Below are 52,299 nucleotides of genomic sequence, written 5' to 3' on the forward strand. Positions count from 1 at the left end.
CCTGTCACGCCGGGGGTCGCGGGTTCGAGTCCCGTCCGCTCCGCCACTTCTTCTAAACCCCAGCAGCAATGCTGGGGTTTTCTTGTTTTCAAAGCCCAAATCAATTCTAAGGCTTCAAGACCTCACGGACATGTTGTCTGATAAACGGAACCATCTCAGATTCAAACCATGGATTGCGTCGCAGCCATAGTGTGTTTCGAGGCGAAGGGTTAGGTAAAGGTACATAGTCAGGAGCCCATTGCTGCCAAAGCCGAACGGTTTCAGTGTTGAGTAGCTTATCGAGCATTAATAACCTTTTGTTAAGTCAACTTGATTAATCAAGCTAAACCCATCTCGCCAGCGCTGATAATTTTCTGCGAAAACTTCGATAACTTTGTCGGGAAAGCTGAGCGCGGCAATATGTGGTGTAATCGTGATGGATGGATGGCGCCACATAGGGTTGGATTTATCTAAGGGCTCTTGTTCGAAGACATCGAGAAATGCGTGTTTAATTGATTGGCTTTCAAGTGCTGAAAGTAGGCCTTTCTCACAGATGGCGTTACCACGTCCAACGTTAAATAATAAGGCAGACGAGCAATGAGATAAACTAGTTTCGTTGAGTATATGATGCGTTTGAGGTGTGCTAGGCAATATATTGACTATGATATCAGCTTTGGCTAAGACACTGTCGAGCTCTTGGATATGATAAGTGGCATCAAACGAGGAATTGATTGATGGTATGCCACTTCGATTGACTCCTAACACCTTAATGCCAAAAGCTTGAGCCACCTTTGCTAGATGACTAGCTATTGAGCCTGTCCCAAGTGTGAGCATGGTTAGCTTATCTAAAGTACGATAGTTTTTGGGTTGCCAGCTTGATAGATACTGTGCCTCGTGATAATGAGGAAGATGACGAAAATGCTGAACTAAATAGCCAATAACATATTCTGATATTTGTTGACCAAAGATCCCCTTAACATTAGTAAGGATGAAATCGTCTGTTTTGACTTTGAACATGGCATCCACGCCAGCATAAACAGATTGAATCCACTCAAGCTCTGGAAACTCATCCAATCGTTTTACCGCTAATGGTGGTGAAGCTAAAAGGATACTCGCATCACAAGGATTAGTGACAATTTCGAGATCAGTTAACTGTTTTTGTTCTAAGAGTGATTGGTACGTCTCATTGTGTTCGGTCAGTAAATAGACTTTATTGGTGAATTTCTTCATCATCTTGGCTTTTTTCTATTTTGGTTATCAAGTACACTTCTGCAGTCCATTTCTGAACCAATGAGCCTTTATGCTACAGAACCCTCTCCAACTTCGCCTTGAAAAGTTAGAACCATGGAAGCAGATTACCTTTATGGCATGTCTGTGTGAACGCATGTATCCCAATTATGCGAAGTTTTGCGAAAGTGCAGCCTTCTGTGAATCTCGGATTTATCGCGATATTCTCGATAGTGTTTGGGAGCAGCTAACGGTAAAGAACGCTAAAGTCAATTATGAACGTCAGCTAGAAAAACTTGAAGAGATTATCCCTAGCTCAGAAGATTTTGAGTTTTATGGTGTTTATCCTGCAATTGATGCTTGCGTGGGCTTATCTACACTATTACATGGCTTACTTGATCGAGATGATCTTTTTGAAAGTATGCAGAAGGTGAGTCAGTTGTCAGTACAAACCGTCGCTGAGCTTGAGCAGGCTCAAACTGGTATCCAGTTAACCAATGACAATCAAAAGGATAATCAAGCGGTCAGTGAGGAATGGGATGTGCAATGGGCAATTTTTCGTCCTCTTAGAGATGTTAACGAAAGAGACATCGATTTGATAAAAGACCTGCGGTTTGAGCTTAGAGAAGAAGGTGTAAGTAATATAGGCTTGTCACTGTGAAGAGTTAAGGGGGCTATAAAGCCCCGTGTTTACTTCTCTTTCTTTTCATTCTCTTCTAGAGCAGCGTCATCCTCATCTCGATTTTCAATAACTCCGTGCTTGGTTTTCCATTTTTCCCACCGTTCAAAAGCGAGCTGCTGCATATCTGGAGCTCTATCAGCTTCATCAACGATCTGCTCGCCAACCAGGTGTTCAAAAATATCCTCTAGAGTCAGTATGCCTTGTATAGTGCCATATTCGTCAACGATCATTGACAGTTGAAGCCTTCTGGCCATCATCTGCTCGAAGGCCTTGGGTAAGGATAATGTATTTAATATGACGTGGACTGGGCGCATGACGGCCCCGAGTTGTTTATTACCACCCCCAACTTGTTGTAACTTAAATATCTCTAGGCGATGTACAAAACCTAAAATGTTATCTTTGGATTGACTGTATATTAAAGGCCTTGAAAATGGCGTGTCATGATGCTGAGATAGAAATTGATCTATAGTCATCTCTGCCTCGACTCTAAATACCACGGGTCGAGGCGTCATTACTTGGGTGACAGGTACTCCTTGAATGCCGAGGAGGTTGCTCAAGATTTTTGTCTCTCCTTCAGCAAACTCTCCACTTTCTCTCGCTAGCAGTGCCATGGCAGAGAGTTCCTCGCGCATTTTTGGTAGTTGATGGCCACTGGCCAATCGTTTTGTTATTTGCTCTGAGAACCAGACGAATGGTGTGAGCGCCCAAACCATCCAACGTAGTGCTAGCGCTGTTAATGGGGCGAGCTGACGCCAGTATGTTGCTCCGAGTGTTTTAGGCACAATTTCTGAAAGCACCAGTATCCCTAGAGTTAATATCGCAGAGAATACTCCAAGCCACTCGCTACCAAAGACCACAGTTGCTTATGCGCCCGCGCTTGCGGCTCCAATCGTATGCGCTATGGTATTAAGCGTTAAAATGGAAGCTAACGGGCGATCTATGTCTGCTTTTAATCGTGCCAATTTCTCTGCTGCTGGGTGTGCTTGTTGGCGAAGCTGTGCAATGTAGCTAGGTGTAATGCTAAGCAATACCGCTTCCAGTACGGAGCAAATAAAAGATATACCGATGGCGATTGAGACGTATATGGTGAGCAGTAACATAAATTTCCTATGTTGGTATGACTTTGTTTAATTGTATCCAAGTCTTTGAATGTGATTTTTGTACAGCTAATAGTGAATATAACAAAAGGCTTAATCATGGTTTAGCGCATATGATTTTATTTTTATCAATATTAAATTGACATTTATCTATGCATTCTGTAATGGCTCCAGCCCCCACCATGTCAGGCTTCTTTGAAACTAATATCCTATAAATAAGGCTGTTAGCATTCGAAAACAAGCAGTGAAAAAGGAGACCAAGGTAACAAATTGTGAGTTAATACTCATATTATGGTTAAAAGTACGTCATTAAAGCGAAAGATCGCTTACAAACCTTTGCCAGATAGGGCATTTATGTTTTAGAGTGAGCACAACTCGATAACCTATAAGAAGGGAAACCTAATGAACAAGACCCAATTAATCGACTTTATTGCAGAGAAAGCAGATTTATCTAAAGCTCAAGCTAAAGCAGCGCTTGAAGCAACTCTCGATGGAGTGACAGGTGCGCTTAAAGAGGGTGACCAAGTTCAGCTAATTGGTTTTGGTACGTTTAAAGTTAACCACCGTGCGGCTCGCACGGGTCGCAACCCTAAAACAGGTGCTGAGATTCAAATCGCTGCGGCGAACGTTCCAGCATTTGTGGCAGGTAAAGCTTTGAAAGACGCTGTAAAATAATTTAAAAGGCGCCAAGATGGCTTTCCGTCTTGGCGCATCATAGCCATGAAAAAACTTCTACTCTCTTCACTAATCACTTCTTTAATTTTAGGCTGTTCTTCCAGCTCGCCATTGCCTAATCAAGAACAATTTTCTTACTATACCGGTGGAAAAAGTGCTGGAGATGCAACTAGCCTCTATTGGTACACGGAAAAATCAGCTTCGCCAAGCTCTGCCGCAGACTATGTTACTGCAGGTGAGTATGGTTGGTACCATAGTGATTATCGCTGGTATCAAAGCAAACTCAGAGAGATGATTCGTGAAGGTGAGCGACTCAAAAATGACGCTCTAGTTAACTATCGTATCCATATTCGTTTTAATAAAGATGGAGAGGCCATTTATCAGCAGTACCGTCTTGATGGAAAAATACTTCCTATTAAACCTACTGAACTGGCTCACTATGTCGATGAGGCTAAAAGAGCAGCGAGTGTCGCAAAAGCTCAAGATAAAAAAGGCTTTAGATTGATTCAAGGTTTCTGGGATGGAACTCACTTTGAAACATGTGAGGGTAAGAGCTACGATCACCTAGAATTTAATCAGACATTGCCATCATTTGTGGTAAATCGATTATCTGATGTGGAAAATTATGTCGCTTTCGTTGGTGCTAGAAGCAATAAAAGTGTCGTGGTCGAAGACTTATTGCTGCTTTCAGACGACGGGCACAAGTGTGTCGAGCGGCCTAGCTTACTGAAAGAAGACAGCAATCCATGAAGAAAGGCGCTAAATGCGCCTTTTTGAATTGAATGCCTATTTAAGCTTTTTCGCGCTCTATCGCTCTGTAACCAATATCATTACGATAAAACATGCCTTTCCAGCTAATGGTCTCAACAAGTTCGTACGCTTGCTTTTGGGCCTGTGAAACGCTATCTCCTAATGCAACGGCGCAGAGAACTCGGCCCCCATTAGTCACAACCTCTCCCGCATCATTTCGCGCTGTACCTGCGTGAAATATTTTTTGGTCAGTTAGTGGTGAATTTGGTAAAGAGATAACATCACCCTTTGCATACTCTAGTGGATAACCACCAGCGGCGAGAACAATGCCGATAGATGCACGAGGATCCCACTTAGACTCAGCCTGATTGAGTTTTTCATCGATGGCCATTAGACATAGCTCGACCAAGTCGGATTCCATTCTCATCATGATAGGCTGTGTTTCAGGATCGCCAAAGCGACAATTGTACTCAATGACTTTTGATGTTCCTGCTTTGTCTATCATCAAGCCAGCATAAAGGAAGCCCGTATAAGGGTGTCCTTCTGCCTCCATACCGCGAACCGTTGGGTAGATAACTTCATGCATAATACGCTCATGGATTTCAGGTGTGACAACCGGTGCTGGGGAGTAAGCACCCATACCGCCTGTATTGGGGCCAGTGTCTTTTTCTCCCACACGCTTGTGATCTTGGCTGGTGGCCATAGGCAGAACATTCTTCCCATCGACCATAACAATGAAGCTTGCCTCTTCTCCATCGAGAAACTCTTCTATAACGACTCGGCTGCCCGCGTCACCAAAAGCATTACCAGCCAGCATGTCTTGAATCGCATCTTCCGCTTCTTTTAAGGTCATGGCGATAATTACCCCTTTACCTGCAGCTAAGCCATCGGCTTTGACCACAATAGGAGCTCCTTGTTGCCGCACGTAGGCAAGCGCTGGCTCAATTTCGGTAAAGTTTGCATAGGCTGCTGTTGGGATATTATGACGAGCGAGGAAGTCTTTGGTAAAAGCCTTAGAGCCTTCTAGTTGCGCTGCTGCTTGTGTTGGACCGAAAATCGGCAAACCAGCCTCACGGAAAGCATCAACGACACCAATAACCAAAGGTCCTTCTGGTCCAACTATGGTGAGTTCTATGTTCTTTTCTTGTGCAAATGAGACCAACTCAGAAATGCTTTCAACCTTGATATTAACATTTTCTAACTTTGGCTCTAGTGCGGTGCCAGCATTACCTGGCGCAACATAGACAACTTCTACATTGGGGTTTTGTGCAGCTTTCCATGCCAGTGCGTGTTCGCGACCACCGGAACCAATAACTAAAACTTGCATATTCAAAATTCCTTGATTTCAAAATATCGTTTTTCGACTTGTTGACACTATTGCTGGGAAGATAAGGAGCCAGAACATCACAATCGTGCCAACGAAAATGAAAAATTAATGACGGAAGTGACGCATACCTGTGAAAATCATCGCCATTCCGTGCTCATCTGCAGCAGAGATGACTTCATCATCACGCATCGAGCCGCCAGGCTGGATTACACACTTAATCCCAGCTTCTGCTGCAGCATCTATACCATCACGGAATGGGAAAAAGGCGTCAGATGCCATCACGCAGCCTTCGACTTGTAGGTTCTCGTCTGCTGCTTTAATACCTGCTATTTTCGCAGAGTAAACACGGCTCATCTGTCCAGCGCCAACACCTATGGTCATATCGCCTTTTGAATAAACGATCGCATTTGATTTAACATACTTGGCAACCTTCCAGCAAAATAGTGCATCTTTAAGCTCTTCGTCAGTCGGTTGGCGTTTAGACACTACTTTTAGATCATTTAGGCTAACCATACCTTGGTCTCTGTCTTGTACTAGCAAGCCGCCATTAACACGTTTAACATCGAGGCCTGTTGTTTTAGTTGACCATTGACCACACTCGAGTAAACGAATGTTTTTCTTCGTTGCGACAATTTCAATTGCCTGTGAAGAAACAGAAGGGGCAATGATGACCTCAACGAACTGACGCTCAACAATAGCACTAGCTGTTTCGGCGTCTAACTCTCGGTTAAAGGCTATGATGCCACCGAATGCCGAGGTCGGATCGGTTTTATAAGCACGATCATAGGCTTCTAAAATGTTTTTGCCCAGAGCGACGCCGCATGGATTAGCGTGTTTAACTATCACACAAGCTGGCTCATCAAATTCTTTCACACACTCAAGAGCAGCGTCTGTATCCGCGATATTGTTATATGACAGTGCTTTTCCTTGAATTTGTCTAGCGGTTGAAACTGAAGCCTCTTCAGGGTTAGCTTCTATATAGAAAGCTGCATCTTGGTGACTATTTTCACCATAGCGCATATCTTGCTTTTTGATTAACTGCTGATTGAAAGTGCGTGGGAATTTTGAATCTTTGTCCGCTGCCTTTCCTTCTTCATCCAATGATAAGATGTGATGAGAAGGAGCCATAGTACCAAAATAGTTAGCGATCATACCATCGTATGCTGCTGTGTGCTCGAATGCGGCAATAGCAAGATCGAAACGTGTATCTAGATTAAGAGAACCTTCGTTAGCATCCATTTCGGCGATTACGCGATCATAGTCTCTTGTGTTGACAACAATAGTGACATCTTTGTGGTTTTTCGCTGCGGAACGCACCATGGTGGGACCGCCAATATCGATGTTTTCGACTGCGTCAGCAAGAGTACAACCCTGTTTAGCAACGGTTTCTGCAAATGGATATAGATTGACAACCACTATGTCGATAGGCTTGATGTCATGCTTTTCCATCACTTCATCATCTTGTCCTCGGCGACCTAGCACACCACCATGAACCTTGGGATGAAGCGTTTTGACACGGCCGTCCATCATTTCTGGGAAACCAGTGTAATCTGATACTTCAGTGACAGAGATGCTGTTTTCTGTTAATAGGCGAGCAGTGCCGCCTGTTGAAAGCAGTTCAACACCACGGTCTGCAAGAGCTTGGGCAAACTCAATAATACCGGTTTTATCTGATACGCTGATTAATGCGCGGCGAATAGGACGAGCGTTAGTCATGCTACTATTTTCCTCAAAATCACAGAGTTAATACGTTTGGTAAAGATATTTGCCAAAAATGAACCTGCTCTTGAGATTTTCTTACAATACTTAGAGCAAGTCTAGGTATTAAGATGGCGGTCAGTTTTGGCAAAGACCTTGTCCTGATTAGAGTTTGTATCACCTCCTAATTAAAGTGCGCATATTCTAACTAATTTATTACAAAAAAGCTCGCGCAATCGTTTGGCATGAGTGAAGTTATTATAAAAATGGCGTACTTTGGGATGAAAATTAACGAAATAGATAATAAGGGTCGCTATGTTCCAGATAGGAGAACTTGCAAAACGTTGTGGTGTAACCACTGATACGCTTCGTTTTTACGAAAAAAATGGTCTGATTAAGCCTATTGGGCGCAGTGAGTCTGGCTATCGTTTATATAATGAAGAAAATCAGAAACAAGTGGGTTTCATACTTAGAGCAAAAGACTTGGGCTTAAGCCTTGAAGAAATCCGAGAATTGTTAGACATCAATTTGGAAGCGACTGAGCATAGTTGCGCTGAAGTAAAAGCGATTACGACAGCGAAACTCATACTCATTGATGAAAAAATTTCGGAACTAACAAGGATTCGTGCGGCTCTCAAGAAAATTAATGATGCTTGTTGTGGCCATGTGGATGATAATGCGAGCCACTGCTCAATTTTAACCGCTTTAGCCAGTGAGTAAATAACAAGCTTAACTCTAAGTCTTTGATTTTTATGTGAATAAATTTAAGTCACATAATGCTGCTTTTACCCAACCTTTCTTGTGACAAATTCCTACACTTAAAGTAGCGCCGTTTGATTTGGTGCTACAGCTATACCAACCTTGGCAGGGCAAACATAACTAAGGGGTGAAGGATGAACCTTTGTGGCAATTTGTTATATTCAATTTCGCGCTTATGTACGTTACTGTTGTTTATTATTTTAGCGGGTTGTACAGGCAGTAACGGTCAACTAACTGTGGTAGAGCAACACCCTGATCTCGATTATGAGTTAACAGGTATTCCGTTATTATTTTTTGGCTTTGGCACTAGCACACCAATCACTCCAGAACTTAGTCTTACTGTTGCCCATGTTGCTAAGCTCAATTATGACAAGGTCATAGCCTACCACCCCCAATGTGATCTTGCGATAGTTGAGTCTAGGAACACACTTAATCATCAGCCCAAGTTTGGCTTGGTTTATCCAAATCAAAGTGTGGAAACATTCGGAATGAGCCCTGGAGGCAGTGTGCTGAAAGGGGAGGGGGTTTATCGCCTTGATTTGACATTTATTGACTCTCATTACTTTGACAAGTGTCCAGCTAGTATCATGGATGCCCCTGTCCAAGACGGGATGAGTGGTGGTGGGGTCTACAATCAAGATGGTTCACTGGTCGGAATTATTGCGGCAAGGGCTGTCCCGTCTGATATTCAGCTGGTAAACGGCCAGTCTCATGGTCTGGATAGGATCAGTATTTTTGTGGCTTTAAATTTTGCTCGAGATTCGCTTGATAGCGAGATGAAGAAATATTACGGTGAGCATTATGTTGCGATGGAATGGCAGGAACCGTCGGATACACTTTTAGTTAAAGGTAATTGAATCAACTGAGTAAAAAGCCGCGATTAAATCGCGGCTTTATGTATTTATAACAATGCGATGAACAAATTAGTTCATGCCGTATTTTTTTAGTTTCTTACGAAGAGTGCCGCGGTTGATACCCATCATAGTTGCTGCGCGAGTTTGGTTACCGCGAGTGTATTGCATTATGGTATCTAGTAATGGTTGTTCTACTTCAGCTAGAACTAACTCATATAGCTCTGTGACTTCTTGCCCGTTTAGTTGAGCCAAGTAGTTTTTAAGGGATGCTTTAACAGAGTCGCGTAAAGGCTTCTGAGTAATCTGGTCTTGTGAAGTTACTGTAGTTACTGTTAAGGCTTCTGAAGTCAGGTTTTGTTCGAACATATTCGGTCTAGCTCTTCTCTAATTATGATGCAACGTTATCAAAATAACCTTCTAACGCTTCAAGTTGCAGCTCAGCCACATCGATAGCATTGAAGGTACGGCGAAACTCACTTGCTTGTTCATGTTCTTTTAGGTACCAACCCACGTGTTTTCGCACGATACGTGGACCTAAGTACTCACCATAAAATGTATGTAGAGCATTTACATGGCCAAGCAGGATGTCCTTAACTTCCGAAATTGGAAGGTCGGGCATCGTGGTGCCGTTTTCCAAAAAATGTTGGATTTCCTGAAAAATCCATGGTCGCCCTTGGGCTGGGCGTCCAATCATTAAAGCGTCTGCGCCCGTGTAATCAAGCACATACTTTGCTTTCTCTGGGCTATCGATATCACCGTTAGCGATAACCGGAATTGAGATTGCTTGTTTAACCGCTTTAATGCTGTCATATTCGGCCTCTCCTTTGTACATACAGGCCTTGGTGCGCCCATGGAGCGCGAGAGCTTGTATGCCGCAGTCTTCGGCTAATTTAGCGATTTGAACACAGTTTTTATTGTCTGGGTCCCAGCCGGTACGAGTTTTTAGTGTCACAGGGACATCTACTGCATTGACCACCGCCTTGAGAATATCTTCAATGATATCCGGGTAGCGAAGCAATGCTGAGCCCGCCAGCTTTTTATTCACTTTTTTAGCAGGACAGCCCATGTTGATATCAATGATTTGTGCACCATTTTCAACACTAAACTGAGCAGCATCAGCCATAAGTTGAGGATCTGCTCCTGCTATTTGTACAGAGCGAATGCCCGATTCGCCTTGATGTACCATACGCTGTTTTGACTTAGATGTATTCCATAGCTTTGGGTTTGACGACATCATCTCACTGACAGCCATCCCTGCACCATAGCGGAGACACAACTCACGAAAGGGCCTATCGGTAACTCCCGCCATGGGGGCAACGATAAGATTATTCTCGAGTTTATGAGTTCCGATTTTCAAAACACTAAATCACAGTTCTATACCAGCAAGGGCGCGCATTTTACGCATTTTTTCACGCTGTGAAAAGACTAATATTTGAGCATTTACAAATTGTTTTAGTAAAATGCCGAAAAATCAGTCAATTAATGCACAAAGTCTTATTTAAGTGAATTTTTGCCCAGCAATTCTGCACCATTCATTGAGCTCTTTTATCGGCTCAATATTAAATGCGTCACTATAGTAGGTTGCGACATCTTGGGCTTGAGTATCAAGCACGCCAGACATCGCAAGCTCGCCGTTTGGTTTGACGAGAGAGGTAATCACAGTTGAAAGTTCACGCAGTGGCCCTGCTAAAATGTTTGCAACCACAACGTCGGCAACTAAGTTTTGTGGTTGTTCCTGTGGCAGGTAAACTTCCAGCTTGTCTGCAACGCCATTGCGCTCAGCATTGTCTTTTGATGCGATTAAGGCTTGTGGATCTATGTCAATACCCACCACTTTTTGCGCGCCTAATTTTATGGCTGCTATGGCTAAAATCCCTGATCCACAGCCAAAGTCAATCACAGTCTTGCCTGATAAATCTAGGCTTTCTAACCATTCTAGGCATAAAGCTGTGGTTGGGTGAGTACCTGTTCCAAAGGCGAGTCCTGGGTCAAGCATAACATTGACAGCATCAGGTTCAGGAACCTCTCGCCAGCTTGGGCAAATCCATAAACGCTGACCAAATTTCATTGGATGGAAGTTGTCCATCCATTCGCGCTCCCAGTCTTTATCTTCAAGTTGTTCGATTTTATGAGCAAAATCATGAGCCAGAAGTCCGCTTAATTTGATCTGCTCAATAATAAACTGGGTGTCTGCGTTGGCATCGTATAAAGCCAAGATATCAGTATCTCCCCATAGTCGGGTTTCACCCGGTAGGGGTTCAAACACAGGTGTGTCTTGAGCATCAAGGAAAGTGACCGATAAAGCTCCGGTCTCTTCCATTAGCATGTCACCGATCTGTTCTGCATTATCATTGGTTGCGTTGAGCTTAATTTGAATCCAAGGCATGGGTTATCCGATATTGGCGGTGGTTTGTGGGCACGGATTCTATCATGTTCTTCCTATTGTACAAAAAGCTCGCATTTATTCACTCGTGGTCCTATTTGGATGGATGATGCTAATCAGAACGAAGGTAATAAGACCTAAAGTTAATGTTGGTACAATGGCATGGACACCAAACAAGTTGGGCTTCATCACAGAAAGGCTGGTGTAGCATATCAAGCCGATGAGCATGGAGCACAGAGCGCCCATAGCGGATGCTTTTCTCCAATATAACCCCAGAACTAAAGGCCAGAGAAAGACGGCTTGCAAGCCACCAAAAGCAAGAAGGTTAAGCCATATGATCATATCAGGTGGATTTATGGCTGCAACAAACACTAAAGCTGAAAAAATGCCAGTGATCCAAAATGATAGTCTGGATAGCTTTTTAGGAGAGCTTGTTTTGGGGGAGACGTAATTAAGGTAGAGATCCTTGAGCAGGGTTGCTGACGCTTGGATCAATTGGGAGTCAATGGTTGACATGATTGCGGCCATTGGTCCGGCCAAAAATATACCTGCAATCGCGGGAGGCAACACAGTCACCATCAAAGTTGGCATGATTTGGTCAGGACTATCAATTTCTGGCACTAATGCTCGGCCTAAAGCGCCGGATAAATGCATGCCCAGCATAAGAAATGCGACCATAGTAGTACTGATTATCATACCGCGATGCAGAGACTGGCTAGATTTATATGACATGCAGCGAACCGCAGCATGTGGTAGGCCAATGACGCCAAAGCAAACCAGTATCCAAAAGCTCAGCATAAACGGCTGGCTGAGAAAGTCATCTGGCCCATATGGAGTGATAAGGCTTGGATCTATTTGATGTAAATCAGTGACTAGCTTACCAAGACCTCCTCCTGCATGGATGACCCCAAACAACAGGGCGATCGTCCCGATGATCATCATTATGCCTTGCACAGCATCAGTGACAACAACAGCGCGAAAACCGCCGATTGTGGTATATACGCCCACAGTGATGGCAAACACAGTTAACCCTTGCAGATAACTTAGTCCCGTCACTGTCTGAAGTAAGCGTGCGGCGCCAACGAACTGCACTACCATGATGGCAAAGAAAGCCAATAATAGTGTGATGGAAGCTAGGATCACTACTGTACGATTACGATACCTTGCATAGAGCATATCGTTAAGGGTGAGAGCATTGTGGCGTCTGGCTTCGATAGCAAACTTTTTGCCCAAGACCCCCAATGTCAGCCAAGCGGCAGGAAGTTGGATCATTGCCAGTAACACCCAGCCTAGCCCCATTTTATACGCAGCTCCAGGGCCACCAATAAATGAACTTGCACTCGCATATGTTGCAGCGAGTGTCATAGCTAGAACAAAGCCGCCCATACTGCGGTTGCCAAGAAAATAATTGCTAAGAAAGTTTTGGCTGTTGTGTCGGGAGGATTGGCTATAAATAGCAATTGCAAATACAACAACTAAATAAATGATAAGCGGGATGATGAGTTCACTGTTCACGTTAAGTCTCTTTTTCTACATCGAAAGGCATGTTTTTATAGATGAACTTCACCATGAGTGCGCACAGCAGGGTGAAAAGAATAGGTCCAATGACGCAGGCAAAGAGAAACCATAAAGGTAGCCCCCAGTATAGATCAGGAGGTGTCTCACTCGGTTGGTTTGGAAAAATGAGATAGGCAAATACATACCACCAAACAAAATAGGCTAAAGCTAGGAATACTGCCCATTTAGCTTCCTTATTCGCTTGTCGATAGCGCTCAGGTAAGGTTTTCATCATCTAATCAAGTCGTGATAATCATTGAAAGGAGAGAGCGAATATAAAATACCCGTTAATGCTCTACAACTAAAAGGGAGCCATTGTGGCAAAACTGAGGGTAGAGTGCCACAGCGTAAGTAGAAAATAAAAATAGGCAGCGGATGCTGCCTATTGGAAAGATAAAATCTTATTGGACTTATTGTAAGCCCAATTTCTTCTCGAGGTAATGAATGTTGGCACCTCCGTGTTGGAAGTTCTCATCGTTCATTATGCTTTCTTGAAGAGGTACATTAGTCTTAATGCCTTCGACAATCATCTCACCAAGCGCATTTTTCATACGCGCGATGGCGACGTCACGATTCTCACCAAAGGTGATAAGCTTGCCAATCATGGAGTCATAGTGAGGAGGTACAGTATAGCCTGTGTATATATGCGACTCCCAACGAACCCCCATGCCCCCTGGAGCATGGAAACGCTCAATCTTACCCGGTGAAGGAAGGAAGCGTTCAGGATCTTCAGCGTTAATACGACACTCCACAGCATGGCCACGGATCTTAATATCATCTTGAGTAAATGACAGTGGCTGGCCTGCCGCAACACGCAGTTGTTCTTTGATAAGATCAACGCCAGTTACCATCTCGGTAACAGGGTGCTCTACCTGAATACGGGTGTTCATTTCAATGAAGTAGAACTCACCATTTTCATACAAGAACTCAAACGTACCCGCTCCGCGATAACCGATTTCAAGACAAGCACGAGTACAACGCTCACCAATGTATTTGCGCATCTCTGCGGTAATACCAGGCGCTGGCGCTTCTTCAACAACTTTCTGGTGGCGACGTTGCATAGAGCAATCACGCTCACCTAAGTGGATAGCACCACCTTGGCCGTCCGCAATGACCTGAACTTCAACATGGCGTGGGTTTTCAAGGAATTTCTCCATGTAAACCATATCATTGTTAAAAGCTGCTTTCGCTTCAGCTCGAGTCATGGCAATAGCTTCAACCAGATCGCCTTCTGAGCGAACCACACGCATGCCGCGACCACCACCACCGCCAGAGGCTTTAATGATTACTGGGTAACCGATGCGTTTTGCGTGTGCTTTGTTGGCTGATTCATCGTCATTTAGCGGGCCATCAGAGCCAGGAACACATGGTACACCTGCTTTTTTCATAGCGTTGATGGCAGAAACCTTATCGCCCATGATGCGAATGGTTTCAGCTTTAGGGCCAACAAAAATGAAGCCACTGCGTTCAACTTGTTCAGCAAAATCTGCATTCTCAGATAGGAAACCGTAGCCCGGATGAATGGCAATAGCCCCTGTGACCTCGGCTGCTGAAATAATACGTGGGATATTCAGATAGCTATCGATACCACGAGCTGGGCCGATACAAATCGCTTCATCAGCAAGCAGAACGTGTTTTAAGTCGCGATCAGCTGTCGAGTGCACAGCTACGGTTTTGATGCCGAGCTCTTTACATGCGCGAAGTATACGAAGAGCGATTTCGCCTCGATTCGCGATGACTAATTTATCTAACATAAGAGACAGCCTCTATTATTCGATAACAACAAGTGGTTGGTCGAATTCAACGGGTTGACCGTCTTCAACTAGGATAGCTGTGACAACACCAGATTTGTCCGCTTCGATTTGGTTCATCATTTTCATTGCTTCGACGATACAAAGCGTTTCACCTGCTGATACAGATTGGCCGACTTCAATAAACGACTTTGCATCAGGGCTTGGAGCGCGGTAGAAAGTACCTACCATAGGAGAAAGCACTTGGTGCCCCGCTGGTACAGCTTGCTTTTCTGCAGGTGCAGAAACTTCTGCAGGCGCTGCTACAGGGGCAGCTGCTGGTGCTGCAACAGGTGCAGGAGCGGCATAATGTACAGGTGCAGGTGCCATACCCGCGCCGTTACGACTAATGCGTACCGATTCTTCACCTTCAGAGATCTCTAGCTCTGCAATGCCAGACTCTTCAACTAATTCGATAAGCTTTTTAATTTTACGGATATCCATCTTTTCTTTCTCTTTTATCTTGTTAATAAGACAGCTCGAACAGAGCTGCAGAGTATGTTCATGTAGGTTACTTGGTTTGCAGCGTTTTTATCGCGGCAGACAAAGCAAACTCATATCCCTGTGCACCCAAGCCACAAATAACGCCTTGTGCTCTATCTGAAAGATAAGAATGTTGGCGAAATGGCTCTCTTGCGTGCACATTGGACAAATGCACTTCAATATATGGGATCGAGACACCAAGTAGGGCATCCCTCAGCGCTACACTCGTATGTGTAAAGGCAGCAGGATTGATTATAATGAAATCCACTTTGTCAAAAGACTCATGGATTTTTTCAATCAATTCGTATTCGCGGTTTGACTGTAGGTGGTCTAGCTCGACGCCAGCGCTTTGAGCTTGCTTGGCTAATATGTCGATAATTTGTGCTAGGGTTTGAGAGCCATAGTGGTTTGGCTCGCGTAGCCCCAGCAGGTTCAAATTTGGACCATTTAAGACAAGAATGCGTGATTTGGCTGTCATTGTGCTGCTATCTTCCTACTTCATGAGACGAACTGGAATTTTCCCATATTATTGCCGACTCAGCATGAATATTTTGTCAAAATTTATGCTGAGTCTTCAAAATAGACACAGATTATAGCTAATTCATTACATTTAGCAGCAAATTACTGGTCTAATCTCCTATATCGAAAACGTAAAATTGTTATCAAGGTAACAAATTCGGCGACTTTGAATTGGACTTTGGTGTAATAGATAGGTTCCAACGAATAAAAAACCGCCACATTTGTGACGGCATTATCTTATTTAAATGTATTTCGATACAAATAGTGACGTTACGCCAGCAGAGCTTCAAAACCGGCGCTCTACTGACATATGAGCAGAATATTTATCAAAGTGTTGCTTTTTCAGCAATCAGTTTATCTACAACGCTAGGGTCAGCAAGGGTAGATGTGTCACCTAGGTTGCTGGTATCGCCAGTGGCAATTTTGCGTAGGATGCGCCGCATAATTTTACCTGAGCGAGTTTTAGGTAAAGAATCTGTCCAGTGCAACACATCTGGCGTTGCAATCGGGCCTATCTCTTTACGAACCCAATCTTTAACTTCCTTATGTAGCTCTGCACTTGGAAACTCACCATCATTGAGAGTGATGTAGGCGTAAATGGCTTGGCCTTTAATATCATGAGGGATGCCGACAATGGCAGCTTCAGCAATTTTATCGAATGCGACGAGCGCTGACTCGATTTCAGCTGTCCCCATCCTGTGACCAGACACGTTGAGAACGTCATCAACACGGCCGGTGATCCAGTAGTAGCCATCTTCATCGCGCCGTGCACCATCGCCAGTGAAGTACATGCCCTTGAAGGTTGAGAAGTAGGTTTGTTCAAAGCGCTCGTGATCTCCGTAGACGGTGCGCATTTGGCCTGGCCATGAATCGAGAATGACGAGATTTCCCTCTGCTGCTCCATCGATTATATTGCCCATATTATCGACGAGTGCAGGTTGAACACCAAAAAATGGCCGAGTAGCGGAACCTGGTTTAAGCTCAGTTGCTCCCGGTAATGGCGTAATCAGAATGCCGCCAGTTTCGGTTTGCCACCAAGTGTCAACAATGGGAGACTGAGTATTACCAATAGTTCGGTAGTACCATTCCCATGCTTCTGGGTTGATAGGCTCACCGACTGAGCCCATAATTCTCAGGCTATTACGTGATGTGTCTTTTATTGCTTCGTCACCTTTAGCCATCAAAGCCCGTATTGCTGTTGGAGCTGTGTAAAGAATATTGACTTGATGTTTATCGACGACTTGACTCATGCGATTGGTATCTGGGTAATTGGGTACCCCTTCAAATAGAATCGTTTTCGCCCCATTGGCGAGCGGCCCATAGATAAGGTAAGTATGACCAGTTATCCAGCCTACATCAGCGGTGCACCAGAAGGTTTCTCCTGGTTGGTAATCAAATACATACTTGAATGTCATCGTGGCGTAAACCAAATAACCGCCCGTCGTATGAAGTACGCCTTTAGGTTTTCCAGTGGAACCTGAGGTGTAAAGAATGAATAAAGGATCTTCAGCTTTCATTTCTTCTGGCGGGCAATGATCAGAAACAGAGGCGGTTGCTTCATGCCACCAAACATCACGTTCAGGGTGCCAATCTACGGCTCCACCAGTTCTGTTTAGTACTAAAACTTTCTCTATGGTTTTGACCTTGGGGTTGGCTAAGGCCTGATCGACATTTTTCTTGAGTGGAACGCTTCGTCCACCACGCACGCCCTCATCGGCAGTGACAATAACTTTTGCATCTGAGTCTATAATTCGCCCTGACAGTGCCTCTGGCGAGAAGCCGCCAAATACCACAGTATGAACTGCGCCAATTCGAGTACAAGCCAGCATGGCGACTGCAGCCTCAGGCACCATAGGCATATAGAGGCAAACGACATCACCTTTGCTGACGCCTTGAGCTTTTAATGCATTGGAAAAGCGGCACACTTGCTGGTGGAGTTGATTGAATGTAAGTGATGTGTCTTCAGAAGGTGAGTCACCTTCCCAGATGATGGCAACCTCGTCTCCATGCTCGGCGAGATGGCGGTCGATACAGTTTGCCGACACGTTAAGCGTGCCATCTTCAAACCATTTAATGTCTACATGGCCAGTATCGAACGAAGTGCTCTTTACTTGAGTAAAAGGCTTTATCCAGTCAACTATTTTTCCATATTCCCCCCAAAAGGCTTCTGGGTCAGTGACCGATTTTTGGTACATAGAAAGGTAGGTGTCATTATCCGCATGGGTATGGCTTTTGATGTTCTCTTTTACCGGATAAATATGGGCTTCACTCATGGTTTTTCTCCTTGTGCTCAAGTCATTGACAGTTGAGCAAGTGTCCATTTAAAACAACGTCTAGTTGTGAAAATTACTATGGCTATCACTTTCTAGTACTTGGGCCTATTCGACAATTAGACTTTAGGATGAGAGATTAGACACTAGGTGTTATGAATGTTTTGTCTTTGATTTTTTGTTTCAATATGAGTGGGTGAATTTTCACCTTTTCAGTGGATTTATCTGCTTTGTCCATCTTTGAGCTTATTTAGTGAAACGTGCAGGCTTGGTAGTCCGCCTTTTTTCAAGCGCACAAACACTAAGGCGGCGGATATGACGTCTTGCAATGCATCATGTCTGTTTCTGACTGGTAAGTCGAGGTGATGGCAGATAGCTTTCAAACTCAGATCAAAATAAGCATTCGGTAGGTGTCTAACCAGTAAATCGTAATAGATCTGACTGACTTCGATAATGGTGTTAGGCATTGGTAAACCAAGCTGGCGTTTGCAAGCCAGATCGAGGATCTTCTTATCGTAACGAATGTGATAGCCGACGAGAGGTCGATTGCCAGTAAACTCAAGTAATTTGATCATGGCTTGTTTTTCATCGAGGCCAGCTGAAAGGTCTGAATGGCGTAATTGGTGTACTTTTATTGAATCTGAGCTCAAAGATTTGGGGGCTTGGAGTTGTACTTGGAAAGATTGACTGGAAATGATTCGATTATCGACAATTTTAGTCGCGGCTATCGTTACTATTTCTGCAAGTTTGGGGTTTAATCCCGTCGTCTCGCAATCAATAGAGACATATTCTCCCTTTTTAATATGGGCAAACAAGGCTCGGTACGGAGAATCTTTGAGCTTATAATACCAATACCTACGCTGTAGCCAGTTCATTTTTAATCTCTGATTTGATAATGAAAGCTGAGAAATTGTTTAAACTTCTTAACGACATGAAGGCTATGGCGCAGCAGATCTCGTTCCGTTCTGTCAAGCCCTTCAAGTATTATATGATTGTGGGTGTGTTGCTTGTCTAGCTGCTGGCGCAGGCGAAGTGTAAACATGAGTTTTAAAGCCTGAGTAAGATTATCTGCTGTATCGGGCTCGAGGATTTTTTTTGAGCGAAGTTGTTCAATACGTTTAAATGTATTGGTGGTGTCTAACCCATGCTCAAGTGCTAGAGAACGGATACCATGAACAATAGGAAAAATCCCCCCTGCTTTAATATCAATACCTTGTTTGTCATGTTTTACATTGCCCAATAATGTCAAAGGGAGAGAAAATTGCACCGCAGGGCGAGTTAGACTTTGTAGCGCTAGCATGTTGTTGTGCATGGTAAGTTTCAGGTGATGACGAATCGGTGTGATCAGGTGCTTATTTCCCGCTACCGCATGAGCATCAGAAAAAATGGCCAGCTTCATAGCGTCATCGGCTGAGCTTGTTTTAGCCCAAAGGCTGAGTGTCTCTACCCATGTGTGCTGATTTCTCACCCATGCAGAATTATTGACCATGACGTTGCCAGGGCAAAGAGGGTAGCCTAATTGGTTGAGTGTTTTAGTCAGTTCAGCCATGACTTGACCGCATTCTGGCCAGTTAAATTCGTCTTGGATAATTAATGCGTTGTCTTGATCTGTTTTTAGGACCTGCTCCCCGCGCCCCTCCGAACCAAGAACAACTAAGCAACATTTCGACTGGATAGCTGGAGGTACAATTAATTCAAACGCTTTTTCAATGATCTGTTCATTGATTGCAGAGGTAAGCTCGAGAATAAAGTCAATATGGATCCCTTTGGTAAATAGGCTATCGACCAGTAACCTGTGGCGAATTGATGTTGTTGCCAATTCTTCCACGCTTGTTGCGCGAGCAATACTCAAAGTTAAGACATGAGAGTGGGTTGAGAAGGCACTGAGAATTTGCGTCATGTCGAGCATGCCAACCGCCTCATGACCATCAGAAACCATAAGTCGTTTAACACGATGGCGAGTCATAGTAATCATGGCGTTAAATAGAAAGTCACCTTGGTTTACCAAAAGAACGGGATAGGTTGCGACGGCACTAATAGGGGTATTGCTAGAACACTTCTCCAATATCACAGCATGGAGCATGTCAGTTCGGGTGATAATTGCAAACGGAAGTGGGTGCTGGCCTTTCTCTAAGCGGGAGTCATCATGATGTAATCTCACCAGTGCAGCGTCACAACCTGAGTCTTTAAGAGCTAGTGTCGCTTCTTGGATTGGTAGATCTGGGTTGAGAATCAGGGGAGGGTGGCATAAATTTGAGTCAACTTTAGTCAGAATAAATTCAGCTAAGTTTTTCTGTCTTTGCGCCGATTCTAGAAGTTTCTGACGCTTGGCCAATCTAGTGTCGAAATAGGCAGCGAATTGACCGTTCTCGTGGTACAACTCAACAAATATGGCCCGTGGTAAGAGGTACACTAAGGTATCTTCTAACGAGATATAATCGTGTCGAATCTTATCGCTAAATAGGGCGCGAACATCAAAGATATCATCATGGATGTAATGAGCAAAAATCTCGTTCCCATCCGCACTTCTCTCTTCAACAAGCCCTTTGATAATAACATGTAGGTAATGACTTTCATCGCCTGTTTTTAATAGGGGCTCATTATTGCGAAAATACGCAATATCCAAAGAGCCTAACAGTGTGTTTTTTTGGTTTTCGTTTAGGCAATTGAAAGGAGGTAAGTCAATGTTAAACTTTTCTGGCACCATTAGCCTCAAACTAGATAAGTAAGCCCTGGCCAAGTTTGACAACTTTACTGTTTGTTGCCAGACGACTTTGGTCGAATACTGGTTAGTCGAGAGGTTACCCGGAAAAGAAAACTTATAAAATATTCCCTTTTATTGACCTGATAAATAGGGATAATGTCGCATCAGATTTCATATTCTTTCCGAGGCGGATATGTTGACCACTTCTCCTTTTCATTGGACATCTCAGTATTTCATTGGTTTTTTCTTTGCCTACGGTGTGTATCTACCCTTTTGGGCATTATGGTTTGAAGACCAGGGCGTTTCAGCCACTGATATCGGTTTGTTAGTTGGTATTGGCTTTGCTACCCGTTGTGTCGCTAACATGGTCATTACGCCACGGATTCACAAGGTGGAGCAGTTTATGCCTGCTTTGCGCTGGTTAAGTATTGCCGCGCTTCTATTTGTGATGTTCCACTTTTTCGCGACAACCAGCTTTTGGTTAATGGCTCTAGCTACTGTGTTATTCAATCTATGTTTCGGTCCCATTGTGCCGCTTTCCGATGCAATAGCTAATTACTATGCACGGATAAAAATGATTGATTATGGTCGGACTCGTCTGTGGGGATCTGTCTCCTTTATTGTTGGGTCAACGGTTGTGGGTTATTTAGCCGCTGAGTTTGGCAGTGAGATGATTTTGTATACTGCAGCTGCAGGTATGCTATGCGCTATTTTATTTGCTATGCGTAGTATTAAGCCCATGCCGAAAACAGTAGAAAAAGAGGCTGCGTATCGTCCTAAACTTGGAGACATGCTCAAAGATATCTCAGTTGTTAAATTCTTGGCTTTGGTTGCTCTTATTCAAGGAAGCCATGCAGCTTATTATGGTTTTAGTGCAATTTACTGGAAAGAAGTCGGGCATGCTGAAGATACGATAGGGTATCTGTGGAGTTTAGGTGTGGTTGCAGAAGTCGCTGTATTTGCTTTTAGCAAAAGGTTATTTACCGGCTGGTCATTAAGAACGCTTTTTGTCGTTGCTTCAGTTGGCGTTGCTGTTCGATGGGGGCTAACTGCGTCAACAACTGCGCTTTCAGGCCTTATCGTAATTCAGCTCCTACATGGGGTGACCTTTGGCCTTGCTCATATTGCTGCCATTCAATATATTCAACATTCTGATGTTAATAGAATTGTTGCCTTGCAAGCACTCTATAATGCCATTCCTTTAGGAGCGGTTATTGCATTGCTTACAGCCTTGTGCGGTTGGGGCTATGAATATTGGGGGGCGAATGTGTTTTGGATTATGGCTGCAATGGGTATCGTGGCCTTGTTTATACATGTTGAGCCTTACCGTGGGCAATGCTCTGTTATGGATACTGAAGCACAGAATTGAATACAACCAATTGAGTTAAGTTGGTATAGTGAGTTAAATAAGCCTCTCCTAATAGGAGAGGCTTTTTTATTTTCAGCCTCCTACTCCAGTAGGTGGTTTTCATTATGTCCAATGAGCTGGACAATCACAGAGAATGAGGAAAACGGATGCAAGCCTGGCTGGTGATCGCCGTATCATTGACATACCTCGGATTTCTATTTTTCATTGCTTGGTATGGGGATCGAAAGTCCAGTTGGTTGGCGCATTGGCGCCCTATAATCTACAGTTTATCGATTACCGTGTACTGCACATCTTGGATATTTTATGGCACGGTTGGACAAGCAAGCGCTAATCCATGGTCTTTTGTGCCTCTTTACCTCGCACCTATCCTTGTGTTTGCCGTTTTTTGGCGAGTACTAGCACGCCTGTTAATTACTGCTAAACGTGAAAATATCACTTCAATTGCCGATTTTATTGCGGCTCGTTATGGGAAGTCGCAAGGCTTGGCTGCTGTTGTGACCATTATTGCTGTTGTTGGTATTTTGCCATACATAGCTTTGCAGTTGCGTGCGATAACTATGGGTCTTGAGCTGATTTCTCCAGACCTATTCACAATGGTGACGACGCAGGGTATTGATGTCTCATGGTTTGTCATGGCTGCTTTGGCGATGTTTACTGTCTTGTTTGGTACGCGTCATATTGATAGTACTGAGCATCATCGCGGTATGATGAAGGCAATAGCGTTTGAGTCCCTGATTAAACTGGGTGCCTTTCTGACTGTAGGCTGTTTCATTTTATTTATTTCGTTTGAGCGTAGCGATATTCAACTGTTGTCAATTGCAGAGAAAACCTATCAGTCTCCTAATCTTGCCACTTTTGTTATTCATACTGTACTAACCATGTTGGCGATATTATGTTTGCCTCGCCAATTTCATACCATGGTAGTGGAGAATGAACGAGCACAAGATTTACGATTGGTTCGCTGGGTTTTTCCTCTCTATCTGTTGTTGATGGCTATGTTTGTTTTACCTATTGCTTGGGTTGGACAAGAAATTCTAAGTAGTACAAGCCCAGACACTTATATGATTAGTTTACCCATGGCTCTCGGTGCGGAAAATATTGCTTTAATTGCTTTTCTAGGAGGGACCTCAGCGGCTTGTGGTATGGTGATTGTTTCTACGATTGCCTTAGCAATTATGATGTCAAATGATCTAGTCTTGCCTTTGCTACTGCGACGGACGAGGTTAGCTCAACACAGACACCGCCACTTTTCTAACTCGCTTTTGATAGTTCGCCGTGGCCTTATTATCGTTCTGCTTCTCGGTGCCTGGACCTTTTATCATGTTCTAGGAAACGTTCATTCTTTATCGACGATCGGTTTCCTTTCTTTCGCTGCTGTTGCTCAGTTTGCTCCAGCAATACTGGGTGGAATGTATTGGCGAAAAGGAAATCGTAACGGTGTTTATGTCGGATTAGGCTTAGGCTTCTCTGTTTGGTTAATGACGCTTTTGAATCAGATGCCGGGAGTGTTCGGTGGAGAGATAAATAGTCAGATCATCACTTGGCTGATCACACCTCCTGGTCTGGTTTTACCATTCAGTATACAAAGTGCCGATTGGGGCATGATACTGAGTTTACTATTTAATGCCTCTGGCTATTTATTTGTTTCTTTGTTTACACGAACAAGTTTAAGTGAACGCCTGCAGTCTGGAACTTTCATTGGTTCCCCATCTGCGGAAAGTGACAATATTAGTCTCTATCAAAGTAAGGTGACCATTGGTGAACTAGAAATGTTAGCAGCACGTTTTGTTGGCAGTCAGCGTGCTAGGGCTGCTTACGAGCAGTATGGACAGGACTATGGTCAGCCAGTTATTTCTAGCCATCAAGCGCCACCTAATCTGATACGTCATACGGAAAGGCTATTGGCTGGTGTGTTTGGCTCTTCTTCTGCCAAGTTGGTTTTAACCTCGGCTCTACAAGGCCGAAATATGCAATTGGAAGAGGTAGCTACAATTGTTGATGAAGCATCGGAGCTGTATGACTTTAGCCGAGGTATGCTTCAGGGGGCAATTGAGCATATTGGTCAAGGTATTGCCGTGGTCGATAAGCAGCTGAGGCTAGTGGCATGGAACAGGCGTTATCTGGAATTATTTAACTTTCCAGCCAAGTTTATACAAGTTGGCAGGCCTATTGCTGATGTCATTCGGCATAACGCTAGGCAAGGTCTATGTGGCCCCGGCGATCCAGAAGAGCATGTTCGTCGGCGCTTATACCATCTCAATAAAGGGACCAAGCACACTTCTTCAAGAATTCGACCAGATGGAAGGGTAATTGAAGTTCAGGGTAATCCTATGCCGGGTGGTGGTTTTGTAATGAGCTTTTCTGATATCACGGTTTTTCGAGATGCAGAGAGAGCATTAAAAGAGGCAAACGAAAGCTTGGAAGAGCGTGTTCATCAAAGAACTCATGAACTGGAACAATTGAACCGATGCTTGGTATCGGCAACCCAGCGTTCTGAGCATGAATCTAAATCCAAATCACGTTTTTTAGCCGCAGTTAGTCATGACTTGATGCAGCCCCTAAATGCTGCGCGTCTATTTGCTTCTTCGCTGTCGGAAACGGCGAAAGAGAAAGAAACTCAGCGTTTGTCTCGGCATATTGAAACCGCCTTGGAAGCTGCGGAAGACCTGATAGGCGATCTTCTTGACATATCTCGGCTGGAGTCAGGGAAGCTCGATGTTAATGTACACGGATTTGCGGTGAGTGATGTGCTATCAAATCTTGATGCTGAATTTAGTGTACTCGCACAGCAGCAAGGAATTCAGTTTGACACGGTACATAGTAAACTTGTGGTTTTGTCTGATGCGAAATTATTGCGTCGAGTTGTACAAAACTTTTTAAGTAATGCTTTTCGATATAACCCAAAAGGAAAAGTTGTTTTGGGAGCTCGGCGACTAGGGGAAAAAGCCCGGATAGAGGTGTGGGACAATGGCGTTGGAATAACTCCAGATAAACAGCAGGAAATTTTTGAGGAGTTTAATCGAGGTAATCAGGCTCGCTTTGACCAAGGTCTTGGCCTTGGGCTAGCTATATCGAAAGGGATTGCACATGTTCTAGGGCATGAAATATCAATGCGTTCATGGCCTGGTAAAGGAAGTGTATTTTCAATCACTCTCAATCGAGGGATATATTTGGCTAAGGAAAAACCCCACTCTCAGCCTCAGCTAGATACGACGCTTTATCAGCTAAATGTTTTATGTGTTGATAATGAGCCTGATATTTTAACTGGTATGGAAAACCTGCTGGGACGTTGGGGATGCAATGTTCGTACTGCTACTGATATTTTATCTGGCTTAAAATGCCTTGAACAAGGCTGGAAACCTGATGTCATTCTATCGGACTACCGACTCGACAATGGCAGAACAGGACTTGAGGTTCTGCAGCAATGTCGGTTGAGGCTAGGTAACCGGTTTGAAGGTATCATCATTAGTGCCGATAGAACCCAAGATATGATGGATGGTATTCACTCCAATGGCTTTCACTTTATCCCCAAGCCAGTTAAGCCCCTTAAGCTTAGAACTTTATTAAATCGTGTCTCTGAGAAAGAGGCGCTAAGAGCCCTAGAGTGATGTTTTATTTTGTAAATAATGTTTCGTGTTTAACAAAGGCTGTTTGAGTTTCGCCATAGTACAAGCTGCCTTCGGCTAGAACAACAACCCTTAGCCAGCTGTCTGCTGAGGAGGGTTTTGGCAAACTAATGTGCCAATGTTGACCAGTGTTATCTAAAGGTTTCATGTTTGTGGGTGGAGTATTTTGCTCTTGATGATCGACCAAAGACAGTTTGACATCACTAAGCGTATGTTTTGCAGATAGCTTAAGCCCAAGTTGACTATCGGTTAGACTTTCGGCGTGAAATCTAATTGTAAAGTCACCATTTTTCATATCACATAGACCACTGGTATAGCGGCAATTGGACAAACTTATCATCTTATAACTTTGACCTTTTATCGCTGCATGCGGCTTTTCGCTTACCACCATATCTGTCGCGAAATAAGCAATAATTGAGAGGATAGGAGTGATCAGAAGGGCAGCGATAAAGTGCTTGTTTCTTAACATTCTAGATTCGTTCTTTAAGGTAATAGTCTAAGTGTCATTGAATTTTAGCATGGATAAAGCCCCTCCAAAGAGGGGCTGGTCAATTAGTGGCTGACAGCACTACCAGCGCCAACTGGGACGCGGACATGTTCCACTAAGTCTTTTACTTCTTGAGGTGTTTCTGCCGTTACTTTGGACACCGCGAAGGCGACAATAAAATTAAATACCGCACCGATAGCACCGAAGGCGTTAGGCTCTATGCCTAAGAACCAATTGTTACCCAAGCTTTGCAGATACTTCCAGTCGGCGACAAATAAGATGCCTTTATGTTGGAAAACATAAAATAGCGTAATTGTTATGCCAGTGATCATGCCTGCAATGGCACCTTCTTTATTGATGTTTTTACTAAATATCCCCATCATCAATGCAGGAAAAATAGAAGACGCAGCTAAACCAAAGGCTAGGGCGACTGTCCCGGCAACAAATCCCGGAGGGTTGAGACCAAGATACCCTGCTATTGCGATAGCGGCTCCCATAGAGGCTCGGCTAATAAGCAGTTCCTTCTTTTCTGAAATGTTAGGGTTTATCACTCCCTTGATTAGATCATGAGATATGGCTGAAGAGATTGCGAGTAGCAGACCTGCGGCAGTCGATAGTGCCGCTGCTAAGCCACCAGCAGCGACTAGCGCAATGACCCAGTTAGGCAGTTTGGCAATTTCAGGGTTAGCCAATACCATAATATCTTGGTCGACTTGGAGCTCATTGGTCTTAGAGTCCGAAGTATATTGTATGTTGCCGTCGCCATTTTTATCATCAAAGCCCAATAAACCAGTTTTCTCCCAGTTCTTAAACCAATCTGGCCTCTCATCGTAGGCAAGGTTTTGACCTGAAGTTGGGGTAACGGTATCCATTAGGTTGAGTCTTGCCATGGCAGAGACTGCTGGTGCAGTGGTATATAAAATGGCAATAAAAACCAAAGCCCATCCTGCGGAAGTTCGAGCATCTCTTACTTTGGGTACAGTAAAGAAACGAATGATAACGTGAGGTAAGCCTGCGGTGCCTATCATTAGCGACATGGTGTAGACAAACATATTGAGAGTATCGCCTCGCACCTGAGTCGTGTATTGGCTAAAACCTAGCTCAGTCACGACTTGATCTAGGCGGTCAAGTAGATAAATATCGCTGCCAGCCATTGTACTACCTAAACCAATTTGAGGGATTGGGTTGCCGGTTAACTGAAGTGATATAAAAATAGCTGGAATGGTATAGGCTAGAATGAGCACGCAGTACTGCGCTATTTGTGTATAGGTAATCCCCTTCATTCCGCCTAAAACGGCGTACATGAAAACAATACACATACCGATCAGTAACCCTGTAGAATAATCCACTTCAAGGAAACGACCAAAGGCAATACCTACACCTTTCATTTGACCGATAACATAAGTAACTGAAGCAATGATTAGGCAGATAACAGCAACTATACGTGCAGCATTTGAGTAAAAGCGCTCGCCCAAGAATTCTGGAACTGTGAATTTGCCAAATTTACGCAAGTAGGGTGCCAGTAAAAGGGCTAGTAGTACATATCCTCCAGTCCACCCCATGAGAAATACTGACCCTCCATAACCCATAAAAGCGATCAGCCCAGCCATGGAGATAAAAGAAGAAGCAGACATCCAGTCGGCCGCAGTTGCCATACCATTTGCGATAGGGTTGACTCCACCACCAGCGACATAGAATTCTTTCGTTGATCCAGCACGAGCCCAAATGGCGATGCCGATATAGAGGAGAAAGGTGGCGCCAACGATAAGGTAAGTTGTAGTTTTTAGATCCATCTAGATAATTCCTTATTCGTCAACGTTGAACTCTCGGTCAATTTGCCGCATTTTCCACGCATAAAAGAAGATGATACCGAGAAATGAATAGATGGAGCCTTGCTGAGCAAACCAGAAGCCTAATTTGTATCCACCGATCTGAAATTGATTAAGTTGGTCGACAAATAAAATTCCGCAACCAAATGAAACAAAAAACCAAATTACCATTAAGGTAATCATGAGCCTTACGTTTTTATTCCAATAGGCTTTGGCGCGTTCCTGACTTTCAAATGCCATGACTGCCTCCTTATGATTGGTTGTAAATAAAATGTTGCGTAAATACCTTACCAACTGAAGTGTTGAAGCGCTTTTCAACTTTAGTCGTGTTAAAAAACAAAAAAAGCGCCATTATAATAGGCGCTTATGAGTATTTTTCTGAGTGATGGTTTGTTGGTTAAGACCAAAGTCTAATAGTCACTTAACAGCTCGCTTAGGGGATTAGCCAAGGTAAAAGTCTTTTATACCTAATAACAAGTTATTGAGCGCCACTGCCGCAAGAATTAACCCCATAACTCGGCTTATAATGGCGGCGCCAACATTGCCGATCCATTTCTGGATATGAGTTGCCCCCAGCAATAGGATTAGCGTGATAAGTAAAACACCAAGCATAACCGACGCTGTCACTACTTGGTCTGCCACTGAGTATCTATGGTTATCAGTCAGCATTACAATCGCCATCATGGCGCCTGGAGAAGCGATTGAGGGGATTGCTAATGGGTAAACAGCCAAGTCGGCAAGATCAGAGTGACTGACTTCTTCAGATATTTTAGTTTCTTGTTCAGGTTTAGACTCACCAAAGATCATAGTCAATGCAAACAAGAGTAGCACTAGCCCTCCTGCTGCTTGAAAAGCCGGTAGAGGAATTTGCATTGCATCAAGTAGCAACTGTCCAACAAGCAAGAAAAACAGCAGAACCCCAGCAGAAATGCCTACTGCTTTTAATGCCACTAAACGACGCTGTTTAGCGGTGAGATGTTGCGTTTGAGATAGATAAACTGGGACAGAACCTACGGGATCGATGACGGCCCAGAGCACGACAAATTGAGTGAATAATACGCTAAGCAATATTTTGACTCCCAGAGTTGGTTAAACAGAGGGATGGATATATCGATTCTGTGATCGATGAAAGTATCTTAGCAGATAAATAACATCAATAGTGAAAAAACGTTAGGAATATTCATATTCTCGTTGTTGGAGTAAAATAACTGCTTGAGTTCTATTTTTTACATTTAACTTACGAAAAATAGCAGTCATATGGGCTTTTATTGTTGCTTCAGATACATTTAACTCATATGCGATCTGTTTGTTTAGCAGTCCATCAGACAACATTGTGAGGACTTTATACTGTTGTGGGGTCAAAGTTGCTATTTTTTCGGTTAACTCGTTATTAATCTTGTATTCGTTTGCGTATTCAGGAAAGAAAGGCTCTCCGTTTAATACTTGGTTTAATGCGTTTAGAAGCTCACGCATATCGCTCGATTTAGGGATAAAACCAAATGCACCATGGTTTCTAACTTGTGTGATCACTGAAGGCTCTTCACTGGCAGAAATAACAACTATCGGCAGTTCTGGGTATTCTGCGCGCAACTGTATTAATCCTGATAGGCCATTAGTGCCGGGCATTTTAAGATCTAATAGCAGTAAATCAGGCTCTTGTTCTTTGCTCAAAACCGTGAGTAAGCCGTTAAGCGAGTCAGCTTCAATCAAGTTCGCACCACTTACTGCCATATGTACCGACTGAAACAGTGCATTACGAAATAGCGGGTGATCATCAGCGATAATAATGGTGTAAGTCGAATCCATGGTATTGAAATCGTATCAATGAAAGGTTGGCTTAACTGGATTATTGTCGGCTTTGAGGTAGTGGACAATCTCTATGCATAAAAACTCTGAACTATATCGGGTTTTCTTCGCAATCAAGAAGATACCTTGATAAGACCGCCAGCCTAAGGGCTAGCGGTGAATCTATGTGAGGTTATAAGCGATGAGTATCAAGATGTTGTAAAAATGGCTCAGCAGGCATAAATCCAGTGATTCTTGCACTCGGGATATGTTGGCCGTTTGCATCCCAAAACTCGATTGTGGGAAGGCCGAGCACCTTCATTTGTTCAAGTAGTTCAATGTCTTGCGGTAAACTTTTCGTGACATCGGCTTGGAGTAATACAAAGTCTTTCAGTTTGTTTTCCACATCGGATTGATGAAAAGTGTACTTCTCAAATTCCTTACAAGCCACGCACCAATCCGCATAAAAGTCGAGCATCACAGGTTTACCAGCCAGTTTGGCTTGTGCCAGTTGTTGATTAAGCTCTGCCACAGTTGCTATGCGAGTGAATTGGATACTTGGCTGAGACTGTTCCGTATGCCCACCAAGCCAATAATTTAAAGCAGGCTGTGCAGAGACTAATAGACCGAGTATCGCAATGATTCCGATGGCGCTTTGTTTCCAGCTGCCTAATGGTAACGAGCTTTTGATGTGGTATAGCCAAGCAAATGCTGCCAGGCCAAGTGCTGACCACAACCCTGTTGCCCAAACTTCAGGCAGGATGCGCTCAAGTAGGAATATGGGCGCAGCAAGGAGAATAAAACCGAACAGAGTTTTAACCCTATCCATCCAGTTACCTGCTTTAGGTAGAAGTTTGTTACCAAATACCGCAACCAGCATCAAAGGGATCCCCATACCTAGTGCTAGTGCATATAAGGCGACAGCTCCTGTGACTAGATCGCCACTTTGAGCGACGTAAAGTAAAGCGCCAGAAAGCGGAGCAGTGGTGCATGGAGAACAAACCAGCCCTGATATGGCACCCATTGCAAACACACCAAGTGAATTTCCACCTTGCTGTTTATTGCTTAAGTTATTGAGCCAAGTCTGAACACCGCTGGGTAGTTGAATGGTGTAGGCTCCAAACATTGACAAGGCTAACGCGACAAACAGGACGCTTAAACCAATCAGCACATAGGGGTGCTGCATCGCTGCTTGAAATTGTAGTCCTGCAGAAGCGACGACTAAGCCAAGTAGGGTATAGGTAAGGGCCATGCCTTGCACATAAATAAAAGCAAGCCCTAGTGCTCTACCATGATTGAGCTTACCGCTACCAAGTACAATGCTAGTGAGAATGGGATACATGGGTAAAACGCATGGAGTAAAGGCAAGCCCTATACCAAGTGCTAAGAAAAGCAGTGGAGTCCACCAGTCATCGCTTAAGCTGGTGGCTAGATTCGATTCTTGCGATGTGAGTGGTGGCTTGCTGTCATCCGCTTTAGCTGGCGCTAGATTAGTTTGACTTGTTGAGTTTAGAGTATCGACACTTGGAGCGTTAAAAGGCGTTAAATCCACTACGCGAGTTTCTGGTGGGTAACAGAAACCAGCCTCCGCACAGCCTTGGTACTGCACAATCAGACGAGCACCATCTTGATAATTAGTCAGAGGCACTTCAATAAATAAAGGTTCGGTATAAATATTAACTTCACCGAAAAACTCGTCTTGGTGTGGTGTGCCATCCTTTATGTCTAGTGTATTGAGCTTAACGTTTTCACCGCTAATAGATAACTTATCTTGGTAGAGGTAATAGCCCTTTTTGACCTGCCAATCGAGAAACACGCGGTTGTCTTGTTGATAGGCATTGAATGGGAAGGCTTCGTCGACAGGGACAAAGGTATTAGCTTGATTACCAAAGCTGGGAGTCGATTGGGATTGCTCAAAAAGCGCCAAACTAGGCGCTGAAAAAATAGTCATAGAGAGCAAAACAAGCGATAAAATGGCACGCATACAGAAGTCACTTAAGTCAAATTTTGTTCATTTTAACTCAATCAGACAGAGAAAAGTGGCATTAAGTTTCAAGCTTGGTGAAATATTTATTTTATCAGATAGTTAGGCTATTCCTAACCTAGCTCTAACCACTCTTTCTGTTTCATCAATTTGTTGTATGTCTTTAGGGATCACCAAGACAGTATCGTTTCCTCCAACCGTACCAAGAATATCAATATGTGGGTCAATATCGACAAGCCGAGCGACCAGTTGGGCACTGCCTGGGTGTGTTTTCACTACGACCATTGACTGGTTATGAGTAATAAGTTCAATTTGAGAGGAAATAGAAGATTCAATACGCACTGGCGCGGTTTCTACTGTGATGCAGTAGACCTTTTTACCACAAGCGTTTTGGACTTTGACTACGCCAAGCTGTGATAATAAACGCGAGACAGTGGATTGGCTAATACCAACAAACCCGACATCAACCAGTGCTTCTCTAAGATCATGCTGAGTAGCAAAGCTTTGTTGCTGGAGAAGCCTTTTACAGGCAGTAACTAGGGTTTTGTCTTCATTTTCTTCAACTGAGTGTGGGCTTAGAGTTTCACTCATGAGAACTCCTCAAAAAGAATGATGTAAAGTATTTTTCCCTATGGTTTATAGTGCTTCAGTCCTTTGAAGTACCTTAATTTTTCTATTGCCACTTCTATGGTGGCTTTGATATCTGCTCATAGTACCACCAAATATAGTGTGTCTTTTTGAAAGGGATCACCAAACAAACAACGGAATTTTATGATAGGTTTATTGGTAGCTGAGGGGATGCTTTAGGTGTAGCCAGTATTTATGGTTGAGCCGTGTTCTGGTAAAAAAAGAGGTATGGCTCTAACAGGAAAATCCATACCTCTCATTGGGTTACAATCGGTAGATTAATCTCCTAAGGTTGCGACCATCACAGCTTTAATGGTGTGCATCCGGTTTTCTGCCTGATCAAAAACAATCGAGTAGTCTGATTCAATCACTTCATCTGTGACTTCACATCCTTGTTTTAGCTCAGAGTGCTCACCAGCCAATTGTTTGCCCACTTTGGTGTCCTCACCGTGAAATGCAGGCAGACAGTGCATAAACTTCACATGTGGATTTTGAGTCGCTTTGAGGGTTTGCATATTGACCTGATAAGGCAACATTAATGCAATACGCTCTGCCCAGGCTTCTTTTGCTTCTCCCATTGACACCCAAACATCGGTATAAAGGAAGTCGCAACCAAGCACGCCTTCATTAATATCGTCGGTTAAGGTGATTTTTGCTCCAGTTGTTTGTGCTATTTCACGGCACTGTGCGACTAAAGTTTCTTGTGGCCAAAATTGTTTCGGCGCTACAAGGCGGATATCCATGCCCATTTTGGCCGCTCCGACCATAAGAGAGTTACCCATGTTATTGCGGGCATCTCCCAGGTAGGCAAATGTCATTTGGTGCAGGTGCTTACCACGGCCATGCTCCATCATGGTTAAAAAGTCAGCTAGTATTTGGGTTGGGTGAAATTCATTCGTCAGTCCATTCCAGACAGGTACACCGGCATAGGAGCCCAACTCTTCGACGATCTCTTGGCCAAAGCCTCTATATTCAATTCCATCGTACATGCGCCCTAGCACTCTGGCGGTGTCTTTCATCGACTCTTTGTGGCCAATCTGAGATCCTGTTGGACCTAAATAAGACACTTGTGCACCTTGGTCGAAGGCCGCGACTTCAAAAGCGCATCGAGTGCGAGTTGAAGTTTTCTCAAAAATTAAGGCGATATTCTTACCTTTCAACCTAGGTTGCTCATAGCCATTATATTTGGCCTTTTTTAGCTCTATCGATAGATCGAGAAGATGTTGAATCTCTCTTGGAGTGAAATCGAGAAGTTTTAGGAAGTTGCGGTTACGTAGATTGAAAGCCATGGTGTATTCCTTATTGTTCGACGAGCGCTCTGTTAATGATCAGGCGCAGTGATTAACTTATTTGTTTACAACGAGAGTGATACAACTTGAATTAACCTTGAGTGATAGACGTTCCCGCTTGCCCTTGAAGGATGCGCAAACCATCTTCTAGGGCGCCAATGCCCACCACTTTTCCTCCTTGTTTAATAAACTCACATGAAGCTTGAATCTTGGGCCCCATAGACCCTGGCTCAAATTGATATTGGCTTAACTCGCTTGGTGTTGTGTTGCGTATTGCTCGCTGGCTATTTTTACCCCAATCAAGATAAACAGCATCTGTATCCGTTAAGATGAGCAAGGCATCGGCATGTAACTGTTTTGCGAGCAGGGCCGCTGACATATCTTTATCAATCACAGCTTCGACACCGACTAACTGCCCATTATTATATTGGACTGGAATTCCCCCGCCGCCAGTACATATTACTAGGTGGCCTTGCTCGATAAGCGTGGTAATTGCTTGATGTTCGATGATCCCTGTTGGCTCAGGGCTTGGGACTACGCGGCGAAAGTGCTTACCGTCAGGCTTGATGGTCCAATGGTATTTCTCAGCCAGTTCTCGCGCCTCATCCTGATTATAAATCGGCCCAATGGGTTTGGTGGGATTAAGAAAAGCAGGATCGTTTGGATCCACCGTCATTTGGGTGAGCATGCAGGTCGCATTGATGTCTGGCATCTGGTTCTTAAATTCTTGCATTAACATATAGCCGATCATGCCTTGGGTTTCACTCCCTAGTACATCAAGTGGATAAGGTGCGACTTGCTTATATTCCAAGCCTTGTAGCGCCAATAAACCTACTTGAGGGCCGTTTCCATGCACGAGCACGACTTTGTAGTTTTGAGCGACTTCGCAGATAGCCTTAACAGCAATTTGTATGTTGTGACGCTGAACACCTGCTTCTAAAGGCTCGCCGCGACGAAGGAGTGCGTTGCCACCAAGTGCAATGACGACAGTTTGTTTGTTCATGATGTGATCTCCCAATTTAGACATTAATAGGTGTTAGGACTTAAATGCCGTCACGCTCAATAGGACAACTCATACAACGAGCTCCGCCACGGCCTCGTCCAAGCTCGTCACCAGGGATAGGTAATACGGTAATACCTGCTTTGTCGTACTTTTCATTGGTGTAGGTGTTGCTTTGATAGCCAATCACAACCCCAGGTTTGACAGTCAGAACATTATTCGCATCATTCCACTGCTCACGTTCTGCGTTGAAGTTGTCTCCTCCTGTTGTGATGAGGTTAATCTGACCAATACCAAGAGCCTTTTCTATTGCATGGACAAAATTGTCTTCTTGTCTGACATTGACTTTGCCTGACTCATCTCCGGTTAATTGCCAGCATTTGATATCGCGGCGCATTACTTCTGGATAGATTGAAAAAGTATCTTCGCGCATATGGGTCATGACAGTATCAAGATGCATGCAAGAGCGGTGCTTGGGTAACTCCATTGCAATGACTTGTTTGGCTTGGTTGTGTTTGAACAGCTGTGAAGCTAAATGCTCGACGCCTTGGGGCGTCGTACGCTCAGACATTCCGATCAGAACCGCACCTTTACCAATCACCAAAACGTCACCGCCTTCTATAGTTGAGTTGTCATACTGGATTTCTTTATCGCCCAAGTACTTGATGAAGCTTTGCTGAGCAAATTTAGGGTTCCAGCGATATATTGCTCTGAGGTGATTTGTCTCTCGTTGGCGTGCGGTTTTGGCCATTGGGTTTATCGACACGCCGCCATAGACCCAGCAGGAGGTATCACGGGTAAATAAATGATTGGGTAGTGGCTCAATGATAAAGTCTATCGGCTGATGAAGGCCTTGCATCATGGAAGCAGATTGAACTGGCATTTCAGCATAAGACAAGCCACCAGTGAGTATCTTAGCCAGTTCTATGTTGGGCAAATCTCTTAGGTAGCAACGAACGTCGCCAGCAAATGTGTGCCCTAGTCGGTACTCTGATACCTGACGCGAGAGTAGCCAATCTTTTGCTTCTGGCACTTGGAGCGTTTCAGAGAGTAAATCGGTTAGAAACAGTACTTCAACATTTTGTTCAGATAAAGTCGTGGTAAACACATCGTGTTCTTCGCCAGCCCGCTCAACCGCAAGCACATCATCAAACAGTAAATCATGGCAGTTTGAAGGGGTCAGGTGGGTCAAAGCGCGTTTGGGACGATGAACGAGAACGCGACGTAACTGACCAATTTCGGAACCTACGTATAAGTTATTCATGCTCAACTCTCTCTTGTTAATTTCTGCTGTGCTCTATGCTCAGAATGGAGTGATTTTTGTTTTACTGAAATTCATAATACGCCTGTTATTGGGGGCTTCTTAGAAGGTAATCACAGTTTATGTTTTATACATTATTGTCTTTAAGGCGAGAGCTTTAACAATATCTATGCGCATGTTTAATATTTGTTAATGCTCTGAATATACATATAAACGGGAAAATTATTCACCGATTTAAATCTGATGATAATGGGAGGTGATTATTTAGGAACAATATTCAAGCGAATGAAAATTGAAAAGCAAAGTTTAAATTTAATCTATTCATAAGAATCTAATAGATAATTAATTACATGGAATTTTTTAAATTTTATTAACATAAAGTCTTTCGATAAATATGACTTGGTTCACATTAAGCATAATTAATAAATCAACAGCTGAATTTATAAATCCACTGCCCAATTTATAATAAAAAGCCACTTGATTAAGCGGCTTGGTCGAGTTAGCGCTTTTTAGAGTATGGCGCCGATACTTATCATGATAACGCAGAAGATGGTAAGTATGCCCAGCAGTGGAGCGACCCACTTTATCCAGCGGATATATGGGATACGTGCAATTGCTAGTCCTCCCATAACGACCGCAGAAGTGGGTGTGATTAAGTTGACCAGTCCAGAGGCCGATTGGTATGCGGTAATGACAAGCTCTCGTCCTACTCCCGCAAAGTCGGCCAGAGGCGCCATTATTGGCATGGTTAGTACGGCAAGTCCTGAGGTTGAGGGAACAAGGAAAGAAAGTAAAATTTCCAAAAAGAACATTACGTTTATAAACACGACAGAGGACAAACCTGTCACTGTCTGTTCAGCAGAGTTTAGAATCGTGTCTGTGATCATTCCGTTATCCATGACAACCACGATACCACGAGCAATACCAATAATAAGTGCTACGCCGAGTAAGTCGCGTGCGCCATCAATAAAGTTATGGATAAAATCTTCTTCGCTCATGCGGGCAACCAAGCCAACTAACATAGCGGCAGCAAGGAACATGGCTGATATTTCGGCCATCCACCAGCCTGCGACTGAAACACCGTAGATCATGACCGCAAAGGAAGCGCCAAATATGCATAAAATGGCCTTTCGGCGGCTTGTAAACTCAAGAGACTCTTCACTGCGCTGAGCAAGAAACCTCTGTTTGTTTTCCTCATATTTGTCATAAACAATAGACTTGCTTTGATCGCTGCGTACTAGACGCGCATAACGCATAACATAGGCAACGCAGATGATCCAGCCAATGATTAATATGGCTGCGCGTAGCAGTATTCCATCAGTAAAGGCAATGCCTGATGCGTTAGCCGCTATTACAGTGGCAAAAGGGTTAATGGTTGAGCCAAGCACACCAATGCCGGCTCCGAGTAATATGGTTGCGGCAGCCACAACAGGATCAAAGCGTGCGGCCATCATTACCGGAACCAGCAGAGAATAGAAAGGCAATGACTCTTCGGCCATACCATAAACAGTGCCACCTGCAGCGAATAACGCCATCAATATAGGGATCATCATCTCTTCTCGGCCGTGCAAGGCATGAGTGACTCGCTCTATCCCAGCATCAATGGCACCGGTTGCCGTGACAAGACCGAGGAATCCACCCATGACCAGAATAAATAGAGAAACATCGATGGCAGCCGCTTGGTAACTTTGGTGATCGTAAAAGCCATCTATAGGTGCAAGAAAGACATCCACTATGCCTTGCGGATTGGCTTCGACGGTTTGGTATGTCCCAGTTATGGGTACCTCACGGCCTAAATCTTGGTTCATTTCGCGTTGATATTGACCAGCAGGGATCACCCATGTCAGCAGTGCGACGAAGGCAATTAATATAAAAAGTATGCTGTAGGCGGATGGAAACTTGAGTTTGGCAAACAAGCCAGTTTTGTTGCCACTTGGATCAGTTTGTGCTGTCATGATGACCTCCTAACTTCTACTTGATAATTAGTAAATAGAAGTTAATTAAGAGTGGTATATTTTATATAGGCATAAAAAGCTTACCTATTCTAATAATTATGAGCACTCTTGGCGTTGTTGCTCTTCACAAAAGTATTATGTGAGTAATTTAATTAGTGAAATATGATGATTAGAATTTTATTTTAGTCGAATGATTATTCTTAATAAGATGTATTTTATATTGAATGCAATAGCTTTAATGAATTAAATAGAGAGAACTATTCATTACTTAAGCATTTTTGATATCGATTATATATATGATCTAAGTCAATAGCGGCTTATCTAAAAATAGGCCTTTATCATGGAGGTATATATTACCTCCATGCTTGGCTTGACCTAAATAAGGATCCCTCCCAATGTAAAGCCCAGTGCAACAGCAGAAGTGATAGTCACGACGCCAGGGATAAAAAAGGGATGGTTAAAGATATAATTGCCGATCCGAGTCGAGCCTGTGTCATCCATTTCTATCGCAGCGAGCAAAGTTGGGTAGGTAGGCAGGACGAATAGAGCACTGACGGCAGCAAACGAAGCCACTGCGGTGATCGGCGCAACACCTATTGCTAGTGCTGCTGGCATTAAAGCGACCGTGGTTGCTCCTTGAGAGTAAAGCAGCATGGAAGCAAAAAATAATACAATTGCTAGCATCCACGGATAGTCACTCAATAACACCCCGGCCACCTCTTTAATGCCTTCCACATGAGCGTTGACAAAAGTGGAGCCCAGCCATGCCACGCCAAGAACGCAAACACATGCGGTCATTCCTGAGCGAAATGTCGACGCGCTGGGGATTTTTGAAGCATCAATCTTAGTGAAGAGCACAATTGCTGCTGCTGCGGTTAACATCACTGCCATAATCGCTTCGTTGCGCCCAAGCGCTGGATCGGTAATCAGGCCTACTGACGTTGAGATTGCAGCTGCGTAGCACACAACAAATGCAATCGCGATGAGGAATATATACGTCGCCGTTTTAGCGGTTGGTAAAATGTCACGCTGCTTTTGCGGTGCTAGCTTAACTAATCCTTGCTCTAAACGCTGCTGGTAGATGGGATCATCTTTTAACTCACTGCCCATGAAGTTGGCAACAAATGCACCTATCATGCAAGCGATGAAAGTGGTTGGGATACACACTGCAAGTAAGGTAAGATAATCAACCCCTTTTGGCGCGAGCATGGATGAGAATGCAACCACAGCGGCGGATATAGGCGAAGCGGTAATTGCGATTTGTGATGCGACAACCGCGATTGATAATGGCCTAGATGGGCGAACGCCTTGACCTTTGGCCACTTCGGCGATAACCGGTAGGGTAGAGAATGCAGTGTGACCCGTGCCCGCCATCAAAGTCATGAAAAAGGTTACAATGGGCGCATAAAAAGTTATCCGCTCTGGGTGCTTACGAAGAAAATTTTCCGCTAATTGAACCAGCCAATCCATCCCCCCTGCAACTTGCATTGCTGCAATGGCAGTAATGACTGACATTATGATCAAGATGACATCAACGGGTATATAAGTCTGACTGGTAGGTACACCCAGAATAAATGACAGGGCGATAACGCCAGCGCCGCCAGCAAAGCCAATACCAATACCGCCAATGCGTGCTCCGAGGAAAATGAACAGCAAGACGACAAATAGCTCGAGCATAATCATGGTAGATACCTCTTATATTTTTTAACTTTTTATACTTGGCGGTTAAAAGCCAGTGATTCGAACATTAGAAAGCGATTGATTTTATCCCTTAAAAAATTGTGGGATAAAATTTTCTGTACAAAAAAGGGCCTGCTTCGGCCCTAGTCACGTTTTGTTATTGATAGCGCTTTGCTTTGTATTTGGGATGCATGAAGTTTTCGACGTTTAGGATATCATCGAGTTCTTCTTCGCTGAGTAGGCCTCGCTCAAGCACGACTTCTCGCACGCTCTTGCCTGTTTCTGCACAGATTTTACCGACAATATCGCCTTCATGGTGGCCAATATATGGGTTGAGGTAAGTGACAATGCCAATGGAGTTATAGACGTATCCCTCGCACACTTCTTTATTGACTGTGATGCCATCGATACACTTGTCGCGCAGATTAATACACGCATTGGCAAGCAGAGAAATGGACTCAAACATGCTTTGAGCAATCACAGGCTCCATGACATTAAGCTGCAATTGGCCACCTTCTGCTGCAAACGAAATCGTGTTGTCGTTACCCAGCACTTTAAAACACACTTGGTTGACCACTTCAGGAACTACAGGGTTAACTTTAGCGGGCATAATTGACGAGCCAGCTTGCAGCTCTGGTAAGTTGAGCTCATTAATACCAGCGCGAGGGCCAGAAGATAGAAGACGCAAGTCGTTACAGATTTTAGACAGTTTAACCGCGAGACGTTTTAGTGCGCCATGAGTCATGACATAAGCGCCGCAGTCTGAGGTCGCTTCAATAAGATCTTCCGCTGGTACCACATCCAACCCAGTAACTTGTGCCAAATGCTTCACTGCCAATTGTTGGTAGCCTTGCGCGGCATTGAGACCAGTACCGATTGCTGTCGCGCCTAAGTTAATTTCAAGCAAGAGTTTGGATGTGTACTCAAGAGCACGAATTTCTTCATTTAAAGTCACAGACCAGGCATGAAATTCTTGTCCAACTGTCATAGGCACAGCATCTTGAAGCTGAGTACGGCCCATTTTTAATACGCCTTTAAACTCTTTGCTCTTAAGTGCAAATGCGCCTTTTAAGTATTCTATTGCTTCGATAAGCGTCTGAACACTGTTATAAACCGCGATACGAAAACCCGTTGGATAGGCGCAGTTGGTCGACTGGCTCTTATTAACGTGATCATTAGGGTTGATAAACTGATATTGCCCTTTTTCTTTGCCCATGATCTCCAATGCAACATTGGCAATCACTTCATTGGTATTCATATTGACCGAGGTTCCAGCCCCACCTTGGAACACATCCGATGGGAACTGATCCATACATTTTCCTGTGTCTAGGATCAAATCACACGCTTCAACTATGTATTGGGCGATTTCTTTGGGCAGAACACCAAGCTCGCTATTAGCAAGTGCTGCCGCTTTTTTGGTCATGACCATGCCACGAACAAACTCAGGCACATCGGAAATGGTCACGTTAGAAATATTGAAGTTCTCAATTGCGCGCAAGGTATGGATGCCGTAGTAAGCATCAGCGGGAACGTGTCGCTCACCGAGAAGATCTTCTTCAATACGGGTTGCATTCGCTGGGTGTAGGGTATCATTTAGGCTAGCCATGATAGGATCCTTAGATAATTATTCTGGTGTAAATGAAAATGCTCGCCATTCTGCAACTTAAGAATCCATTCGTCAGAGTTTTTTGGCTGTAAAATACGTCCTGACTTATGGGGCTCATGATACTTCACTCAGCGGATAAAAACGCTATCTTGGTCACTTTTTTTATTTTTGCTTTGTTGAATGTTTTTAAACGCTAAACTGAGTTTAAACTGCCATAGCGCTGTGAATTTTTGTCGCTTTCGTTTGAGGTTTGGCAAGCTTTGAGCTTACACTAGTGCCAACAAAGGAGGGCATGTGTTTGCTATCGTATTCTTAATATTTGTATTGGTTCCTGTTATCGAGATAAGTTTGTTTATCTCAGTAGGCGATTATCTTGGCTTATGGCCAACTATCGCTATGGTCTTTTTGACCGCATTTCTCGGTGCCTCTTTAGTGCGTAGTCAAGGACTACAAACATTACTCTCAGTGCAAAGCAGGCTCAAGCAAGGAGAACTGCCTGCACAGCAAATTCTAGAAGGTGTATTGCTCGCCGTCGCCGGGGTGCTGCTTTTTATTCCAGGCTTTTTAACTGATACGCTGGGTATGATAGTTCTATTGCCTGCTCCGCGCCGTGCTTTAGCCAAGTATCTGATGACCAAAATGGTGGTAAAAGCCTCCGCAGAGTTTGGCTCTCATCAGTTCCGGCAAGATGGCTTTGGCCACAACCAAGATAATGATGGCCATACGTTTGAAGGTGAATACGAGCGCAAAGAAGACGACAACAATAACCACCTTAATAAGCCCTAACCTTGAGATGGACGCTAGTGATTAGCGTCCGCTCCACCCTTGAGCCTTTATTCTAGTTGTGCTCGAAACTCTCTTCTTTGTTGATATCTAGCTCGCAAATTTGCAACAAGTATTTCAATTCAGTTTAAAGTTTGACGCTTATCCAAATATTCATTTTACCTATGGGATCGAAATCTCAATGTCATGGAATGTTGTTTTTAGTTTCATAAAAAACATCAACACTGGTCGAGCTTTATAAGTCTTTTCTCAACAGGAAAAGGGAATTGAAACGCGCTTTCTATACCTAGATAACAAAGGAAGCGACGCAAGGTGGACAGAATGAAACAAAAACTCACTCCAACTTTACTTGCAGCAGTGGTCGCAAGTGTTCTCTCTACGCCAGCAATGTCTGAGATCATTATTTCTCAATACGTCGAAGGTAGCAGTAATAATAAAGCCATTGAAATTGCCAATACTGGCGAAAATCAGGTGATGCTTGATGGTTACAGTTTGGCTAAATCAGTTAATGGTGGCGGCAATTGGAATAGCAAGCTGTCATTAGATGGTAAAGTTATACAGGCTAAAAGCGTCTTAGTGATTGGCCATTCACAGTCAAACGAGAGCATTAAAAACCTCAGTGATTTTCTAGACAATGATGTACTTGGCTTTAACGGTAATGATCCAATTGCCCTGCTTAAAAACGATCAAGTACATGATGTAATCGGTGATATGGGCGGAAATAATTTTGCCAAAGATGTCACCTTAACGCGCAGCCAAGATGATTTTTCTCCTTCTGCTGATTACCAAGCTTCAAATTGGCTAGAGTCTGATAAAAATGATATTCAAGGTTTGGGTGAGCTTAATGGTGGTCAAGCGCCAGAGCCGTTTGCTTGCGAGCAAGACGGTCATGAACCAGTCTTTACTTCAATTCAAGAGATCCAAGGTGAGGGCAGTCGCTCTCCACTTCTCAATACTGGTGCCTTTATCTCAGATGAAGAGGTGTATGTAAAAGGTATAGTGAGCGCAGTCACCAGCAGTCTGACCAAAGGCTTTTACCTGCAAGCGCTTAACGATGATGGCAACCCGAAAACCTCGGAAGGTCTATTTGTTGAAACCAACCAATCTCAGTCTGAGCTGAAGCCAGGCGATCTAGTCTGCGTTAAAGGTAAAGTTCAGGAAAACTACCAGCAGACCCAACTAAAAGCGGGTAAAAACACCTGGGTTAAGCAGGGAGAGTACACACCGCCAGTTGCAACTGAGATTGACATTTTGGCTGATGATGCCAGCTTTGAACAAACCCTTGAGCGCTATGAAGGTATGCTGGTTAAAACAAGTGCAGATCTTGATATGCGAGTCACGCGCACCTTTGGCTACGATTATGCGGCGAGTCGCAACAACATGGTTTTGGCGCAAGGAGGCATCAATATGCATCCTAACCAAGCTTTTGCTGCCGGTTCAGATAAAGCTAAGCAGCAAAGCAAGGACAATAGCGAGCGGCGTTTATTTATCGAATCAGACCATAAAGCGCCCAATGGTGTTATTCCTTATTACCCAGAATTTGGTGTCACCGACGCTGACCAAGATGGCTCGACCGAAGATTATATTCGCATTGGCGATACCATAGTTGGGCTTGAAGGGGTGCTGAGTTACAGCTATGGCGACTATCGCTTAATTACCACCAACACCTTAAACAAAGACAATTTTATTCGTCGCTACCCACGTACTCAGCAACCAGAAGTTGAAGAAAAGGGCGATTTAAGAATCGCGACCTTTAATGTGCTCAATTATTTCAATTCTCCTTTTGGTGGAGATGAGAACCCCAATGGCGGCAATCGAGGCGCTAAGACCTATCCTGAGTTTGAAATTCAGCAAGCCAAAATTGTTAATGCTATTTTGCGTCTGGATGCCGATATCATAGGTTTAATGGAAATTGAAAATAATGGCTTGGGTGAAAATGGCGCCATTGGTCAGCTTGTTGAGCAGTTAAACCAGCATATTGATGACAAAAAAGATCGCTATAAGTTTGTCGCGCTTGATACCAATGGTGACGGTATCAAGGACAAAAATGATTATATTGGCACGGATGCGATTACCACAGGGGTGCTGTATCGTTCTAAATCCGTTGAGCTTCAAAGCTCACGAGTCATTGAGATGCCGAGCCAACAAGCCCCAGAAGTGCTTGATGATGATGGTAAGGTGATTGAAGATGGTAAGAATTACCAGCGCAATACACTCGCCCCTACCTTTAGGATAAAAAACAAAAACCGAAAGCAAGATGCAGAGGAACGTATCACTGTTGCGGTTAACCACTTTAAATCAAAAGGCTCCAAATGTTGGGAAGACGCTGCGCCAATCGATGAAGGCGGTCAGGGTGGAAAAGACGTTGATCAGCAAGGCTCATGTGAGAACTTTCGCGTTGCCGCCGCAGTGGCATTAGGAGAGGCACTTGAAGATATTCCTGGTCATAAAGTGATTTTGGGCGATTTAAATGCATACGGTAAAGAAGATCCCATGCTAGTTTTAACCGATTACAGCCAAAAGCAATATGGCAAAGTGATTAAAGCGGCGCGCAATACCTATATTGGCGGCGTTGAGCAATTTGGTGATCAGGGGGAGGTTATTCATCACAGCTATGGCTATATTAATGCGGTTGCCGCTAAGCATCCAAATAATTGGAGCTTTTCATACAATGATGAAGTGGGCGCACTTGACCATATCTTGATAAGCCCAAGTCTTGAAAAGTATGTGGTCGATGCCACTGAGTGGCATATTAATGGCGGTGAATCGACCCTGTTTGAATACAGTGATAGATACACAGGCGACTTGCCAAAATATAGCGATCACTTTCGCTCGTCAGATCACGACCCTGCGGTGCTTGAGTTAAAAATGGCCGGCTCATTTGGCCTTGGCGCAATCGTATCTTTATTTGGTCTAGCCCTATGGCGCAGACGTAACTAGCCCTTACTTTAAAATAAAACTTGTAAAAAATGCGGTAAAACAAATGCCACAAAATAAGCCCCGCCACTAGAAGTAGTGGCGGGGCTTAGTAAAGAAATGATATTTTATTAGCGACTAATACGGATAAAATCGCCAGCTAAAGCATGGAAAATAGCGCCCTCGCTGGCGCCACATTTTTTCATACGATCATGCCAAGATTCCGTAGCCTTGATATGTACCGGCAGTTTTTGTGAATAAGCCATATAAACCATTGAGGTAGAAATCGTATTATCATAGCCTCCTTCTTTGTTATAGTGGTCTGCCCAAGTAGCAAACCATTTACCATCAATTTTAAATTGTAAGGTCCTAATCCAATTATTACTACTTAAGCCAGTTGCGCAAATCTGGATTTCTTCAATCACTCCCTTGGCTTCTTGAGCAAAAGAAATAGGGGAAGTGAGAAGCAATAAAGTAAAAAGCAGTTTTTTCATAACAGTTTTCTCAAAAATGTGTAGTAAGAGTTAGGGTTGAGTTATGCCGCGCCACTAGACGCAGTGGCGGTTGATGTTAGGAATCGTAAAGATTGGTTGGCGTTTCGGTTTCGCAGCGCTCTAAATCATAGTCATAGGTGACCGCACCTTTGCCTCTTAGCGCTACTCTTACCGTCATACCGCGCTCTAGATACCAGCGTAAGTCTTCACAGGACATACGATAGCTAAGCTCATTAGTGTGCACTGGATTCCAGCGGTATTTTCCTGCGAGTTGCTTAGTGTAATAAATCACACCGTTATCGAGTACTTTGAAGTCTTCTGCTCCTTTGAAGTTTTTTCTCGCTTCATCAATGGTTGCTTGTGAGGCTGTAGTTTGAATATTTTCTACTGAGGTGGTTTGACAGGCACTTAATGCAAAGACAGTAAGGCCAGCCACTGCGATATGTTTTAATGTCATTTATAGTTCTCGTTTATTTACCACTTTTTTGCTAAGTGGCAAATTATAGAGATAAGCATTATCAATGGGTAGTGATTATTCTATAAACGCTCGGTCAATCATCGCCAATGTGGCGATCATTGGGCAGAGTCTCAAATTTAGAACCATTTTGCACCGGGATCTTGAGTGCCAAACGAGTTTGGAAGTGCAAATTAGTCCATTTATGGGGTCGGATACTGCTACCGAGCATAAAATTGGCAGGCAAGTCATCCAAGCAAAGCTCACTACATGGTTAAATAACAGAATCTAGTTTCAGTTAATCCTTGCCTTTCGGCTTTGGTAATGCACAATACCGCCTCATATATGCGATTTATCAAAACCATTTAAGAGCTATGCTGCTGATCATCGATAACTACGACTCTTTTACCTACAACTTGTATCAGTACTTTTGCGAGTTGGGCGCAGAGGTAAAGGTGGTGCGTAACGATCAAATTAGCCTTGAAGAGATTGAAGCGCTTAATCCCACTCATTTGGTGATATCACCAGGTCCATGCACGCCAAATGAAGCAGGCATCTCACTCAGCGTGATTGAACACTTTGCAGGTAAATTGCCTATTTTGGGCGTGTGCCTAGGCCATCAAGCTATAGCGCAAGTGTTTGGCGGTCAAGTAGTGCGTGCACGTCAGGTGATGCACGGTAAAACGTCTGCCATTCGCCATAATAACCGCAGCGTATTTACCCAGCTCAATAACCCACTCACTGTGACTCGCTATCACTCGCTGGTGGTGAAAAATGACAGCTTACCCGATTGCTTCGAACTGACCGCATGGACAACGCGAGAAGATGGTTCAATGGATGAAATCATGGGTTTTCAACATAAAACCCTGCCTATTGAAGCGGTTCAGTTTCACCCTGAGTCAATCAAAACCGAGCAAGGCCACGAGTTACTGGCTAACTTTCTCGATCGCTCAGCCATTTTCTCTTCTCGCAAAACCTGATAGCGATCACTTTTTTTAACATTTATTTCATATTTTATGCTGAGAATATGTTGTGAAAAACTATTCGTTACCCCTTTGAGCTTTAACATCTCAAGCCTGTAATTACCATGTTTAACGACAGCTTATGTTAGCTATAAGAATATATTGCTTCATAAAAGCAGTGACTTAGTGCATAAATACTCAATGAAAGTGAGGGGTTGCCTATTCATGGTTGGATAAAAAGAATAATTCACTATTGAAATGGTTAATTAAATGTAAATACAATGCCGTAATTGCTCATATGCAAAACAAAATGTGCTTTCATTAATAAGAAGGCAAGGATGCAAAAATTGCCTGGCATGCGGTATTGAGAGGGAATGTGCAATGACAGTTGAAAGTAAAGTAGAACGCGGTTTGTTTGATGAGGTCATGGTACCTTGTTATAACCCGATGGAAATGGTGCCTGTTAAAGGTGAAGGCGCACGCGTTTGGGATCAGCAAGGCAAAGAGTACATCGACTTTGCAGGTGGTATTGCGGTGAGCTGTCTTGGACATTGTCACCCAGCTATGGTGAATGCGCTAACAGAGCAAGGTCAAAAGCTTTGGCATTTAAGTAATGTTATGACCAACGAGCCAGCGCTGCGTTTGGCGAAAAAACTCACCCAAGTGAGCTTTGCCGACAAAGTGTTTTATGCCAATTCAGGCGCAGAGGCCAACGAAGCCGCGCTTAAGCTTGCGCGTCGCTATGCAGCAGATAAGTTTGGCCCGGAGAAATCTGAAATTATCGCCTTTAAACAAGGCTTTCATGGCCGAACTTTCTTTACTGTTACCGTGGGTGGACAAGCAGCATACTCTGATGGTTTTGGTCCCAAACCCGGTGATGTGACTCATTTGCCGTACAACGATATTGAGACCTTACGGGCGCATATTTCAGATCGCACTTGTGCGATTATGATGGAGCCTCTTCAAGGAGAGGGGGGCATCATCGCGCCGACCGACGAATTTGTACAAACGGTTCGTGAACTCTGTGATAAGCACAATGCGCTACTTATTTTTGATGAGGTACAAACAGGTAACGGCCGTACAGGGCACTTTTATGCCTATCAAGGCCTTGGTGTAACCCCAGATATTTTGAGTACAGCAAAATCACTTGGTGGCGGTTTCCCAATTGGTGCTATGCTCACCACAGCAGAGCTTGCGGAGCATCTTAAAATTGGTACACACGGCTCAACCTATGGGGGTAACCCACTTGCTTGTGCAGTCGCTGAAGCTGTGGTCGATATTGTCAGCGACCCAGAAACACTTAAAGGTGTAGCAGAGCGCGAAACATGGTTTAGAGAAGGGCTAAACAAACTCAACGAAAAATATCAAATGTTTGCTGAAGTTCGTGGTAAAGGTTTGTTACTCGGTGCTGCGCTCAATGACGAGTGGCAAGGCCGAGCGCGAGATGTGCTGGTAGCCGCTGGTAAAGAAGGCCTGATGGTGTTGGTTGCGGGTACTAACGTTGTTCGCTTTACCCCATCCTTGGTCATCACTAAGCAGGAAGTTGAAGAGGGTTTATCAAGGCTTGATAAAGCTCTAGCAACACTCAGTAAATAATTAAGAACCACGCAAGATCGTCCTAGCGGGGCGATCTTCTTTTTTCAGTTCCACGCATTAGGTATTCCCAACACTAAGACGATCCTCGGCTCTTAAATCCTATAACCTGTTGTGAATGCTATTTGGCTAGAGATGAGCCAAATCTTGATGAATGTGGCGCTGACCTATGCATCAGGAGGGAATATCGATGCTAGTTGTTCGCCCGATAACAATGTCGGACTACGATGCTTTGCATACTTGTGCCGTCGAATCTGGACATGGATTTACATCACTTCCGGTCAACGAAGAGTTATTGACCAACCGTATTACACACTCTGAATACAGTTTTTCCAAACCCAATGTCACAGAGCCTGGTGATGAAGGCTATTTAATGGTTGGGTTTGATAGCAAGAGTGGCGAGGTAGCAGGGTGCACGGGTATCGAAGCTTCCATCGGCTGGGATGTGCCATTTTATTCTTATCATATCAGCACCATAGTTCACTCATCGCCAAAGCTTGGGGTCAATAATGTGGTAAAGCTGCTGACTTTTGGTAACAACTACACAGGTTGCAGTGAGATTTGTACTTTATTCTTAAGACCTAGCTTTCGCGGCGGATTGAATGGTCGATTAATGTCAAAGTGTCGGTTTTTGATGATGGCCGAGCACCCACATCGTTTTTCTAAAACCGTATTTGCCGAAATGCGCGGGGTGTCTGACGATGAAGGTAACTCACCATTTTGGCAATGGTTACAAGAGCACTTTTTCTCCATCGACTTTACCATGGCGGATTACTTAACCGGTATTGGCAAAAAAGGCTTCATTGCCGATCTTATGCCTAAGCTGCCGATTTACATTAACTTGCTCAGTAAAGAGGCCCAAGAGGTCATAGGTCAAGTGCACGAAAATACCAAACCTGCTCTTCGCTTACTTGAAAAGGAAGGCTTCACTTGTCGCAACTATGTCGATATTTTTGATGGTGGTCCATCGGTTGAGTGTGATGTGCGCAATATCGAATCTGTACGCCACTCATTCCGAGCAAAAGTGTCTATTGCGCAGCACTCTAGCTCACAGGATTACCTAATCTCAAATACTTCTTTTGAGCATTTTAGAGCGGTAGCGACTAAGGCTGCATATGATCAGGCCTCTGAGTCTGTCATTTTATCCCCAGAAGCGGCTGAAGCTTTGCAAGTCAAGCAAGGTGACTATGTTCGCATGTTGGCCCAGTAATTGAGAGGAATAATCATATGACACATTGGATTGCAGGTGAGTGGCTAGATGGGCATGGCGAAGCAATAAACTCCACCAGCCCTTACAACAACGAAGTAATTTGGCAAGGACAAAGTGCTTCTCCCGAGCAGGTTGCGTCAGCGGTCAGTGCTGCTCGAAACGCTTTTTTAAGCTGGAAAAAGTGCAGCTATACAGAGCGTGAGTCAATCGTGCTCGCTTTTGCTGAGAAAGTGAAAGAAAACAGTGAGCAAATCGCAGAGATTATCGCTAAAGAAACCGGTAAGCCTTTGTGGGAGACCCGAACGGAAGCGGCCGCGATGGCGGGTAAAATCGCTATTTCAATTCGTGCTTATCATGACCGCACAGGTGAAGCGCAACGTGAAGCGGCAGGTAACCAGATTGTTTTACGTCATCGTCCTTTGGGGGTGATGGCGGTATTTGGTCCTTACAACTTCCCTGGTCATTTGCCAAATGGACATATAGTCCCAGCCTTACTTGCTGGTAACACAGTGGTGTTTAAACCATCTGAGCAAACGCCGCTAACAGGCGAGTTCGCGATGAAGTTATGGCAACAAGCAGGTCTACCTGCTGGCGTGATTAACTTGGTTCAAGGTGCTAAAGAAACAGGCGTTGCCTTGGCCGAGTCTAAAGGTATTGATGGTCTGTTGTTTACGGGTAGCGCCAATACCGGTCATATTCTGCATCGTCAGTTTGCTGGTCAACCAGACAAGATGCTGGCTTTGGAAATGGGTGGCAATAACCCTATGGTGATTTCTGAGCAATATGGCGACTTAGATGCAACCGTATACACCATTATTCAGTCGGCATTTATTAGCGCAGGCCAGCGCTGTACTTGCGCACGTCGTCTTTATGTTCCTGTGGGGGAAAAAGGTGACGCCTTAGTTGCTAAATTGATTGAAGCAACACAAAAGATTCATGTTGATCAACCTTTTGCGCAGCCTGCACCCTTTATGGGGCCACAAATTTCGAAAGCGGCAGCCGACTTTATTCTTCAGGCTCAATCGAATCTGATTGAGCTAGGAGCACAAAGCTTGTTAGAGGCTAAAGCAGGTGAGGCTGCATTTGTGAGTCCAGGTATCATAGACGTCACGCCAATTGCGCAGCTGCCAGATGAAGAATATTTTGGTCCTTTGCTACAAGTCGTTCGATACCAAGCTCTAGAAAAAGCGGTCGAGCTTGCTAATGATACTCGCTTTGGCTTATCCGCAGGGCTTGTTTCTACCGATGATAGCGAGTGGGAATATTTTGTTGACCATATCCGCGCAGGTATCGTTAATCGCAACCGCCAGCTGACAGGGGCTAGTGGTGATGCGCCATTTGGCGGTCCTGGCGCTTCAGGTAACCTTCGTCCAAGTGCTTATTATGCGGCTGATTATTGTGCCTATCCAATGGCTTCGATGGAAGGTGATGAAACCGTGTTACCTGAGACACTGAGCCCTGGTGTGGAGTTATAGCTAGCACATATAGCACCTTTAGCGAAAAGGGAAGGCTCGCTGGGTCAGCGAGCCAACTCTCAACCCAATAAACTAGACAAGGAGGCGTTATGACGCCAGATGTTTTATTTCAGTCGTTATGGAATGACTATATTCAGCGCTTGTGCCCCTCAGCAGATAAAGTTCACCAATTACTGCAAGAAAGCGACCCTCTTATTAACGACCATATCGCGCTGCGAACCTTTAATTTAAGTCCAGTTGGTATAGAAACCATCGCCAAGCCCTTTATTGATGTTGGTTATACCCCATGTGGAGATTATCAATTTGAGGCGAAAAAATTGGTGGCTAAACACTACGAACATCCAGATCCTAAGCAACCTAAAGTCTTTATTAGTGAGCTTAAAGTGGAAGAGTGTTCGCCGCAATTGCAGAGCATAGTCAAGAGACTGGTCGATCAGATTGATACCGATAAACTGGCAAGCTACGAGTTTTTATCTTCTGGGCGTCTTTGGCAATTGAGCTTCGAAGATTACCAGCAACTTGCTAAAGAAAGTGAATACGCTGCTTGGCTTGCCGCTCACGGCTATGGAGCTAACCATTTCACTGTTAGTGTCAATCAACTTTCTGCGTTCGATGAGGCAAAGCAGGTCAACGATCATTTGCGCCAAGCTGGATTCACAATTAATGAATCAGGCGGTGAGGTCAAAGGCTCTCCAGACGTGTTACTGGAGCAATCCTCGACCATGGCAGATAAAGTGCCAGTGTCTTTCACAGAAGGCTCCCAGATAGTTCCTGGCGGCTTTTATGAGTTTGCTAAACGCTACCCTATGAGTAATGGTGAATTATATCCTGGGTTTGTCGCTGCATCGGCTGATAAGATATTTGAAAGCACAAATAGCGAGTCTTGAGAGAGGTTTTGCAGACCTTAATAAAAAGGCGCCACTTGAGGCGCCTTTTTCTATTCTGTCACACTAAGCCAATATTGGTCTGGAATCGAACGTGTTTCCTCGCTTAGGTGGGGATTGTCTATGCTAAACGCTTTTCTGCTTTTGATGCCCGCTTGTTCAAAGGTTTTTTCACTAGAGGTGCTTTTTCAAAGAACTCAACAAATGAACCATCTGTATGCTGGCGGTAAACCCCATTTAACTGAAAGCTGTCACCGACTAAAAATAGTGAGTGTT

General features: G+C 44.1%; 42 protein-coding genes and 3 pseudogenes. 14 read left to right on the top strand and 31 right to left on the bottom strand.

The features are described 5' to 3' along the window. Positions 1-106: 106 nt before the first annotated feature. A pseudogene (locus AAFM34_RS07960) lies at positions 107-265 on the bottom strand (uracil-DNA glycosylase family protein); the annotation flags it as partial. A 20-nt stretch (positions 266-285) separates the two neighbouring features. Next, the gene (locus AAFM34_RS07965; RefSeq protein ID WP_341661750.1) at positions 286-1,209 is read right to left on the bottom strand and encodes a D-2-hydroxyacid dehydrogenase; all 924 of its coding nucleotides are present in this window, start codon (positions 1,207-1,209) and stop codon (positions 286-288) included. Between the two features lie 70 nt (positions 1,210-1,279). Here AAFM34_RS07965 and AAFM34_RS07970 point away from each other — a divergent pair, with 70 nt between their 5' ends. Next, entirely contained in the window at positions 1,280-1,867 is a 588-nt protein-coding gene (locus AAFM34_RS07970) for a DUF416 family protein (protein WP_341661675.1), read from the top strand. Between the two features lie 29 nt (positions 1,868-1,896). Here the strand turns inward: AAFM34_RS07970 and AAFM34_RS07975 are convergent. Then, positions 1,897-2,988, bottom strand: a pseudogene (locus tag AAFM34_RS07975) (CNNM domain-containing protein). A 399-nt stretch (positions 2,989-3,387) separates the two neighbouring features. Here AAFM34_RS07975 and hupA point away from each other — a divergent pair. Continuing rightward, the gene (gene hupA, locus AAFM34_RS07980; RefSeq protein WP_341661677.1) at positions 3,388-3,660 is read left to right on the top strand and encodes a nucleoid-associated protein HU-alpha; all 273 of its coding nucleotides are present in this window, start codon (positions 3,388-3,390) and stop codon (positions 3,658-3,660) included. A gap of 45 nt (positions 3,661-3,705) precedes the next feature. Continuing rightward, positions 3,706-4,410 carry a DUF1481 domain-containing protein gene (locus AAFM34_RS07985; RefSeq protein WP_341661679.1) on the top strand — a complete coding sequence of 235 codons (705 nt, stop codon included), beginning with the start codon at positions 3,706-3,708 and terminating at the stop codon, positions 4,408-4,410. Between the two features lie 40 nt (positions 4,411-4,450). On the opposite strand, the gene purD is transcribed toward AAFM34_RS07985, so the two are convergent. Together purD and purH are read right to left on the bottom strand one after the other, a co-directional pair. After that, the gene (gene purD, locus AAFM34_RS07990) at positions 4,451-5,737 is read right to left on the bottom strand and encodes a phosphoribosylamine--glycine ligase (protein WP_341661681.1); all 1,287 of its coding nucleotides are present in this window, start codon (positions 5,735-5,737) and stop codon (positions 4,451-4,453) included. A gap of 105 nt (positions 5,738-5,842) precedes the next feature. After that, entirely contained in the window at positions 5,843-7,453 is a 1,611-nt protein-coding gene (purH, locus tag AAFM34_RS07995; protein WP_341661683.1) for a bifunctional phosphoribosylaminoimidazolecarboxamide formyltransferase/IMP cyclohydrolase, read from the bottom strand. Between the two features lie 297 nt (positions 7,454-7,750). Between purH and zntR the strand changes: the two genes are divergently transcribed. Next, complete coding sequence (gene zntR / locus AAFM34_RS08000; RefSeq protein ID WP_341661685.1) at positions 7,751-8,155, top strand: Zn(2+)-responsive transcriptional regulator; 405 nt, start codon at positions 7,751-7,753, stop codon at positions 8,153-8,155. A 173-nt stretch (positions 8,156-8,328) separates the two neighbouring features. Continuing rightward, on the top strand, positions 8,329-9,051 hold the full coding sequence (locus AAFM34_RS08005) for a serine protease (RefSeq protein ID WP_341661687.1): 723 nt from the start codon (positions 8,329-8,331) through the stop codon (positions 9,049-9,051). Between the two features lie 66 nt (positions 9,052-9,117). On the opposite strand, the gene fis is transcribed toward AAFM34_RS08005, so the two are convergent. From fis to AAFM34_RS08060, 11 genes are all read right to left on the bottom strand, one after another. Beyond that, on the bottom strand, positions 9,118-9,414 hold the full coding sequence (fis, locus tag AAFM34_RS08010) for a DNA-binding transcriptional regulator Fis (protein ID WP_000462885.1): 297 nt from the start codon (positions 9,412-9,414) through the stop codon (positions 9,118-9,120). A gap of 22 nt (positions 9,415-9,436) precedes the next feature. Continuing rightward, positions 9,437-10,405, bottom strand: a complete 969-nt coding sequence (gene dusB, locus AAFM34_RS08015) for a tRNA dihydrouridine synthase DusB (protein WP_341661689.1) — start codon at positions 10,403-10,405, stop codon at positions 9,437-9,439. A gap of 141 nt (positions 10,406-10,546) precedes the next feature. After that, positions 10,547-11,434 carry a 50S ribosomal protein L11 methyltransferase gene (gene prmA / locus AAFM34_RS08020; RefSeq protein WP_341661691.1) on the bottom strand — a complete coding sequence of 296 codons (888 nt, stop codon included), beginning with the start codon at positions 11,432-11,434 and terminating at the stop codon, positions 10,547-10,549. A 75-nt stretch (positions 11,435-11,509) separates the two neighbouring features. After that, positions 11,510-12,946, bottom strand: a complete 1,437-nt coding sequence (gene panF / locus AAFM34_RS08025; RefSeq protein WP_341661693.1) for a sodium/pantothenate symporter — start codon at positions 12,944-12,946, stop codon at positions 11,510-11,512. A 1-nt stretch (position 12,947) separates the two neighbouring features. Beyond that, positions 12,948-13,220: a YhdT family protein gene (locus AAFM34_RS08030; RefSeq protein ID WP_341661752.1), complete on the bottom strand. Its 273-nt coding sequence runs from the start codon at positions 13,218-13,220 to the stop codon at positions 12,948-12,950. A 178-nt stretch (positions 13,221-13,398) separates the two neighbouring features. Beyond that, positions 13,399-14,742 (bottom strand): acetyl-CoA carboxylase biotin carboxylase subunit, encoded by a 1,344-nt coding sequence (accC, locus tag AAFM34_RS08035; protein WP_341661695.1) that lies wholly within the window; start codon positions 14,740-14,742, stop codon positions 13,399-13,401. 15 nt (positions 14,743-14,757) lie between these two features. Beyond that, positions 14,758-15,222, bottom strand: a complete 465-nt coding sequence (gene accB, locus AAFM34_RS08040; protein WP_341661697.1) for an acetyl-CoA carboxylase biotin carboxyl carrier protein — start codon at positions 15,220-15,222, stop codon at positions 14,758-14,760. Positions 15,223-15,289: 67 nt separating this feature from the next. After that, the gene (gene aroQ / locus AAFM34_RS08045) at positions 15,290-15,739 is read right to left on the bottom strand and encodes a type II 3-dehydroquinate dehydratase (protein ID WP_341661699.1); all 450 of its coding nucleotides are present in this window, start codon (positions 15,737-15,739) and stop codon (positions 15,290-15,292) included. A gap of 367 nt (positions 15,740-16,106) precedes the next feature. Then, entirely contained in the window at positions 16,107-18,053 is a 1,947-nt protein-coding gene (gene acs / locus AAFM34_RS08050; protein WP_341661701.1) for an acetate--CoA ligase, read from the bottom strand. Between the two features lie 218 nt (positions 18,054-18,271). Next, entirely contained in the window at positions 18,272-18,925 is a 654-nt protein-coding gene (locus tag AAFM34_RS08055) for a 3'-5' exonuclease (protein WP_341661703.1), read from the bottom strand. A 2-nt stretch (positions 18,926-18,927) separates the two neighbouring features. After that, the gene (locus AAFM34_RS08060) at positions 18,928-20,754 is read right to left on the bottom strand and encodes a putative nucleotidyltransferase substrate binding domain-containing protein (protein ID WP_341661754.1); all 1,827 of its coding nucleotides are present in this window, start codon (positions 20,752-20,754) and stop codon (positions 18,928-18,930) included. A 193-nt stretch (positions 20,755-20,947) separates the two neighbouring features. Here AAFM34_RS08060 and AAFM34_RS08065 point away from each other — a divergent pair, with 193 nt between their 5' ends. Further along, on the top strand, positions 20,948-22,123 hold the full coding sequence (locus AAFM34_RS08065) for a 3-phenylpropionate MFS transporter (protein ID WP_341661705.1): 1,176 nt from the start codon (positions 20,948-20,950) through the stop codon (positions 22,121-22,123). A 1,577-nt stretch (positions 22,124-23,700) separates the two neighbouring features. After that, positions 23,701-25,731 (top strand): annotated as a pseudogene (locus AAFM34_RS21005) (PAS-domain containing protein); the annotation flags it as partial. Positions 25,732-25,735: 4 nt separating this feature from the next. Here the strand turns inward: AAFM34_RS21005 and AAFM34_RS08075 are convergent. The 13 genes from AAFM34_RS08075 to aspA all read right to left on the bottom strand — a co-directional run bounded on the left by AAFM34_RS08075 (position 25,736) and on the right by aspA (position 41,252). Continuing rightward, positions 25,736-26,218 carry a hypothetical protein gene (locus AAFM34_RS08075; protein WP_341661709.1) on the bottom strand — a complete coding sequence of 161 codons (483 nt, stop codon included), beginning with the start codon at positions 26,216-26,218 and terminating at the stop codon, positions 25,736-25,738. An 83-nt stretch (positions 26,219-26,301) separates the two neighbouring features. Continuing rightward, a complete protein-coding gene (locus AAFM34_RS08080) occupies positions 26,302-28,029 on the bottom strand; it encodes a sodium:solute symporter family protein (RefSeq protein ID WP_341661711.1) in 1,728 nt (575 codons plus the stop codon). A gap of 12 nt (positions 28,030-28,041) precedes the next feature. After that, entirely contained in the window at positions 28,042-28,305 is a 264-nt protein-coding gene (locus tag AAFM34_RS08085; RefSeq protein WP_341661713.1) for a DUF4212 domain-containing protein, read from the bottom strand. Positions 28,306-28,506: 201 nt separating this feature from the next. Beyond that, entirely contained in the window at positions 28,507-29,133 is a 627-nt protein-coding gene (locus AAFM34_RS08090) for a MarC family protein (protein WP_341661715.1), read from the bottom strand. Between the two features lie 102 nt (positions 29,134-29,235). Then, positions 29,236-29,871 carry a response regulator transcription factor gene (locus AAFM34_RS08095; RefSeq protein ID WP_341661717.1) on the bottom strand — a complete coding sequence of 212 codons (636 nt, stop codon included), beginning with the start codon at positions 29,869-29,871 and terminating at the stop codon, positions 29,236-29,238. 172 nt (positions 29,872-30,043) lie between these two features. Beyond that, positions 30,044-31,834 carry a protein-disulfide reductase DsbD gene (locus AAFM34_RS08100; protein ID WP_341661718.1) on the bottom strand — a complete coding sequence of 597 codons (1,791 nt, stop codon included), beginning with the start codon at positions 31,832-31,834 and terminating at the stop codon, positions 30,044-30,046. Between the two features lie 102 nt (positions 31,835-31,936). Then, positions 31,937-32,425, bottom strand: coding sequence for an arginine repressor (locus AAFM34_RS08105; RefSeq protein ID WP_341661720.1), 489 nt, complete (start codon positions 32,423-32,425; stop codon positions 31,937-31,939). A gap of 314 nt (positions 32,426-32,739) precedes the next feature. Continuing rightward, positions 32,740-33,750, bottom strand: a complete 1,011-nt coding sequence (gene argF, locus AAFM34_RS08110; protein ID WP_341661722.1) for an ornithine carbamoyltransferase — start codon at positions 33,748-33,750, stop codon at positions 32,740-32,742. A 91-nt stretch (positions 33,751-33,841) separates the two neighbouring features. Then, positions 33,842-34,753 (bottom strand): carbamate kinase, encoded by a 912-nt coding sequence (gene arcC, locus AAFM34_RS08115; RefSeq protein ID WP_341661724.1) that lies wholly within the window; start codon positions 34,751-34,753, stop codon positions 33,842-33,844. Between the two features lie 40 nt (positions 34,754-34,793). Next, complete coding sequence (gene arcA, locus AAFM34_RS08120; RefSeq protein WP_341661725.1) at positions 34,794-36,014, bottom strand: arginine deiminase; 1,221 nt, start codon at positions 36,012-36,014, stop codon at positions 34,794-34,796. A gap of 506 nt (positions 36,015-36,520) precedes the next feature. Then, positions 36,521-37,966 carry a YfcC family protein gene (locus AAFM34_RS08125; RefSeq protein WP_341661726.1) on the bottom strand — a complete coding sequence of 482 codons (1,446 nt, stop codon included), beginning with the start codon at positions 37,964-37,966 and terminating at the stop codon, positions 36,521-36,523. A gap of 375 nt (positions 37,967-38,341) precedes the next feature. After that, positions 38,342-39,649, bottom strand: coding sequence for an anaerobic C4-dicarboxylate transporter (locus tag AAFM34_RS08130; protein WP_341661727.1), 1,308 nt, complete (start codon positions 39,647-39,649; stop codon positions 38,342-38,344). Positions 39,650-39,803: 154 nt separating this feature from the next. Beyond that, positions 39,804-41,252, bottom strand: coding sequence for an aspartate ammonia-lyase (aspA, locus tag AAFM34_RS08135; protein WP_160932115.1), 1,449 nt, complete (start codon positions 41,250-41,252; stop codon positions 39,804-39,806). Between the two features lie 294 nt (positions 41,253-41,546). On the opposite strand from aspA, the gene AAFM34_RS08140 reads away from it, so the two are divergent. Both AAFM34_RS08140 and AAFM34_RS08145 read left to right on the top strand, forming a co-directional pair. Then, a complete protein-coding gene (locus tag AAFM34_RS08140) occupies positions 41,547-42,038 on the top strand; it encodes an FxsA family protein (protein ID WP_152431400.1) in 492 nt (163 codons plus the stop codon). A gap of 318 nt (positions 42,039-42,356) precedes the next feature. Further along, positions 42,357-44,975 (top strand): ExeM/NucH family extracellular endonuclease, encoded by a 2,619-nt coding sequence (locus tag AAFM34_RS08145; protein ID WP_341661735.1) that lies wholly within the window; start codon positions 42,357-42,359, stop codon positions 44,973-44,975. 107 nt (positions 44,976-45,082) lie between these two features. On the opposite strand, the gene AAFM34_RS08150 is transcribed toward AAFM34_RS08145, so the two are convergent. Further along, the gene (locus tag AAFM34_RS08150) at positions 45,083-45,445 is read right to left on the bottom strand and encodes a hypothetical protein (RefSeq protein WP_341661737.1); all 363 of its coding nucleotides are present in this window, start codon (positions 45,443-45,445) and stop codon (positions 45,083-45,085) included. Positions 45,446-45,521: 76 nt separating this feature from the next. Further along, the gene (locus AAFM34_RS08155) at positions 45,522-45,902 is read right to left on the bottom strand and encodes a hypothetical protein (RefSeq protein WP_341661739.1); all 381 of its coding nucleotides are present in this window, start codon (positions 45,900-45,902) and stop codon (positions 45,522-45,524) included. A gap of 371 nt (positions 45,903-46,273) precedes the next feature. Between AAFM34_RS08155 and AAFM34_RS08160 the strand changes: the two genes are divergently transcribed. The 5 genes from AAFM34_RS08160 to AAFM34_RS08180 all read left to right on the top strand — a co-directional run bounded on the left by AAFM34_RS08160 (position 46,274) and on the right by AAFM34_RS08180 (position 52,026). Next, positions 46,274-46,879 carry an aminodeoxychorismate/anthranilate synthase component II gene (locus tag AAFM34_RS08160; protein ID WP_341661741.1) on the top strand — a complete coding sequence of 202 codons (606 nt, stop codon included), beginning with the start codon at positions 46,274-46,276 and terminating at the stop codon, positions 46,877-46,879. Between the two features lie 363 nt (positions 46,880-47,242). After that, positions 47,243-48,457 (top strand): aspartate aminotransferase family protein, encoded by a 1,215-nt coding sequence (locus AAFM34_RS08165; RefSeq protein ID WP_114787389.1) that lies wholly within the window; start codon positions 47,243-47,245, stop codon positions 48,455-48,457. 187 nt (positions 48,458-48,644) lie between these two features. Continuing rightward, complete coding sequence (gene astA, locus AAFM34_RS08170; RefSeq protein ID WP_341661744.1) at positions 48,645-49,664, top strand: arginine N-succinyltransferase; 1,020 nt, start codon at positions 48,645-48,647, stop codon at positions 49,662-49,664. A gap of 17 nt (positions 49,665-49,681) precedes the next feature. Further along, positions 49,682-51,139 carry a succinylglutamate-semialdehyde dehydrogenase gene (astD, locus tag AAFM34_RS08175; protein WP_341661746.1) on the top strand — a complete coding sequence of 486 codons (1,458 nt, stop codon included), beginning with the start codon at positions 49,682-49,684 and terminating at the stop codon, positions 51,137-51,139. A gap of 89 nt (positions 51,140-51,228) precedes the next feature. Then, complete coding sequence (locus AAFM34_RS08180; RefSeq protein WP_341661748.1) at positions 51,229-52,026, top strand: DUF1338 domain-containing protein; 798 nt, start codon at positions 51,229-51,231, stop codon at positions 52,024-52,026. Positions 52,027-52,299: the final 273 nt, after the last annotated feature.

The organism is Vibrio sp. (genome assembly GCF_038138445.1).
Lineage (GTDB): Bacteria > Pseudomonadota > Gammaproteobacteria > Enterobacterales > Vibrionaceae > Vibrio.

Bases quoted from the DNA above. Each gene is read 5' to 3' on its own strand.
- purD (WP_341661681.1), bottom strand. From the start codon at position 5,737: ATGCAAGTTTTAGTTATTGGTTCCGGTGGTCGCGAACACGCACTGGCA.
- purH (WP_341661683.1), bottom strand. From the start codon at position 7,453: ATGACTAACGCTCGTCCTATTCGCCGCGCATTAATCAGCGTATCAGAT.
- zntR (WP_341661685.1), top strand. From the start codon at position 7,751: ATGTTCCAGATAGGAGAACTTGCAAAACGTTGTGGTGTAACCACTGAT.
- AAFM34_RS07985 (WP_341661679.1), top strand. From the start codon at position 3,706: ATGAAAAAACTTCTACTCTCTTCACTAATCACTTCTTTAATTTTAGGC.
- AAFM34_RS08085 (WP_341661713.1), bottom strand. From the start codon at position 28,305: ATGGCATTTGAAAGTCAGGAACGCGCCAAAGCCTATTGGAATAAAAAC.
- AAFM34_RS08130 (WP_341661727.1), bottom strand. From the start codon at position 39,649: ATGATTATGCTCGAGCTATTTGTCGTCTTGCTGTTCATTTTCCTCGGA.
- AAFM34_RS08095 (WP_341661717.1), bottom strand. From the start codon at position 29,871: ATGGATTCGACTTACACCATTATTATCGCTGATGATCACCCGCTATTT.
- AAFM34_RS07965 (WP_341661750.1), bottom strand. From the start codon at position 1,209: ATGAAGAAATTCACCAATAAAGTCTATTTACTGACCGAACACAATGAG.
- AAFM34_RS08160 (WP_341661741.1), top strand. From the start codon at position 46,274: ATGCTGCTGATCATCGATAACTACGACTCTTTTACCTACAACTTGTAT.
- acs (WP_341661701.1), bottom strand. From the start codon at position 18,053: ATGAGTGAAGCCCATATTTATCCGGTAAAAGAGAACATCAAAAGCCAT.
- accB (WP_341661697.1), bottom strand. From the start codon at position 15,222: ATGGATATCCGTAAAATTAAAAAGCTTATCGAATTAGTTGAAGAGTCT.
- AAFM34_RS08165 (WP_114787389.1), top strand. From the start codon at position 47,243: ATGACAGTTGAAAGTAAAGTAGAACGCGGTTTGTTTGATGAGGTCATG.
- aroQ (WP_341661699.1), bottom strand. From the start codon at position 15,739: ATGACAGCCAAATCACGCATTCTTGTCTTAAATGGTCCAAATTTGAAC.
- AAFM34_RS08125 (WP_341661726.1), bottom strand. From the start codon at position 37,966: ATGACAGCACAAACTGATCCAAGTGGCAACAAAACTGGCTTGTTTGCC.
- astA (WP_341661744.1), top strand. From the start codon at position 48,645: ATGCTAGTTGTTCGCCCGATAACAATGTCGGACTACGATGCTTTGCAT.
- argF (WP_341661722.1), bottom strand. From the start codon at position 33,750: ATGGCTTTCAATCTACGTAACCGCAACTTCCTAAAACTTCTCGATTTC.
- AAFM34_RS08030 (WP_341661752.1), bottom strand. From the start codon at position 13,220: ATGAAAACCTTACCTGAGCGCTATCGACAAGCGAATAAGGAAGCTAAA.
- arcC (WP_341661724.1), bottom strand. From the start codon at position 34,753: ATGAACAAACAAACTGTCGTCATTGCACTTGGTGGCAACGCACTCCTT.
- AAFM34_RS08065 (WP_341661705.1), top strand. From the start codon at position 20,948: ATGTTGACCACTTCTCCTTTTCATTGGACATCTCAGTATTTCATTGGT.
- AAFM34_RS08055 (WP_341661703.1), bottom strand. From the start codon at position 18,925: ATGAACTGGCTACAGCGTAGGTATTGGTATTATAAGCTCAAAGATTCT.
- fis (WP_000462885.1), bottom strand. From the start codon at position 9,414: ATGTTCGAACAAAACCTGACTTCAGAAGCCTTAACAGTAACTACAGTA.
- AAFM34_RS07970 (WP_341661675.1), top strand. From the start codon at position 1,280: ATGCTACAGAACCCTCTCCAACTTCGCCTTGAAAAGTTAGAACCATGG.
- AAFM34_RS08155 (WP_341661739.1), bottom strand. From the start codon at position 45,902: ATGACATTAAAACATATCGCAGTGGCTGGCCTTACTGTCTTTGCATTA.
- arcA (WP_341661725.1), bottom strand. From the start codon at position 36,014: ATGAATAACTTATACGTAGGTTCCGAAATTGGTCAGTTACGTCGCGTT.
- AAFM34_RS08145 (WP_341661735.1), top strand. From the start codon at position 42,357: ATGAAACAAAAACTCACTCCAACTTTACTTGCAGCAGTGGTCGCAAGT.
- AAFM34_RS08075 (WP_341661709.1), bottom strand. From the start codon at position 26,218: ATGTTAAGAAACAAGCACTTTATCGCTGCCCTTCTGATCACTCCTATC.
- accC (WP_341661695.1), bottom strand. From the start codon at position 14,742: ATGTTAGATAAATTAGTCATCGCGAATCGAGGCGAAATCGCTCTTCGT.
- AAFM34_RS08105 (WP_341661720.1), bottom strand. From the start codon at position 32,425: ATGAGTGAAACTCTAAGCCCACACTCAGTTGAAGAAAATGAAGACAAA.
- AAFM34_RS08100 (WP_341661718.1), bottom strand. From the start codon at position 31,834: ATGCGTGCCATTTTATCGCTTGTTTTGCTCTCTATGACTATTTTTTCA.
- AAFM34_RS08150 (WP_341661737.1), bottom strand. From the start codon at position 45,445: ATGAAAAAACTGCTTTTTACTTTATTGCTTCTCACTTCCCCTATTTCT.
- prmA (WP_341661691.1), bottom strand. From the start codon at position 11,434: ATGCCTTGGATTCAAATTAAGCTCAACGCAACCAATGATAATGCAGAA.
- astD (WP_341661746.1), top strand. From the start codon at position 49,682: ATGACACATTGGATTGCAGGTGAGTGGCTAGATGGGCATGGCGAAGCA.
- AAFM34_RS08180 (WP_341661748.1), top strand. From the start codon at position 51,229: ATGACGCCAGATGTTTTATTTCAGTCGTTATGGAATGACTATATTCAG.
- hupA (WP_341661677.1), top strand. From the start codon at position 3,388: ATGAACAAGACCCAATTAATCGACTTTATTGCAGAGAAAGCAGATTTA.
- aspA (WP_160932115.1), bottom strand. From the start codon at position 41,252: ATGGCTAGCCTAAATGATACCCTACACCCAGCGAATGCAACCCGTATT.
- AAFM34_RS08080 (WP_341661711.1), bottom strand. From the start codon at position 28,029: ATGGATCTAAAAACTACAACTTACCTTATCGTTGGCGCCACCTTTCTC.
- AAFM34_RS08005 (WP_341661687.1), top strand. From the start codon at position 8,329: ATGAACCTTTGTGGCAATTTGTTATATTCAATTTCGCGCTTATGTACG.